Source organism: Erwinia magellanica, assembly GCF_039023495.1.
Taxonomy (GTDB): domain Bacteria; phylum Pseudomonadota; class Gammaproteobacteria; order Enterobacterales; family Enterobacteriaceae; genus Erwinia.
The window spans coordinates 733,741-790,007 of the sequence record NZ_JBCHVC010000002.1; the positions used below are offsets into that span (position 1 = coordinate 733,741).

Below are 56,267 nucleotides of genomic sequence, written 5' to 3' on the forward strand. Positions count from 1 at the left end.
CCTACGAAGAAGTTATCGCTATATGTAGAGTCGCCACCGAACTCTGGCAGCATATCGGTCCAGCCCATAGTGTCGTATACAACACCATAGTTACGGCCATAGTCGAATGAACCTGCATCACCGAATTTCAAACCAGCAAAGCCAAGACGGGTTTTATTACCAGTCTGAGAATCGTTACCACCTTCAGAGTGGTTAGCCTGGAAGTTATATTCCCACTGACCATAACCGGTCAGCATATCGTTGATCTGGGTTTCACCCTTGAAGCCTAAACGAACGTAAGATTTGTCACCGTCGCTGGCATAACCGTCGTTATCAGAAAAATAGTGCAGACCAACAGCTTTCCCATAGAGGTCCAGCTTGTTGCCGTCTTTGTTATAAACTTCTGCTGCATTGGCTGCACCAGCTGCTAACAGGGCTGGGATAACCAGTGCCAGAATGTTGCGCTTCATCATTTTTTATTACCCTCATTGGAGTTATTTGGACACCTGCCACTGCCGTCAACCATTCTTTACAGAACCCTGAAGAGAGTTTGGTGTCTTCCTGTGTCTGCACGCATCTTTCCATTCGCTGAGACGATTATCTAGCCCGAAAATGCTACTAATCTCCTATTCTTGTTACAGGAGGAAAATATGTATTACAAAATGTAAAAAACACGGAACTTTGTGAACCATCTCTAAATTTACAAAAATAAAAAAAGGCCAGCAGAGCTGACCTTAAGTATATATATGAATTTCTTATATTTAATGCGTTAAATCAGAAGGTGGCGTTACGCGGCGTCCTGGGGAAGGCGATAACATCCCTTACATTTTGTACGCCGGTGACATAGGCGATTAACCGTTCGAAACCTAATCCAAAACCGGAATGAGGAACGGTGCCGTAGCGACGCAGGTCACGATACCACCAGTAATCTTCTTTATTCAGACCCATTTCAGCCAGGCGGGCATCCAGTACGTCAAGACGCTCTTCACGTTGAGAACCACCAATGATTTCACCAATACCCGGAGCCAGAACATCCATCGCGGCAACGGTTTTACCGTCGTCATTCAGGCGCATATAAAATGCCTTGATATCTTTAGGGTAGTTTTTAACCACCACCGGCGCTTTAAAGTGTTTTTCTGCCAGATAGCGTTCATGTTCGGAAGAGAGATCGATACCCCAGGAAACGGCATTCTCAAACTTCTCGCCACAGTTCATCAGGATCTCAACCGCCTCGGTGTAATCAACCTGAGCAAAATCAGTGGTTACAAATTGCTCCAGGCGAGTAATCGCCTCTTTGTCTACGCGCTCGGCAAAGAAAGCCATATCGTCAGCGCGCTCTTCCAGAACGGCCTTGAACACGTACTTGAGCATCGCTTCAGCCAGCGCGGCGTTATCTTCCAGATCGGCAAAGGCGACTTCCGGCTCCAGCATCCAGAACTCAGCCAGGTGGCGGCTGGTGTTGGAATTCTCTGCGCGGAAAGTGGGGCCAAAGGTATAAATTTTGGACAGGGCGCTGGCGTAAGTTTCACCGTTCAGCTGTCCGGAGACCGTCAGGAACGCCTCTTTGCCGAAGAAATCTTCGTCAAAATTGACTTTCCCTTCAGGCGTGCGCGGCAGATTTTCCAGATCCAGCGTGGAAACGCGGAACATTTCGCCGGCACCTTCGGTATCGGAAGCGGTGATCAGCGGAGTGGAAACCCAGAAGAAGCCCTGCTCATCAAAGAAGCGGTGCAAAGCCTGTGACAGCGTATGACGAACGCGGGCCACCGCGCCAATCAGGTTAGTGCGCGGGCGCAGGTGAGCCACTTCACGCAGATACTCAATGCTGTGGCGCTTGGCGGCCATTGGATAGGTGTCCGGATCGTCAACCCAGCCCACCACTTCCACATGGCTCGCCTGAATTTCAAAGCTCTGGCCTTCGCCCGGTGACTCCACCACTTTACCGGTGATCGCCACGGAACAGCCGGTAGTGAGCCGCAGCACTTCGTCCTGATAATTATTCAGAGAATTATTGACCACAGCCTGGACGGGATTAAAGCAGGAGCCGTCATAAACGGCGATGAAGGAAATACCAGCTTTTGAATCTCTTCTTGTACGTACCCAGCCGCGTACGGTGACTTCACTGTCAACCGCGACCCGGCCTTGCAGTACATCCGCTACAGGCACAACGCTCATAAAAGTCTCTCACTATTATTCAGGATTAAAGAAAATTACCCCGGATTTGGGGTAGTGCTATGTTACTTGCCGACAGGCGAGACACAAGAAGAATTCGTTGTTCTGCGGGAGATTTATTCGGATATTGAGCGGTGTTAAGAAGAGGAGAGGGGGAGCCTCTCCTCTTTTAAAGCCGGGACTAACTGGCTTTTTTCACCAGCGGCAGATCGAAGGCTTTACGCAGGGCGCGAACAAAGGCTTTGTCCTGGCAAATTGTTTTGCCCGGACTGTCAGAGAGTTTGGCCACCGGCTTGCCGTTACACTCAACCAGCTTAATGACGATATTCAGCGGCTTAACCTGCGGGATATCGCAGGTCAGGCGGGTGCCGATGCCAAAAATAACGTTAGCGCGCTGGCCAAAGTGACGGTAAAGCGCCACGGCTTTTTCCAGGTCGAGGTTGTCGGAGAAGACCAGCGTTTTGCTGCGAGGATCGATACCAAGCTTCTCGTAATGCGCAATCGCTTTCTCGCCCCATTCAACTGGGTCGCCCGAGTCATGGCGCAGCCCCTGATAACGGGTGGCAAAGTTCTCGCCGAAATCGCGCAGGAAAGCATCCATAGTAATACAGTCCGTTAGCGCGATCCCCAGGCTGTCAGGATATTCATCGAGCCAGGCCTGTAGCGCCGCCCGCTGGCTGTTTGCCAGAACCGGGCTGATCTGCTGATGCGCCTGAAACCACTCATGCGCCTGAGTGCCTACTGGCGCGATGTTTAGCTGACGGGCAACATCATAATTACTGGACCCTACCAGCCAGGGGAATTCCTGCTTGAGCGTGCCGACAATCGCCTGCTGTACTTCGCGGGAGAAGCGACGACGTGTTCCAAAGTCCATCAATTTAAAACGTGACATATCCAGATCGGCTGTCATTATTTTGAAATCGGCCAGTCGGGTTTGCAGATGCTCCACGGCCATCGCTGCGGTCACCTGCGGCGAGCGGTGGCGATGTACCACCTCACTGATCAGTGCCAGAAGCGGCACTTCCCACATGATCACATCCAGCCATGAACCGCTGATACGAATATCCAGCTTGCCCTGATGGTTGCGAACACGGACGTGTGCAGGATCGTAACGATACTGGCGCAGCCAGGCAAGGTAGTCCGCCTTAAAGAAAGGCAGGGTGGCAAGATAGTCGGCCTCTTCATCCGTCAGCGCCAGCGCCTGCATAGAGGCTATCTCCCGGACAATCTCATCCGCATAAATACCCAACAGGTCGTCGCCCCGGCAGCGGAACTCGGCCACCACGGAGACTTTTTTATAACGGTGGAACACGGCCTGCTGCATATGCAGCTTGTAGGCGTCCGTGTCCAGCAACGTGGTCATGATCGGGGTAGCATGTCGTGTCATGGTGCGTTTCAGCATCCTCAGGCGAAGAGCGTTATCCCTGGTTATAAATAAAAGAAATGACGCAGGAGTATAACTTGATTACTCATTTATTGAACCCGATCACAGCACAATTCCGCGGATAAGGTCGAGGGCAATCCGTGCGCTTGTTAATGGGATGTGTCTTTTAAGGCGCTATTCCGCCCGCAGCGCGATTCGACGTGGCAACATCGCGCTAACAGGAATAGACTTGAAAAGGTTAACTAATTATCGACGTGAGAAGGACTTATGACGCAACTGCCACAAGCCAAAAATCGCCATGATTATCGTGCTCCAGATTTTACCATTACCGATATCGATCTGACTTTCAATCTGGATGCCAGCACTACCAGAGTGACCGCCATCAGCCGCGTCAAAAAACTGGGCGCTGAAGAGGCAGAGCTGCGCCTGGATGGGGAAGATCTCACGCTTGTTTCGCTTGAGATAAACGAGGGTGCCTGGCCGCACTACCGCCTTGAAGAGGGGGCGCTGATCGTTGAGCAGCTGCCTGAAACCTTCACGATGAAAATCGTCAATGACATTCATCCTGACAAGAATACCGCGTTAGAAGGCCTTTATAAATCGGGTGAAGCGCTCTGTACGCAATGTGAAGCCGAAGGCTTCCGGCATATTACCTGGTACCTCGATCGTCCGGATGTTCTGGCCCGTTTTACCACCACCATTATTGCCGAGCAGACGCTCTATCCTTATCTCCTCTCTAACGGTAACCGCATCGATGGTGGCCAGATGGAAGATGGCCGTCACTGGATGAAATGGGAAGATCCCTTCCCGAAACCTTGTTACCTGTTCGCGCTGGTGGCAGGTGATTTTGACGTGCTGCGCGACAGCTTCAAAACCCGCTCAGGCCGTGACGTTGCGCTGGAAATTTTTGTCGACCGTGGCAACCTGGACCGTGCAGACTGGGCGATGACCTCGCTGAAGAACAGCATGAAATGGGATGAGGAGCGGTTTGGTCTGGAATATGACCTGGACATCTTTATGATTGTCGCCGTGGACTTCTTCAACATGGGCGCCATGGAGAACAAAGGCCTTAACGTCTTTAACTCTAAATATGTGCTGGCGAAGGCGGAAACTGCCACCGATAAAGATTACCTCGGCATTGAAGCGGTGATCGGCCACGAATATTTCCATAACTGGACGGGTAATCGCGTGACCTGCCGCGACTGGTTCCAGCTCAGTCTGAAAGAGGGGCTGACGGTATTCCGCGACCAGGAGTTCAGCTCCGATTTAGGCTCCCGTGCGGTTAACCGTATCGATAATGTCCGCATTATGCGTGGCGCTCAGTTTGCAGAAGATGCCAGCCCGATGGCGCATCCGATCCGCCCTGAGCAGGTAATCGAAATGAACAACTTCTATACCCTGACGGTATATGAGAAAGGTTCAGAAGTGATCCGTATGATGCATACGCTACTGGGAGAAGAGAATTTCCAGAAAGGTATGCAGCTCTATTTTGAACGCCATGACGGCAGCGCGGCCACCTGTGATGACTTTGTGCAGGCGATGGAAGATGCTTCTAATGTTGATCTTTCGCAGTTCCGCCGCTGGTACAGTCAGTCCGGCACGCCAATCCTCTCTGTTCGCGACGATTACAACCCGGAGCTGGAGCAGTATACGCTGCATGTCACCCAGAGAACGCCAGCCACTGCCGATCAGAAAGAGAAGCTGCCGCTGCATATCCCGCTGGATATTGAACTCTATGATGGCGAGGGCAAGGTAATTCCTCTACAGCACAACGGCCATCCGGTCCATAACGTGCTCAACGTCACTGAAGAGTTCCAGAGCTTTATCTTCGATAACGTCTATTTCCAGCCGGTGCCTTCCCTGCTGCGGGAATTCTCCGCGCCGGTGAAGCTGGACTATAACTGGAGCGATGCGCAGCTTACTTTCCTGATGCGCCATGCACGTAATGACTTTGCCCGCTGGGATGCGGCGCAGAGCCTGCTGGCGACCTATATCAAGCTGAATGTTGCCCGGCAACAACAGGGCCAGCCGCTTTCGCTGCCGCTGCATGTCGCCGACGCTTTCCGTGCGGTGCTGCTGGAAGAGAACAGCGACCCGGCGCTGAGAGCGCTGATCCTTTCGCTCCCGAGTGAAAATGAGATAGCCGAGCTGTTTGATATTATCGATCCCCAGGCGATTGCCGATGTGCGTGCTGCGCTGGTGCGCCTGCTGGCGACGGAGCTGGCTGATGAGTGGCTGGCGGTTTACAACGCTAACCAGAGCACGGATTACCGTATTGAACATGCGGAGATTGGCAAGCGTGCGTTGAAAAATGTCTGCCTGGGCTATCTTGCCTTTGGCGATGTTGAACTGGCGGACAAGCTGGTTAAAGCGCAGTTTAGCAAAGCGAATAACATGACCGATTCGCTGGCGGCAATGGCGGCTTCCGTAGCGGCGCAGCTTCCCTGCCGTGACGAGCTGCTGCTGGCGTTTGATGAGCGCTGGCATCAGGATGGGCTGGTAATGGATAAATGGTTTACCTTGCAGGCTACCAGTCCGGAGCCAGACGTGCTGAACCGCGTTCGTGCCTTACTGAGTCACCGCTCCTTTACGCTCAGCAATCCAAACCGCATCCGTGCGCTGATTGGCGCATTCGCGTCGGCTAACCCTTCAGCCTTCCACGCCGCTGACGGCAGTGGTTATCAGTTCCTGGTGGAGATCCTCTCCGATCTCAATACGCGTAACCCACAGGTTGCGGCACGGATGATTGAACCCCTGATTCGTTTGAAACGTTATGATGCGGGCCGTCAGGCTCTGATGCGTAAGGCGCTGGAACAGTTGAAAGGGCTGGATAAACTCTCGGGCGACCTTTACGAGAAAATCAGTAAAGCGCTCTCTGCCTGATACTGGCTGAGCAAAGGGGCGGATAAGTATCCGCCCCTGAGAGGTTATCGCTGAACTTGAGCCAGATGACTTTTCTCTCAGACAGGCTGTTGCAGAAGATCTGGCACAGGTGCCAGTTGGGCCTGTGCACTAGCTAAACCTGCGCTAATGACTTTTCTATGGTTAGAGGTGAAATACGGCTGGCATGAGCCGGGAACAAAGCGTGCCGCGCTATGGACGGCGCGGTTTGGGCTGTCAGGGATGACGCTCCCGGCCTCTTTGTGAAGGGTTCATGCCTGCCACACCTTCTTGATTTTACCGCTGAGCGTAACGTTTTTCCGCTTCTACCGGTGAACGTTTCATCACCCGATCCAGCACTTCTGCCTCCAGTTCTGCCAGCCTGACCGAACCTTTGCGGCGCGGACGAGGAAGATCCACCAGCAGATCCAGCCCGATATTGCCCTCCTCTATGAGCAGTACCCTGTCAGCCATGGCTACCGCTTCGCTAACGTCATGCGTCACCAGCAGTACGGTGAAGTGGTGCTTCTGCCAGAGCGACTCGATCAAATCCTGCATTTCGATGCGGGTCAGGGCATCCAGCGCCCCCAGCGGTTCGTCCAGCAGCAGCAGACCAGGACGATGGATTAGCGCACGGGCCAGCGCCACGCGCTGCTTTTGCCCACCGGAGAGCGCAGCAGGCCACTCTTTTGCCCGGTCGGCCAGTCCTACAGCTTCCAGCGCTTCCAGCGCGTTCTGTTTCCAGGCCTTGCCCTTAAGGCCCAGCCCGACGTTATCAATGACACTTTTCCAGGGCAGCAATCTCGCATCCTGAAACATCAGGCGGGTATCATCCTGCGCATCACTCAGCGGCGCGTTTCCGGCAAGTAAACTCCCAGAGGTGGTTTTCTCCAGGCCCGCCAGCAGGCGCAACAGCGTACTTTTCCCGCAGCCGCTGCGGCCAACTACCGCCACAAACTGTCCGGAGGGAATATGCAGATCGATATTGTTCAGTACCGTCCGGCCTCTGTACTGTTTGCTGACGCCGCCGATCACCAGCGGCGTTCCGGCATTGAGGCGTGCCGGAGAAGGCGTTAACTCGCTCATGCGTTTTCCTCTTTCAGTTGATAAGCGGGATGCCAGCGCAGCCAGACGCGTTCCAGTAACAGCGCGCAGACATCAGCCAGTTTTCCGAGCAGGGCATAAAGAATAATGGCCACCACGACCACGTCAGTTTGCAGGAACTCCCTGGCATTCATGGCCAGATAACCGATCCCTGAATTAGCGGAGATGGTTTCTGCCACAATCAGCGTCAGCCACATCAGGCCCAGCGCAAAACGTACGCCTACCATGATCGAGGGCAGGGCACCCGGCAACACCACCTGAATAAACAGGCTCCAGCCAGAGAGGCCATAGCTGCGGGCCATCTCAACCAGCCCACGGTCGACGTTACGAATGCCGTGATAAGTATTCAGGTAGATTGGGAACATCGTCCCAAGCGCCACCAGAAAAATCTTGGCGGACTCGTCAATACCAAACCAGAGGATCACCAGCGGGATCAGCGCCAGATGCGGCACGTTACGCAGCATCTGTACCGAGGTATCCAGCAGACGCTCACCCAGCCGCGACATCCCGGTGATCAGCCCCAGAATCAGACCAATCGAGCCGCCGATGGTGAAGCCTACGGCAGCACGCCAGCTGCTGATGGCAAGATGCTGCCATAGCTCGCCGCTGGCGGAGAGCTTCCAGAAGGTGATCAGAATGGCTTCCGGAGAGGGCAGGATCCGCGTGGAAAGCCAGCCACTCTGCGAGGCAATCTGCCAGACCACAATCAGCAGCACCGGAAGCGCCCAGGGCACCAGCTGATTAGCCAAACGTGAAAGCGGCTTGTTCATTTTCACCTCTAACTCTGAGAAACTTTTTGCGGGGTGAAGTCGTTCGCTATCGCTTCACCATGAGCGGAAACAACGCGAGGCTGCGGCACTTCAGGCACCGCTAAATCCAGATGCGGGAAGAGCAGTTCGCCCACGCGATACGCTTCCTCAAGGTGCGGATAGCCGGAAAGAATAAAGGTTTCTATCCCCAGATCGGCATACTCCTGCATTCTTGCGGCGACGGTTTCGCCGTCACCCACCAGAGCCGTTCCCGCGCCACCGCGAACCAGGCCTACGCCAGCCCAGAGGTTAGGGCTGATCTCCAGTTTGTCCCGGCGGCCGCCATGCAGGGCGGCCATACGCTGCTGGCCCACTGAATCTGTCCTTGCCAGGGCGGCCTGCGCTTTGGCAATGGTGGCATCATCCAGATGTGAAATCAGGCGATCCGCAGCCAGCCAGGCCTCTTCATTGGTTTCACGCACAATGACGTGCAGACGAATGCCGAACTTCACGTTCCGTCCCTGGGCCGCAGCCTTGGCGCGTACCCGATCGATTTTTTCCTTCACCTGAGCAGGCGGTTCGCCCCAGGTGAGATAGACATCAACCTGTTCAGCCGCCAGGTCCTGGGCCGGGTCTGACGAGCCGCCGAACCATAAAGGCGGACGCGGTTGCTGAACGGGTTTAAACATTAATCGGGCGCCGCGAACGTGCACATGCTTGCCTTCATAATCGACCGTTTCGCCTTCCAGCACCCGGCGCCAGACGCGGGTGAATTCGGCCGATTCTGCATAACGTTCTGTGTGATCGAGGAACACGCCATCACCGGCCAGCTCTTCAGCATCGCCGCCGGTAACCAGGTTGAACAAAGCACGGCCATTGGAGAGACGGTCCAGCGTGGCGGCCTGGCGCGCGGCCTGGGTGGGCGAAATCACGCCGGGCCGTAAAGCCACCAGAAAGCGCAGTCTCTGCGTGACAGGGATCAGTGAGGCGGCAACCAGCCAGGCATCTTCGCAGGAGCGACCAGTAGGGATCAGCACGCCTCCGAAACCCAGGCGGTCGGCAGCCTGAGCAATCTGCTGTAAATAGCCGTGATCAACCGGGCGGGCGCCTTCTGCCGTGCCTAAATAGTGGCCATCACCGTGGGTGGGTAAAAACCAGAAAACGGAAAGACTCATGGTGAACTCCTGATTAATTTGCGCTGGTGGGCTGCCAGATACGGCTGGCGATCTCAACTTTTACCGGCATTAAATGGTTGGCATAAAACAGGTCGGCAGTTTGCTGCTGCGCCTGGGCCGTTTTCTCGCTGACCGGGCTGATGCTGGTTGGTGGACGATGATCCAGATAAGTCGCCACCACCGGCTTCGGCAATCCCATCGCCTGGGCCAGCAGGTCAATACTTTGCGATCTGTCGCTCAGCGTCAGCGCATCAGCCTGACTGAAAGTGGCGAGCACCTTGCTGATAAACGGCCCGTTTGCCTGAGTAAAGGGGCGCGTTGCCAGATAGAAAGATCCGGTCTGATTGAGCTGGCTACCGTCAGTCAGCACCCGGACGCTGCCCTGCTGTAACGCGGCGGAATAATAGGGATCCCAGATAGCCCAGGCATCCACATCACCCTGCTGGAAGGCGGCACGGGCATCGGCGGGCGTCAGGTAGGCGGGCTGGATATCTTTAAATGACAATCCCGCTTTTTGCAGCGCTTTAAGCAGCAAATTGTGTGAGCTGGAACCTTTCTGGAAGGCCACTTTATGTCCTTTCAGATCGGCCACCGTCTTAAACGGACTGTTCTTCGGTACCAGGATCACTTCTGCTTTGGGTTTTGGCGGTTCAGCACCGACGTAAAGCAGATCCGCGCCCGCAGCCTGAGCAAAGATTGGCGGGATATCACCCGTACTGCCCAGATCGATGCTGTTGACGTTTAATGCCTCAAGCATTTGCGGGCCTGCCGGGAATTCCACCCATTTAATCTGCGTCTGCGGGAACTGCTTCTCCAGCAGATGATGCGATTTGGCCAGCACCATACTCACCGACCCTTTTTGGTAGCCGATGCGAAACGTTTTTGGGGCGTCTGTGTCGGCAGCAACTGCCGAACCTGCCAGCACGCTGGTCAGCGCCAGGGCAGAAAAAATACGGGCTAAAAGCGTCATCTCTCTTCCTTATACCGCGACGGCAAACGGTTGATGACGGCGAGCCAGCGCAGCCCAGAAAGTCTCAACGGATTCATCAATACGATCTTTTAAAACAGGAGAGAGTTCAGGGGTGCGATCGTAGTGGGTAATCTGGGTGTCATCTGCAAACACGCCATGCAGCACTTCCTGCGCCTTCAGGGCGTTCAGAACGGGCTTAAGCGCATAATCGACGGCCAGCATATGGGCGACAGTACCGCCTGTAGCCAGTGGCAGCACCACCTTGTGTTCCAGAGCGCGTTCAGGCAGCAAATCCAGCAGCGTTTTTAGCGCACCGGAGAAAGAGGCTTTATAAACGGGGGTCGCCACAATAAGGCCGTCAGCCTGGGCTAAATCTTCTTTCAGCGCCAGCAAAGCCGGAGAGTCAAAACGCGCATATAAGAGATCTTCAGGAGCAAAGTTATGCAGATTCCAGGGAATGACTTCCACGCCGCGCTTTTCAAGCAGTTGCTGACAGATCGTCAGCAGGGCGGTAGAGCGTGAGGGAAAGCGAGGACTTCCCGCCAGAGTAATAACGCGCATCATTTCTCCTTATAACCAAAAGTTATTGAACTAAGAAATTCGGTAACTGTGAGGTCTATCCTGACAGAGAGAGGAAGGAGGCTTAAATGATTTATCCGGCATATTTATGTCGATTTTTGGCAATAGCGCCTGAGAGGCAGGATTATTAAACGCTAACGTTTTACTTTCCGGGGAAAGGACTTTACCATTTTCCCCCGCGCCTGCAGCGTCACTGCACCGCACTTTGGCCGTTTGGCCCTCCGACAATAAAAATAAGGGGAGCGCTGTAGAGTGACGCAAAACGCATTTTTCAGGGTTGCTGTCGCCAGGCGATAACAACTTTTGTCCTATCCAGGCCTGATATCTCGGGCATTCAGGAGCGATCATGTACTACCCCTTTGTCCGTAAGGCACTTTTTCAGCTTGATGCGGAGCGTGCCCATGAGCTGACGTTACACCAGTTGCAGCGCGTGACAGGTACCCCTTTAATGCATCTGGTGCGCCAGTCTCTGCCTTTTAAACCGGTTAACTGTATGGGCCTGACGTTTAAAAATCCGCTGGGCCTTGCTGCCGGTCTGGATAAAAACGGGGAATGTATAGACGCTTTTGGCGCAATGGGCTTCGGGTTTATTGAAATTGGCACCGTCACGCCGCGTGCGCAACCGGGTAACGATAAGCCACGCATGTTCCGCGTGCTGGAAGCTGAGGGCATTATTAATCGCATGGGATTTAATAATCTTGGCGTGGATAACCTGATAGAGAATGTGAAAAAGGCCCATTTTGATGGCGTGCTGGGGATTAATATTGGCAAGAATAAAGATACGCCGGTAGAAACCGGCAAAGAGGATTATCTTACCTGCATGGACAAAATCTACGCCTATGCCGGATATATCGCGATTAACATCTCCTCGCCAAACACGCCGGGATTGCGCACGCTGCAATATGGCGAGGCACTGGACGATCTTTTAAGCGCAGTTAAACAAAAGCAGAAAGATCTTGAAGCGCTGCATCATAAATATGTTCCCGTCGCCGTAAAAATTGCCCCCGACCTGACAGAAGAAGAGTTGGTGCAGGTGGCCGACAGTCTGGTGCGTCATAATATCGACGGTGTGATAGCCACCAATACTACGCTGGATCGTTCACTGGTTAGCGGCCTGAAATATGCAGACGAAGCAGGGGGCTTAAGCGGTCGCCCGGTGCAGTTAAAAAGTACCGAAATTATTCGCAGCTTGTCAAAAGAGCTGCGGGGCAGGATGCCTGTTATTGGTGTGGGCGGCATTGACTCCCTGGTTTCTGCGCGGGAAAAAATCGCGGCGGGTGCTTCGCTGGTACAAATCTACTCCGGCTTTATTTATAAAGGGCCACCTCTGATAAAAGAAATTGTGACCCATCTGTGAGATAATTCTTAGTTAAACCGGCCAGGGGCTTTATTTTCGCCGCTGGCTCGTTTATATTTTCTCCTGTTTATCCATTATTTAGCCTGATTTGACCCGCTGGCAAACTGATATTCATTTTCAAATCCAGAGGGAGCACGCTGAGAAGGGCCATATTAAAACAACGGGATCCATCATGAGAATTAAACCTGACGACAGCTGGCGCTGGTTTTTTGATGCAGAACACGACCGCATGATGCTGGACCTGGCTGATGGGATGCTGTTCCGTTCCCGTTTTCCCCGCAAGATGCTCTCTCCTGATGCGTTTACTACCTCAGGATTTTGTGTTGATGATGCGGCACTTTTTTTTACTTTTGAAGAAAACTGTCGTAGCTGCGAACTCAATGCAGACCAGCGTGCAGAGCTGGTCCTGAATGCGCTGATAGCCTGCCGTTTCCTGAAGCCGCTGATGCCAAAAAGCTGGCATTTTGAAACGCACCGGCAGGATGGCTGGACGCCGACAGTGGGTGAACTGGTCAGCGTGAAGCTGTGTGAAAACGGCGAACAAGCCGTATTGCTGGTGGCAGAAAGCGGAGAAAATGCTGCACTCTGTCTGCTTGCTCAGCCCCAGTTAACGCTGGCAGGACGCAGTATGGTGCTGGGTGATGCGATCAAAGTCATGCACGACAGGTTACAGCCGCACGCGCAATCGCGTCTTTTACAGCTGGCACAGGCGGTTTAAGTTTATTCAGTCAGGATGATATTACCCGCTGGAATACAGCTGCAACTGAGGATCGTACCGTTATCACGAACGGCGCCTTTCTTCATCGGCTTAACTTCCCCTGAAACCAGCGTCATCCTGCAACTACCACAAATCCCGGCGCGGCAAGAGTAGGGGATATGGTAGCCCTGCATTTCCAGCTGCTCCAGAAGCACCTGCTGATTATTCCCCGTGAAGCTTTCACCCTGCCAGCTTATTGTGATGTTTTCCGCACTGCTGTTTTCAACTTCCAGTGATTCAGTGACCTGGCCCGCACCATAGGGGCGGGGGGACTTGCTGGCCACAACCTGAAGTTCGTCTCCCGCGCGCATAATACCGCTGGTTCGGGCTATCAGGTTAAGGCCAAAATCGATGTCGCCACTGCCATCCATCGCGGTGCGGAATTTTTGTAGCGTGGAGAGCGGTTCTCCGCTGGGATGCTTGCGGCCGCGCTCGGGGCTGACGGTGGTAAAGATGCAGCGGCTGCACGGCTTTGGCACGTCGAAGAGAATGTCGCCAATGCGCACGGTTGACCAGCTGTCTTCTGCCCATGCCGTCGCGCCGGTGACCACAATGTTAGGCCTGAATTGCTCAAGCTTTACGCCTGCCGGGCAGCGCTGACGTAAATCGTGCAGCGAGGCGTCGTTAATCAGCAAAAACGGAAAGCCATCCGCAAAGCCCAGCGGCACCTGTTCAAAATTTTTCACCCGACGCGTCATCTCCGGGCCTACCCAACGGAGCTGAACGGGACGGGGAAAGAAGGCGCTGAGCCACTGATTGATCGCATCCGGCGCTATCAGTGCGGTGAAGTTGTTGCCCCACACTTCAGTAGGCGCGCCATCGGGGGCAAAGTCCGTGAGACGGATTGTGGCGCTGGTGCCATCGGGGGCAGAGAGAAAGAGCCCCTCCGGGATCAGTGCCGGAGTAAAGAGCACCATCTCCGGATACTGGCGCGCGGTAATAAAGGTGCCATCCGTGTCCGTAATCATAAAGACGCGGTCAAATGCCAGCCCACTCTTCAGCGCCTGCGCATGGGAAACCTGCGTACCGCGCATTGATTTCACCGGGTGAATGTACAGACGAGACAGGCTAATCATGGTGCTCTCCGGGCAGATAAAGCGGAAAAAACAGACGACAGGCAAGAAAAGCGGCGGGGTGCCTGCTGAAAAGAAGCTAACTTTATGACATGTGCCTGCGATTAGCTATAATGCGCAGCAATTTTCTGAAGACGATAAGTGACACTATGAATTCTCTGTTTGCCAGTACGGCGCGTGGGCTCGAAGAGCTGTTAAAAAGTGAACTGGAAGCGATGGGCGCGCAAAGCTGCCAGATCGTCCAGGGCGGCGTACATTATCAGGGTGACGATCGTCTGATGTACCAAAGTTTGATGTGGAGCCGTCTGGCTTCGCGCATTCTGCTGCCGTTGACTGAATGTGGCGTCTATAGCGATCTGGACCTCTATCTGGGCGTGCAGGCGATTGACTGGCCAGCGATGTTCGGCAGCGACAAAACCTTTGCGGTGCACTTCAGCGGCCTGAACGAGGTGATCCGCAACAGCCAGTATGGCGCGTTAAAAGTCAAAGACGCGATTGTGGACAGCTTCACCCGCAAAAATCTGCCGCGTCCTGATGTGGATCGCGAGCAGCCCGATATTCGTATCAACGTCTGGCTTAATAAAGACACCGCCAGTATTGCGCTCGATTTAAGCGGCGAAGGGCTGCACCAGCGCGGCTACCGTCAGCAAACCGGTCAGGCACCGTTGAAAGAGAACCTGGCCGCCGCCATTGTTCTCCGATCTGGCTGGCAGGCGGGTACGCCGCTGGTCGATCCGATGTGTGGCTCGGGAACCCTACTGATTGAAGCGGCGATGATCGCCAGCGATCGCGCGCCAGGCCTGCATCGCCCGCACTGGGGTTTTACTGGTTGGGCGAAATTTGATGAGGCGTTATGGCGCGAAGTCACCAGCGAGGCGCAGGTTCGTGCCAGACGCGGTCTTCAGGAAACGTCCTCCCGGTTTTACGGTTATGACAACGATTCACGGGTGATTGAACGCGCTCGTGCCAATGCGCGTCGTGCCGGTCTGGGCGAAGTAATAAGCTTCACCGTGCAGGATGTGCTGAAGCTGAATAACCCGTTGCCAGAAGGCCCGGTGGGGACACTGCTCAGCAACCCCCCTTACGGCGAGCGTCTGGAAAGCGAACCGGCGCTGATTGCGCTTCACAGCCAGCTTGGCCGGATTGTAAAAAGTCATTTTGGCGGCTGGAATCTCTCTTTATTTAGCGCCTCTCCAGAGCTTTTAAGCTGCCTGCAACTGCGTGCCGATCGCCAGTTCAAAGCGAAAAATGGCCCACTGGACTGCGTGCAGAAAAATTACCAGCTGGCCATCAATCCTTCTGCCGGGGCAAACGGGCAGGTTGCGGAAGATTATGCTAACCGCCTGCGTAAGAACCTTAAAAAGCTCGAAAAGTGGGCGCGTCAGGAGGGCATTGAATGCTATCGCATTTATGATGCCGATCTGCCAGATTACAATGTTGCCGTAGATCGCTACGGCGACTGGGTGGTCGTGCAGGAGTACGCACCGCCCAAAACCATCGAACCGGCAAAAGCGCGCCAGCGGCTGTTTGATGTGATCTCTGCCACGCTCAGCGTGCTGGAACTCCCTTCTAACCGGCTGGTGCTGAAAACCCGCGAGCGTCAGAAAGGCAAAAGCCAGTATCAGAAGCTGGGTGAGAAGGGCGACTTCTTCGAAGTCTCCGAATTCAATGCCAAATTGTGGGTCAATCTCACCGACTATCTGGATACTGGCCTGTTCCTCGACCACCGTATCGCCCGTAAGATGCTTGGTCAGATGAGTAAGGGGAAAGATTTCCTGAACCTGTTCGCCTACACCGGCAGCGCCAGCGTTCATGCCGGCCTGGGCGGTGCGAAAAGCACCACCACGGTAGATATGTCGCGCACTTATCTGGAGTGGGCAGAGCGTAACCTGCGTCTGAATGGCCTGACGGGCCGTCAGCATCGCCTGATGCAGGCAGACTGCCTGAGCTGGTTGAAAGAGTCTGATGAGCAGTTCGACCTGATCTTTATCGATCCGCCAACCTTCTCCAACTCCAAGCGTATGGAAGAGAGTTTTGACGTTCAGCGCGATCATCTGCTGCTGATGAAAGATTTGAAAAGGCTGCTGCGTAAAGGCGGCACCATTATGTTCTCCAATAACAAACGCGGTTTCAAAATGGACCACGACGGGCTGGCTGAGCTGAATCTTGCTGCGCAGGATATCACCGCCAAAACCCAGTCGCAGGATTTTGCCCGTAACCGTCAAATACATAACTGCTGGCTGATTACTCATGCCGGTAAGGAATAAGATTTTATGTCATTAATCAGTATTCATGGTGCGTACCTCTCCTTCAGTGACGCCCCGTTGTTGGATAACACAGAACTGCACATTGAAGAGAATGAGCGGGTCTGTCTGGTGGGACGTAACGGCGCGGGTAAATCCACGCTGATGAAAATCATCAACCGCGAACAGCCGCTGGATGATGGCCGCATCATTTATGAGCAGGACCTGGTAGTGGCTCGTCTGCAACAGGATCCACCGCGTAATGTTCAGGGGTCTGTTTATGACTTTGTGGCGGAAGGTGTGGATGAGCAGGCCGAATACCTCAAGGCCTATCATGCGATCTCTCACCTGGTGATGACCGATCCCAGCGACAAGAACCTGAATGAGATGGGCCGCCTGCAAACTATTCTGGATCATCAGAATCTGTGGCAGCTGGAAACCCGCATTCATGACGTGCTGAAACAGATTGGTCTGGATGCCGATGCGCCGTTGTCCTCCCTCTCCGGTGGCTGGCTACGTAAAGCCGCGCTGGGTCGCGCGCTGGTGAGCAATCCGCGCGTACTGATGCTGGATGAACCCACTAACCACCTGGATATCGAAACCATTGACTGGCTGGAAGGCTTCCTGAAAACCTTCCAGGGCAGCATCATCTTTATTTCCCATGACCGCTCCTTTATCCGCAACATGGCAACCCGCATTGTGGATCTCGATCGTGGCAAGCTGGTTTCCTGGCCTGGCGACTACGACCTCTATCTGGCCAGCAAGGAAGAAGCGCTGCGCGTTGAAGAGATGCAAAATGCGGAATTCGACCGCAAGCTGGCGCAGGAAGAGGTGTGGATCCGTCAGGGCATTAAAGCTCGCCGCACGCGTAATGAAGGTCGTGTCCGGGCGCTGAAAGCCCTGCGTAACGAGCGTTCAGAACGCCGTGAAGTGATGGGCAAAGCCAATATGCAGGTTGAGGAAGCTTCCCGCTCAGGCAAGATCGTCTTTGAGATGGAAAACCTGAACTACAGCGTTGGCGGTAAGCAGCTGGTACGTGACTTCTCCACTCAGGTACAGCGTGGCGATAAGATTGCCCTGATTGGCTCCAACGGCTGTGGGAAAACCACGCTGCTGAAGCTGATGCTGGGTCAGCTCAAAGCTGACAGCGGCCGTGTGCATATTGGTACCAAGCTGGAAGTCGCCTATTTCGACCAGCACCGTGCCGAACTGGATCCGGACCGTACGGTGATGGATAACCTGGCAGAAGGTAAGCAGGAAGTGATGGTTAACGGTAAGCCACGCCATGTGCTGGGTTACCTACAGGAGTTCCTGTTCCATCCCAAACGTGCGATGACGCCGGTTCGTGCATTATCAGGTGGGGAGCGTAACCGTCTGCTGCTGGCTCGTCTGTTCCTGAAGCCAAGCAACTTGCTGATCCTCGATGAGCCTACCAACGACCTGGACGTAGAGACGTTAGAACTGCTGGAAGAGCTGGTAGATGGTTATCAGGGCACCGTGCTGCTGGTGAGCCACGATCGCCAGTTTGTAGATAACACCGTAACCGAATGCTGGATATTTGAAGGCAACGGCGAGATCGGCTCTTTTGTTGGCGGCTATCATGACGCGCAACGGCAGCGTGCAGCCTATAAGCAAACCCGCGCCCAGGGAAAAGCCGCACCGGTTACCCGTCAGGAAAACAGTAAAGCAGAGCCAGAGAAACGCGCTGCCAGTAAGCTAAGCTATAACCTACAGCGCGAACTGGAACAGCTGCCGCAGAAAATGGAAGAGCTGGAGAGCAAGCTGGAAGCGTTGCAGGCAAAAGTGGCAGACGGCGAGTTCTTCAGCCAGCCTCATGATGTCACTCAGCCCGTGCTGGACGCGCTTTCCGCTGCTGAGCAGGAGCTGGAAGTCGCCTTCGAACGCTGGGAATACCTGGAATCGTTGAAAAACGGCTGATGCATAAGTATGAGGTAGGTATGTGTTCATCGCACCACGCAGACCTTTGGATGCTTTGCCCGCAGTGTGATCTGATGACACAGTTGCCGACACTGCCGCCGGGCAGTAAAGCCAGCTGTCCACGCTGCGAAACCACGCTGACAGCAAACTGGGTGGAGCCGCAGAAGCGGCCCACTGGCTATGCGCTGGCCGCGCTGTTTATGCTGGTTCTGGCGAACCTGTTTCCGTTCGTCAATATGCATGTGGCAGGGCTGAGCAGTGAAATCACGCTGATGCGCATTCCTCAGGTCATGGTATCTGAGGATTACAGCAGCCTGGCAACCTTATTTATGCTTTTTGTTCAGGCGGTGCCTGCCTGCTGTATGATCATCATTTTGCTGCTGGTCAATCCGTTCCGCATCGCGCTACCGCTGAAACGCGTGATGGCGCGCCTGCTTTTCCAGATTAAAACCTGGGGGATGGCAGAGATCTTTCTGGCGGGTGTCCTGGTCAGTTTCGTAAAGCTGATGGCTTATGGCGATATCGGCATCGGCACCAGCTTTATCCCCTGGTGCCTGTTTTGCGTGTTGCAGTTACGCGCATTTCAGTGCGTCGACCGTCGCTGGCTCTGGAACCGCATCCAGCCGATGCCCGAGTTACCTGCTAACCCCGTGTCGGCCATAAGTGGTCTTCATCAGGGGTTAAGGTCGTGCAGCTGCTGTACCGCCATTCTTCCTGCTAATCAGCTTGTCTGTTCGCGCTGCGGCACCAAAGGGCATGCACGGCGTAAACACAGCCTGCAATGGACCCTGGCGTTGCTGTTCACCTCGATATTGCTCTATGTGCCGGCTAATTTACTGCCGATTATGATCACCGATGCGCTGGGCAGTAAAACCACCTCAACGATTATGGCGGGGGTGATATTGCTATGGGGCGATGGCTCCTATCCGGTTGCGATGGTTATCTTTATCGCCAGTATCATGGTGCCTTCGCTGAAGATGATGGCCATTGGCTGGCTGTGCTGGGACGCGAGCAGAAAAGGCGAGGGGCATCACGACAGTGAACGTATGCATAAAATTTACGAAGTCGTTGAGTTTGTTGGCCGCTGGTCGATGATTGATGTCTTTGTGATCGCTGTGCTCTCCGCGCTGGTGCGCATGGGGCAATTAATGAGTATTTATCCCGCGATGGGGGCGCTGCTGTTTGCGATGGTGGTGATTTTAACCATGTTTGCAGCGATGACCTTTGACCCTCGTCTGACCTGGGATCGTGTACGTGAAAAAAGTCTTGAGGAGCCAAGCATTGAAGGAAAATAATCACGGCGTGGCGACGGTTGATCAAATCAAACGCTGGTCACCGGTCTGGATCATCCCCGTTGTCACCATTCTGATTGGTGCATGGATCCTGTTTTACCACTTCAGCCATCAGGGGCCGCTGGTCACGCTTATTACCACCAATGCCGAAGGGATAGAAGGCGGTAAAACGGCGATTAAAAGCCGCAGCGTAAATGTTGGCGTGGTGGAGAGTGCGGTGCTGACGGACGATCTGCACCATGTGGAGATCACCGCCCGGCTCAATTCTGGCATGGAGAAGCTGCTAAAAAGCGACAGCGCTTTCTGGGTAGTGAAACCGGCCATCGGTAAGGAAGGCGTAACAGGGCTGGGGACTCTTCTCTCCGGTGCCTACATTGAATTACAGCCCGGCGCGAAAGGCGAACAAAAAAAGCAGTATGACTTACTGGATTCGCCGCCACTGGCACCGCCGGATGCTAAAGGCATCCGCATTACTCTGGACAGCGCGAAAGCGGGGCAGCTCAATCCGGGCGATCCGGTTCTGTTCCGTGGTTACCGCGTAGGTTCGGTTGAGACCAGTAACTTTGACGCAGATAAGCGCATGATGACCTATCAGCTGTTTGTTGCTGCGCCATACGATCGCCTTGTCACCACCAATGTCCGTTTCTGGAAAGACAGCGGCATCGCCGTGGATATGTCGGCCTCTGGTATGCGGGTGGAGATGGGATCGCTCACTACGCTCTTCAGCGGCGGCGTCAGCTTTGATGTGCCGGATGGTTGGGAATTAGGCAAGGTTGCGCAGAATCAGTCAGAATATAAGCTGTTTGACGATCAGCGTAGTATCCAGGACTCGCTCTACACGGTACATAAAGACTTCCTGATGTTCTTCAGCGACTCGATTCGGGGCCTGCAACCCGGCGCGCCAGTGGAGTTCCGCGGCATTCGCCTGGGCACGGTGGCAGAAGTGCCTTATAAATCGAAAGAAGTGGCTCAGCAGTTGGATAACGACTACCGTATTCCGGTTCTGATACGTATCGAACCTGACCGCTTCCAGAGCATGCTGGGTAAAGATTTTAACATTGAACAGCATCTCCGGGATGGCATCAAAAATGGGCTTCGCGCCTCTCTGAAATCGGCAAACTTGCTGACGGGTTCACTCTATATTGATCTCGATTTTATTAAGAACGCCAGGCCTGTTACCGGGCCGCAGAAGTTCGCTGGTTATGAGCTGATCCCTACTACCAGCGGCGGACTGGCGCAGATCCAGCAGAAACTGATGGACGTGCTGGATAAGGTCAACAATCTGCCGCTTAACCCGCTGCTTAACCAGGCGACGGGCACGCTGAAACAGAGCCAGCAGACGCTGCGCGATCTGCAAAAAACGCTGGATAACATCAATCAGATCACCTCCAGCCAGTCGATGAAAGATCTGCCGCAGGATATGCAGAAAACCCTTCGTGAGCTGAACCGCAGCATGAAAGGCTTCCAGCCTGGTTCGCCTGCCTACAGCAAACTGGTGGGAGATATGCAGCGACTGGATCAGGTCATGCGTGAACTGCAACCGGTATTGAAAACGTTGAACAGCAAGAGCAATGCTCTGGTGTTTGAAGCCAAACCAGGCCAGGACCCACAGCCGAAGAGGGCGAAATGATGATGAAATGGATTCCCGTTGCGCTGGCGCTGGCGCTCGCCGGCTGTAGCAGCACTCCGGATACCACTTACTACCAGTTGCCGGCAGCCAGTAAAAGCGTCTCTGCCAGCAGCCAGGCGGAGAGCGGTCGTCCGGCGGTGTTTGTGGAGCATGTTTCAGTGCCAGATTACCTGGCCGGAAACGGCCTGGTTTACCAGAGCAGCGACGTAAAATATGTCATTGCCAGCAATAATCTGTGGGCCAGCCCGTTGGATCAGCAGTTGCAACAGACGCTGGTCGCTAATCTGGGCGAGAGGCTGCCAGGCTGGCTGGTCTCTTCCACGCCGCTGGGCCAGCAGCAGGCCACGCTGAACGTCAATGTCACTGGTTTTCACGGGCGTTATGATGGGCATGTGGTAATCAGCGGCGACTGGGTTCTTGAACATCAGGGGCAAATTATCAAACGTTCATTTGCCCTGACGCTACCGCAAACGGAAGATGGCTACGATGCGTTAGTCAGAACGCTGGCTCAAGGCTGGCAGCAGGAAGCTGGAGATATGGCTAATGCTGTACGTGGTATTAATTAAGTAAAATTAATGTTTACAACCAAGCCCCTGATTGTCGGCAGCCTGCTGCTTCCCCAATCAGGGGCTTTTTTTTTCTTAACAACAGGTTACAGGCACGACGGAAGCTCTGAGCAACCCGCTAACCCAGCACTGCTACACAGAAATATGACATTGGCGTGAAATTTGCGCATTGATCTTTAGGCCAACAGGCGGTAGAACTTAAGAGTGGTTGCACATTATATGACCACAGATTTCTTTCCACCAGATTCCACCTGACCTGAAGAGGGGATTACAGGCATGATGAAGAGACAGAAACGAGATCGGCTCGAACGGGCACATTCAAGGGGTTATCAGGCCGGTATTACCGGACGCTCAAAAGAGATGTGTCCCTATCAGTTAATTGATGCGAGATCTCACTGGTTGGGAGGTTGGCGACAAGCCATGGAGGACAGGACGGTTACTGCGTAATCAGCCTGTTCAATGTCAAAGGAAGAGAACCTCCGCTGAAGCGGAGGTTTCCGTTTCAGGAACCGTCAGAAAGCCGTGGTATCTTTGAACAGACCAACTTTCAAATCGGTAGCCGTATAGATCACGTTGCCATCTACCAGCACTTCGCCATCTGCCACACCCATTACCAGCTTACGATTAATCACGCGCTTGAAATGAATACGGTAAGAGACTTTCTTCGCCGTTGGCAGTACCTGGCCGGTAAATTTCACTTCACCTACTCCCAAAGCACGCCCTTTTCCTTCAGCGCCTAACCAGCCGAGGTAAAAGCCAACCAGTTGCCACATGGCATCCAGGCCCAGGCAGCCAGGCATCACCGGGTCGCCAATAAAGTGACAGCCAAAGAACCAGAGATCCGGATTGATATCCAGTTCTGCTTCAACGAAACCTTTGCCGTAGTTACCGCCGTCTTCGGTCATTTTGACCACGCGGTCCATCATCAACATATTACCTGATGGTAAAGGCGGGCCTTCTGCACCAAACAGCTCACCGCGACCAGATGCGATCAGGTCTTCTTTTGTATAGGATTCGCGTTTATCTACCATGTTTTCAATAAGCCTTATTTTAATGAATCACGAAGGTTAGCTAACAGGTGTAAGCTGAACAAGTCCGATCAGCTCTGGTTAAACCAGTTTAGCCAGCGCAGCGGCCACGGGCGATGACGCCCATCCAGCTGGGTGATTTGCGCAATGCGCTCCTGTATTGATCGTAGCAGACAAGGGCCTTCTTCCTTGTCCCACTCTGCGCCTGTCAGTAATGGCAGGGCTTCTTCCACACTGCTGACTGCCCAGATATGGAATTTTCCTTCCCGAACGGCGTCAACCACCTCCTGTTGCAGGGAGAGATGGCGAACGTTAGCAAGAGGGATAATCACGCCCTGATTGCCGTTCAGATTGCGCTGATGACAGATATGGAAAAAACCTTCAATTTTTTCATTCAGTCCACCGACCGGCTGCACACGGCCAAACTGATCGACTGAACCTGTCACGGCAATTTGTTGCGTCAGCGGCTGGCCTGACAGCGCACTGATCAGCGCACAGAGTTCGGCCAGTGAGGCGCTGTCGCCATCCACCTCTGAATAGGATTGTTCAAACACAATTGAGGCGGAAAAAGGGAGTTGCTGCTCCAGCTCCAGCTCAGAAATAAGCCAGGCCTGCATAATCATCATGCCTTTCGCATGAATATTTCCACCCAGTTCTGCTTTGCGCTCCACGTCCGTAAACTCACCGTCACCCACATGCACCACGCAGCTGATACGGGAAGGCTCGCCAAAGGCACGCGGGTGGCCGGGGAATTCAATCACTGACAGGGCGTTGATCTGACCGATCATTTCGCCTTCCGTCTCGATCACAATCTGGTCGAGAAGGATCTCATCCCGCACGCGTTCTGCAAGGAAACCTTCACGCCAGAAACGGGTTTCCAGTGCCGTTTGCAGCTGCTCACCGTTGACAGAGTTGTCGGGGCTGTAGAGGGAAGCCTCCTGCAACTGACGGATAATCCAGGAAGGGCAGAGCGGCAGCGTATCCTGATCGCCAGTATAGCGAACCGCCTCGCGGATCAGCACCGGCCAGAAATCTTCACTAAAGGGTCCATATCCTTCGGATGCAGCCACCGAAAGCAGCCATTTCACCCACAGGCTGAAATCTTCGCCATCCACAATCTGAATATTTTCTTCAAATTCACCGTAGAGGCAAAGGGAGGCCAGCTCTGGTTCCATCTCCTGGAAATCGGCCAGCACATCACGATCGCCCGTCAGCACCAGACGAAAATGGAGCGGCATTGAAGGGATAGAGGCGGGCAGCGGGCGCGTTTCGTCCGGTGAATGCCAGTCAAAGCGCTGGGTAGTGAGGATCTGTCTGATGCGTAACCACAACAGTGGCTGAGCCAGCAGCGTGCGCAACGAAAGGATTAAGATCCCACCATTAGCTTTATGCACAAGTCCGGGTTCAAGTACCAGAGTATTGTTATGCAGACGAACGCAACCCAGCAGCTGCTCCGCTTCAATCCAGTCGGCACAATGCACGCCGCCCGTACTGGCAAAATTATCCGCTGCATTTTCCGCAGGCCGCAGGCTGACTGAAAAACCGTCCACATGATAGTGACTTCCTGCCAGCGTTACCTCATCCTCTTCGGAGAGTTCAGTCAGGACACTTTGCAGTAAAGCCTGATATTCAACGTTTTCAGCAGTTTTAATCAACATCAACGGTATTTTAGCGGGCGTTTGCAGGAGCAGGCTCAGGCCGTTAAACAGGCGCGCCTGTACGGCATCAAAGCAGCTTGAGTCCTCTTCAGATGTCGGCAGGCAAAGAGGCAGGACACTCTCTGTATCGGGCTGTAGGGCGCGCCATTCAAGTCGATTGTTGGTCAAAGTTATCGTATTTTTCTGATGGAGTAAAAGCGGCATTATACAAGATTTCAGCCTGTTAAGCACCGTAGAGATGCATATCAGCCTGGGTTCAGTCGCAGAATGTGGCGTTTGCCCGTTTTCTTTACGGCAGGGTGAATAAAAGCTGTTATTCTAAACGCGTCACGAAATCAGCATGAGATTCCGATGAAATATCAACAACTCGAAAATCTTGAAAGCGGTTGGAAATGGAAATACCTGGTGAAAAAACATCGGGAGGGCGAAGCGATCACGCGCTATCTGGAATTCAGCGCTGCTCAGGTTGCGGTTGATGAACTGCTGGCAATGGAAAACAGACCGGTAGATGTGCTTGCCTGGATTGTGCAGCATATTAATCCAGCCCTTGAAAATCGCATGAAGCAAACTATTCGTGCCCGCCGCAAGCGCCACTTTAATGCTGAACATCAGCACACGCGTAAAAAATCTATCGATTTGGAATATCTGGTGTGGCAGAGACTCGCCGGCCTGGCACAGCGCCGTAACAGCACGCTTTCTGAAACTATTGTTCAGCTGATAGAAGATGCGGAGCGTAAAGAGAAATACGCTAACCAGATGTCTTCTCTTAAGCAGGATTTAGAAGCTATTTTGGGTAAACCCGAGTAAGACGCTATTAAGATTGTCAGACCCACTTTCACAGCTTGCTGTGGCGGGCAACAGCCATAAAAAAACCCCGCCTTAGCGGGGTTTTTTCATCAAAGAGAACTTAGCCCTGTGGCTGAGTTACAACGTCTTTGATGCCTTTAACTTCGATTTCTACGCGACGATCCGGTGCCAGGCAATCGATCAGGGCATTACGGCCTTTCACGCTGTCACAGGTGTTGCCGGTAACTGGGTTAGTTTCGCCCATACCGCGTGCAGAGATCTTGTTAGAAGGGATGCCTTTAGAAACGAGGTAGTCAACTACGGACTGAGCACGTTTCTCAGACAGTTTCTGGTTGTACTGGTCAGAACCGATACGGTCGGTGTAACCCATAACAACTACAGAACCATCTTTAGGATCCAGGGAGCTCAGCTGGGTGTACAGCTGATCCAGAGCCTGCTGACCTTCTGGCTTCAGAGAAGCTTTGTTGAAGGTGAACAGAACGTCTGATTTCAGAGTGAAACGCTTGGTTTCAACAACTGGCGCAGGTGCTGGCGCTGGCGCTGGTGCTGGAGCAGCTTCGTCCTGACCGAAACGGTAGGAAAGGCCCAGGCTCAGCATGGCGTTATCTGGACGAGCACCAACGGTCTGTGCATCACCGATGTTGTTAACCCACTGGTAGTCCAGACGGGTAGCCCAGTTCTGAGTCAGAGCATATTCAACGCCCACTGCTGCCAGTGGAGAAACGCCGGTGTCGTGATCGCTGATACGAGTACCGTTGTTGTTCTGCGTTGAGTCTGCACGCCATACCATGCCGCCCAGACGAGTGTAGATGTCCAGATCGTCAGCAATTGGGTAGCTCAGTTTAGCAGCCAGCTGAACGCCCTGTGCTTTGAATGCGCCGTTTACGTTGTTGCCTTTGTTAGGCATACGACCCAGCCAGTCATAACCCAGTTCGAAGCCCAGGTACTGATTAGCCTGATAGCCACCGAACGCACCAGCACCAAGCTGGCTTTCGTGGGTTGGGCCGTCGTTGTTGACATAATTGTTACCGTAGTAACCAGTGTCATGGTACTGAGACCAACCCAGTTTTGCACCGGTATACCAAGTGTCATCTTTAGGAGCGGCCTGCGCTACGGTAGCGAAGCCAGCCAGTGCCACTGCAATTGCGATAGCTGTCTTTTTCATTTTTGCGCCTCGTTATCATCCAAATAGGCAATGAGCTTTAATTAGCTCTTTGATTAATCCTTCGCCGGGTTATGACGCTCGATTATGACTCATCCAAAAAAGGGAGATTATTGAGCACCCTGGCGACGTAAAGTCTACAACGTACCAGCAAACTTACAAGTATGATGTGATGGAGGTCAGCAAAAAAACAGCGTTTCGTACACAAATTTACACATCTTCAGCCAGGTTACGTCTGAAATTGGGGGGGTAAAAATGACGCTAAGCCATTGTCCCGCAGGCTCATAGCATAATCAGAGGGTTATCCGGGCATCAGGAGAATTTTCTCATGAGAAAAATCTTATTTTTACTTAATGATACAAAGTAGAGTGAATTTTTAGCCCGCGAAACGGTCTGGAGGAGGCGCTGATGATCCGATCCGGACGCATAATCAATCCTAAAGCCTGTCCGATCTCAGCGGCGGCTTGAAGCCTTTGCCGGTCGGCCAGAGAAATATCTTCCGGTAACCAGCCTAATACCACGCTGTAATTGCCCGTCTGCAAAGCTTTAATCATCGCTTCAACCGTAGTAATAGCACCTGGCTGATGGATTTGCATCACTTTATCCAGCGGCAGGCCAGACTGAATCAGCCATTCACGGCTTAATTTCTGCTGCGGAGTCAACCAGAGCTGCCAGCGCGACTGCATACCTAACTGCTGTAGCAGTGGCAGTAACAACACCTGCGTCATACCAGGCTGATCCTCGCTATAAATCAGCTCACTGATTAATCCTGTCATGGAACCCGGCTGTGCTGACGCACAATCCACGGCCTGACGACGGCCCGCCTTAACAGAAGAAGATTTCAGGGAATGCGTTTGCATAATGGCTTCGCTCTCAGGGGTTACTGTATGAATATACAGTATATCGCAGCTGACCAAAGATCAATCTTATTTTTCCTGGAAACGTCTCGCAAAATATTAACGCAGAGCGGCGCAGGGGGATTTATTCATTGAACTTGTAACGGTGATTGCTTATTTTTTTATTTCCTAAATGAAGGATTTATCAGGATAATTTACAAGGAAAGGTCAAAATATGCGAGATTCAAAAAGTAAAATTGCCAGCGCGAAACAGCAGCTCTCAGCATTGGGAGAGATCAGTAGCCGCAGTCAGTTTGGCGGATACAGCCTGTCGGTCCAGAGCGTAGTCTTTGCCCTTGTCAGTGAAGGGGAACTCTATCTGCGGGCTTGTGAGGAAGTCAGACCCTATATTATTGAACACAACATGAAGCCCCTGCTGTTCACTAAACGAGGGATCCCCGTTGAGCTTGAATACTATCGGGTAGATGAGCCGTTATGGCAGAAGCCTGAAGAGCTGATTGCGCTTTCGCAAAAATGTTTACAGGGGGCTGCCAGGGAGAGGGCCACACAAAATAAAATCCGCAGGCTCAAAGATCTTCCCAATCTCAGCCTGAAACTGGAAGTGCAACTCAGACGAGCCGGGATTTCTACCGTTGAAATGCTCAAAGAGCAGGGGGCTAAACGCTGCTGGCTCAAGCTGTATGCCATGAACAGAAATTTGGGCGTAAATATTCTCTATGCCTTGCACGGCGCTATACAAGGATTGCATTACGAAGCGCTGCCGGTGGCTATCAAGGAAGAGTTACGCGTCTGGTACAACGAAACGATGCGCTACCAGACGCAAAATAAGCCCCGTAAAACCTAAGCTGCCAGCACCTTTTTTTTCAAATGAGCAATTTCCGGTAAAAGCGCTATTAACAGGCCGACCTGTTGCAATACCAGAGGTTCTTTCGTTTCCGGGTCGGCTTCTGTTGCCGCTAAACGTTCAGAAAGATTGGCCAGCAATCGTTTTGCCTTAGTTTCATCTGTCACATCAATATGCAGTACATCATCAACGTAACAAACCGCATCATCCATTAATTGCAGCATAGAAGGCCGCGTTATTTTCTCGCGATGTGCTCCCAGCGCGGAGATATAGCTGAGAAAGGAGTGGTTCAGACACATAAGGCGAAAAGCGGCTTCCTTTAAGCTTGCCGAGGCATTTTTTTCGGCAGAGATATTAGAAACCACGGAGGCCAGCTCAGCATCGCCATTATGTGCATCACGACGCGCAACCCGGTAGTCAAGACGATTGTCCTTGCCCTGATGATATTGCACCAGAATAGCGTCAAGATAGCGGCAGTTAGCATTCAGCGTCCGTTCTGCAACCGAGGAGAGCCGCCGGAATCGCCAGTCAGGCCAGATAAAGGCGACGGCGAGCCAGGCGATGCCACAGCCCAGAAGCGTATCGATAATACGCGGCAGGGCAATCTCAAAACCTTCACCCAGCAGATTAAAGCAGAATAGTACCAGCAGGGTGATAAACATGGTTGCATGCGCGTATTGCGATTGCCTGAAAGCGAAAAACAGCACGCCACTGATGACAATTAAAATCAGCTGTCCTTCAACGGAGGGAACCAGCCAGAGCAGGGGAAGGCCAAGCATAATACCCGCTACCGTCCCGGCGATACGCAGTGCCAGGCGGCGTTTTGTTGCGTTGTAGTTGGGCTGGCAGACAAACAGGCTGGTTAGCAAAATCCAGTAGCCATGTTCCAGCCCGGTTAACTGAATAAACCCATAACCTGCACAGAGCAACAGCGACATGCGTACAGCGTGGCGGAACAGCGGAGATTCGGGCGACAAATGCCTGCTGAAGCGTAAGCGGATATCAGACCAGCCGGTCAGCCCCTCGCTGGAAAGAGTCTGATCGTGACTTTCCATATTATTTTCCAGGATCTGTTCAGACTCGATGGTCGCCAGTTGCGCATCAATCGCCTTAAGGTTATTCAACAGATAGTGCATCGCTTTGACTTCGCTGCTGCCTGGTCTGGCGGCAGAAAGTCTCTCCATCGCCGCATTTAAATGGACAAAAGCGCGCTCAAACCGGCTGTTATGCTGATAGGTTTCTCGCAAAAGAATGCAGTTTGCCAGCTGCTGACACGCCCTGGCCTGAAGCGTGAGCAGCCGTTGAAAACGGAAAAGGATATCACTGTAACGATACTCCTGACGCAGTGCGTGGTACTGCACGTGGGATGAGCTGGCACGTTCGTGAATATCCTGGGCAACAAAGTAGTAGTGCAGTGTCCGACGAGTGCTTCGCTGCCCTCGGTCGCCTCTTAACCGGGACTGTATAGAGATTTTTGTCTGATTAAGTGTCGCAACCAGCTTACTGTTAGCCATGGCGACCTCAATCAGCGAGGCGTTGTCATTCTCCTCTGTATCGGGGTCGAACAGGCCTGCTTTCGCCTCCAGATAGAGAGCCAGCCCCTCAAAACTGCGCGCAATGTTTTCCTGTAAAGGGCGTACGGGAAAGATCACATGGCCGGTCAGGGTAAGCAGGTTATACCAGATGGCACCTGCCAGCAGGAGCGAGGGTTGCAGATACCATTGCGGGAACAAACCCAGCCCCAACAGCGTATAGATGGCGATCAGCAGCGCGCCGAAGGCGATAGTGGCATAGCGCTGCCCCAGCGCCCCTAACAGAATAAAGCCCCAGGTGGAAACAGCCAGGCCCACGATAAAAAGCCAGGGATAAGGCGAAAGCAACTCAACAGAGACAGAAGCGATACAGAAGCAGACCAGGGTGATCAACAGATTGCGTAATCTGCCGCTGAGGCGATCGTCAAGGTCAGCCAGCGCCGCCGCCACTACCCCCAGAGTCAGGGGAATGGTCCAGGTAATTTGCCCCAGCCACCAGGGCACACCCGCACTCCCCAACAGCGCAATAAAGATGCGCAGGTTGTAGAGCAGAGCGCTATTATAGGCATAGCGCCGCAGGCTGGAACTCAACGATACCATCAACTCAGTTATACCTGCTGCGGGCGTTTGCTTCGCGTGCGGCTTGCGCCACTTCAACGCTTACTACGCGGCGACCCACGGGCCAGAGGGCAATCGCGGCAATTTTGAAATTGGCGATGCCGACCGGGATGCCAATAATCGTGATGCACTGCGCAATGCCGGTCATGATATGCATCACGCACAGCCACCAGCCAAAGAAAATGACCCAGATGATATTCAGCACTGTTCCACCAGAGTTCATCAGCACGCTTTTTTTGCCTGGCTCCAGCTCATTCACATGCACCGCTTCGTTGCCATAAGGGAGCAAAGAGAGTTTTGTGATCTCCCAACAGGAGCGGGTTAACGGCAGGGTGAAGATAAAGATGATGCTGACCAGCGTGGCAAAGAGCCAGGATAAGGTCGTTAAAAATCCACCCAAAACAAAATTCAGAATATTTAAAACGGTACGCATAGGTTCGCTTCCCTTACAGTGCGCGGAACTCAATAATACAATGCGTTGATTGTAGCGCGTTTTAAGTCTGGAGCGGTACACTCCAGCCCGGTAAACTACAGCAGTAAAGACAACCGCAGCCTGAGGCAGGACATGGAACTGAAAGCAACGTCGTTAGGTAAGCATCTGGCGCAACATCCCTATAACCGGGTGCGGCTGCTGACGGCAGGCGTCGAGGTGAGTGGTGAAAAGCATGAATATCTCATCCCGTTTAATCAGCTCTTAGCCATCAAATGCAAACGTGGCATGGTCTGGGGCGAGCTGGAGTTTGCCCTGCCGGAAGAAAAAGTGGTGCGGCTGCATGGTACCGAATGGCAGGAAACGCAGCGTTTTTATCACTACCTGAATCAGGCCTGGCAGCAGTGGAGCGAGGAGATGAGCCAGATCTCCGCCGGAGTACTGGCGCAGCAGGTTGTCAGGTTAAAAGAGAGCGAAGGGCAGGATCGGTGGCTTAAGCGGCGCGATATAGCTGAATGGCGTAGCGAGATCCTGGAAGCATTCTCCGCTTTGCCTCTGCCCGTCGAACGGCTGGATGATTTTGCAAACTGTCGTGAGGCCTACCGCTACTGTTTGTCCTGGCTGGAGAGCAGTGATGCTCAGCGGCAGAAACGTAACAGGGCGTGGTCAGAAAAAATGGTGGCCCACTATGCTGACTTCTTCAACACGATTGAAACGTCCCCGTTAAACAGATCTCAGGCCACCGCCGTGGTCAATGGCGAAGAGGCGGTACTGGTGCTTGCGGGTGCCGGCAGCGGTAAAACGTCGGTGCTGGTGGCACGGGCAGGCTGGTTACTGCTGCGTAATCAGGCGGCGCCCGAGCAGATCCTGCTGCTGGCATTTGGCCGTCAGGCGGCAGAAGAGATGAATGAGCGCATTGAGCAGCGACTGAACAGTGAGGGCATCCAGGCCCGCACCTTCCACTCACTGGCTTTACACATTATCCAGCAGGGCAGCAACAGAGCGCCTTCAGTCAGTAAACTGGAAACGGATACTTCGCTGCGGCATAAGCTGCTGATTGAGACCTGGCGTCAGCAATGCAGCGAGAAGAAAGCTCAGGCCAACGGCTGGCGTCAGTGGTTAAAAGAGGAGCTGGAATGGGAGCTTGGGGAAGGCGATTTCTGGCAAGATGAGCGCCTTGCCAAACGCCTCGCCAGTCGCCTTGAACGCTGGCTGGGGCTGATGCGTATGCATGGCGGTGCCCAGGCCGCAATGATTGAGTCTGCCCCCGAAGAGGTGCGCGAGCTTTTCTCAAAACGGGTGAAATTAATGGCCCCGCTGTTAAAAGCGTGGAAAAACGCGCTTAAAGAGGAAGGCGCGGTAGATTTCTCCGGGCTGATCCATCAGGCGGTAAATATTCTGGATAAAGGCCGTTTTATCAGTCCGTGGAAGCACATTTTAGTGGATGAGTTTCAGGACATCTCTCCGCAACGGGCGCTGTTGCTGAGTGCGCTGAGAAGGCAAAATAAACAAACCTCCCTGTTTGCGGTGGGGGATGACTGGCAGGCAATTTACCGCTTCAGCGGAGCAGATATGACGTTGACCACGGCATTTCATCACTATTTCGGCGAAGGGGACCGCTGCGTACTCGACACCACCTATCGCTTTAACGATCGCATTGGTGAGATTGCTAACACCTTTGTGCAGAGCAACCCCTGTCAGCTTAAAAAGCCGCTCAACAGCCTGAGCAAAGGCAATAAAAAGTCGATCTCACTGCTTCCTGAAGCGCAACTGGAGGCGCTGCTGAATAAAATCAGCGGCTATGCAACAGCCGATGAGCGAGTCCTTTTACTGGCACGATACCATTATCTGCGTCCGGCGCTGCTGGAAAAAGCCAAAACGCGCTGGCCTAAACTGAAGCTGGATTTCTCTACCATCCATGCCAGTAAAGGGCAGCAGGCGGATTATGTGGTGCTGCTGGGGCTACAGGCGGGGAAAGAGGGTTTTCCTGCGGCGGCAAGAGAATCGGTGATGGAGCAGGCCTTGTTGCCCCAGCCGGAAGCCTTCCCCGATGCTGAAGAGCGCAGGCTCGCCTATGTCGCCATGACCCGCGCTAAACAGCAGGTCTGGCTGCTCTTTGATAAAGAAGATCCGTCAGGATTTGTTGAGGAGATTAAGCAACTGGGCGTTCCGGTTCTGCGAAAGCCCTGAAAAAGAGCGTGCAGGCGCACGCTTATTTCAGTCTTTCCTGCAAGTAGCGTTGATAGTCGGGAATAATAATATCGACAGGCTCGGCGAACAGCGGCGAATGGATAATGAAATCGGCCGTTGCGCGGTTGGTGGCTACAGGAATATTCCATACGGTAGCCAGCCGGAGCAGCGCTTTGACATCCGGATCGTGCGGAACCGCGTTTAATGGGTCCCAGAAAAAGAAGAGCACATCGATTTTGCCTTCTGATATCAGGGCACCAACCTGCTGGTCGCCGCCCATAGGGCCGCTCAGCATGGCGGTCACAGGCAGGCCAGTAGCGCGCTGAATCAGGTTGCCGGTAGTGCCTGTTGCGTAAAGCGTATGCGCCTGGAGCACATCTTTATGGATATCGACCCACTGCATCAGCGAGGTTTTGCAATGGTCGTGCGCCACCAGCGCAATATGTTTTTTTTCCTGAATCCTGCGAGTTGTTTGATCCATGCCTGCTTCCTGATTTCACCACAAACCAATAGGGAACTGTCCGATAAAGCCCGTCGAGTTTAGGCTGAAAGGGGAGAGAACATCAACTGGTACGCAACGCGCGCATTAACATAACAAAGCGTTGACGGGTGGCGGAGTCAACCTGCTGATACCAGAGTTGCAGGATGCGGCTGCCCGGAAGGTTGCCGCTGGCAAAATCCTGGCCGTCACTTCCGGAGGGGGTAGCAGAGGTATGCAGCTGAGCAAAGCGGGGCACGGAAGCGACGTTGCCTTTCAGGTTGTAAATCACCATTACCTGTTCGTAATTGGTTCCTGGATTGGTCAGCAGGCGATCTTGTTGACTCTCAATCACCGCACCATGCTCATTCAGAAGCTGAAATTCAGGATGCTTATCAAAAGCTTTTCCCTGAGCAACCGTGGTTAACGGGGGAAGGGTAATGGTAATGGCTCTGGAGCGGGTGGTAAAAGTAACAATCAGGGGAGAGGAGCGCCAGGATATGCTCTTTTGCGCATCTTTATTCAGACTTTTTTCGACGCGAAACAGCAGCTGATGCTCTCCCTGTTCAAGTTCCAGCCCTTCAGCACCTTTCAGTAACGAACCGGAAATTTTACGGCCATCCAGCACCAGCAGGTCAATATCAGAGGCAAGCTTAAGCGTGGTTGCCTGGGCAGTTGCCGCAACCAGCAGAGCCATAACGCCTGCAATGACCAAACGCAGCTTCATTCTTTCTCCAGAGGGGCAGGGACGCGATAACAACGAGTGTATCAAAGTCTTTCAGTATTGCAGAATATTAACATTTTAACATATTTATTCGTGCTGTATCTCAAGGATTTGTCATCTTCAGGGGAATTAATCGGGCGTTGCCTGAAATCGGCATACACTGGATTATCTGTCCTGAAAGGAGAAGTCTATGCACGACCAAACAATTGCTGATGTTCTTAACACTACCCGCCATATTGCTTTGGTAGGCGCCAGCGAAAAACCTGGCAGAGCCAGTCATGGGGTGATGGCCTATCTGCTGGCGCAGGGGTACAAAGTCACGCCAGTCAGCCCAAAACTGGCCGGGCAGATTCTGCTGGGACAGCAGGTCTATGCAAAGCTTGAAGATATTCCTGAGCCTGTCGATATGGTGGACGTATTCCGTAACTCTGAAGCAGCCTGGGGAGTGGCGCAGGAGGCAATAGCCGTGGGTGCAAAATCACTCTGGCTACAGATTGGCGTCATTAATGAGCAGGCAGCGGTGCTGGCGAGAGAGGCTGGGTTGCAGGTGGTGATGGATCGCTGTCCAAAAATTGAGATACCGCGTCTGGGGCTGGAAAAAAGGTAAAAATCTCGTCCGGAGCTGGGAAAAGGCAAAAAAAAACCCCGCATAGCGGGGATTTTATGATTAATTTCTCAGACGCGGTGCCTGAAGCTGTTCACGGATTGAAGCAGCCAGTTCGTCCATCGAGGGTTGCTCGGGATGATCGCCGGGCAATTCCCAGCTTAACTGTGCTTCTGCCAGATAAGTATGAACAGTTTCCCCCGCCTCATTTTCCATTACGACGTGATACCAGGGCGCATCCCGCAGCGACTCGCTGCCAGCTACGTCGTCAATCTCCGGATCGTCTAAAGAGTATTCCGGGTCGACATCTACTATCACGCCAAGGAAACCGTGCAGCTTATGCCGCACCTGCTGACCGAGTCCAAATTTGCTGGCTATCATCGTGACCTCCTGATAAACAATGCTCTGCTACCAAAGTGGGGGCAGAAACGGCGTTTTCAAGTCACAGTACGCGGCAGGCAAACCCTTTAAGGTACAACCCTTCCGGGTAGCTGGCGATCACCGGATGATCGCCTGCCTGCCGGAACTGCTCTATAAATTGTACATCACGCTGGGCATCCAGCGCGGCATCGGCGATGATTTTCTGAAATAAATCAGTTGGCATCAGGCCAGAGCAGGAGAACGTCAGCAGCATGCCGTTCGGGTTAAGCAGCTGCATTGCCAGCATATTGATATCTTTATACCCGCGGCAGGCGCCAGCCAGCTGGTTTTTATTTTCCACAAATTTCGGCGGATCCATCACGATCAGATCGAATTTCTCACCGCTGTCGCGATAACGACGAAGCAGCTTAAACACATCATCGCGCAAAAATTCTGCTTTCGATAAATCCAGTCCGTTCAGCTCTACGTTCTGGCGGGCTACATCCAGCGCGCCCTGTGAAGTATCCACGCTGATAACCTGCTTGCATCCCCCCATCAGGGCGGATACGGCAAAGCCGCCGGTGTAAGAGAAGCAGTTCAGTACACGGCGGTCTTTGGCGTAACGGCGGGTCGCCAGGCGGCTGTCGCGCTGATCCAGATAGTAACCCGTTTTGTGACCGCTCTGGATATCAACCAGCAGCTTCATACCCTGTTCGGAAATTGGCAGCAGCTCTGGCGGCATCTCACCCAGCACCACACCCTGAACCAGCTCAAGACCTTCTTTCTTACGAACGGCTACATCGGAGCGATCGTAAATGGCACAATCCGGATAGCAGTGTTGCAGGGCAGCGATCAACGCAGCGCGCTGATATTCTGCCCCCGCCGACAGCAGTTGCAGAACCAGATAATTGTCGAAGCGGTCAATGGTGATCCCCGGTAAGCCATCGGACTCACCGGCAATCAGACGATAGCTGTCAAGATCGTCACGCTCAGCGAGCCAGTCACGCAGCGGCTGTGCTGCGTGCAGGCGACGGATAAAGAAGTCGACATCAATCGACTCATCCTGGTCCCAGCTCCAGACACGGGCACGGATCTGCGATTCAGGGGACCAGGCAGCGCGCGCCAGCCAGGTTCCCTGGCTGTCACAAACATCTATAGTTTCACCCGATTGGGCCTTTCCTTCCAGGCGGGCAACCGCACCAGAGAAGATCCAGGGATGACGACGGAGTAAGGACTTTTCACGTCCTTTGGCAAGAATCAAACGAGCAGTCATATTTGCTATGCTTAAAGTCAGAAAAACAGAGGTTATTGTCCGGTGCAAGCCGGTAAATTGCAATCTGCGTCATCATCGGAGAGAAAATATGACTACTGTCTGCGTTAAAGCCTGGGTACATGGCACAGTTCAGGGCGTAGGATTTCGCTACAGCACGCAGCGTCAGGCGAAGGAACTGGGCGTAAAAGGTTACGCCAAAAATCTGGACGATGGCAGCGTGGAAGTGCTGGCCTGTGGCGAGGAAAAAGAGGTACAGGCGCTGATTAGTTGGTTGAAACAAGGCGGACCGCGAAGCGCAAGTGTTGAAAAGGTACTTGAAGAGCCACACAAGCCGCAGGAAATGCCGGACAGATTTAGCACGGGTTAAACCGGAAAGAGTTTGCCCCGCAGCGCGTGCAGCCTGTCAGTTGCGCGTTAAATAGTTCAGAGGCATTTCGCAGGCTTGGGCAGACCCGCAATTTTGGTAGCCTGTTTGGCCGGGCCTTTAGGGAACAGGCGGAACAGGTAACGACTGTTGCCTTTTTCCTCGCCATATTTTTGTGCCATGGCTTTAACCAGCATGCGGACTGCCGGCGAGGTATTGAATTCCAGATAGAAGGCGCGAACAAAACGCACCACTTCCCAGTGAGCCTCTGTCAGCTCAATGGCCTCTTCCTCGGCAAGCTGAGGCGCCAGCTCTTCACACCAGTCCGCGGTGGATTTCAGATAACCCTGCGCATCACGTTCAATTTCTTTGCCCTGAAATAACACTTTATTGCCTCTGTTGTTCTGCTCAGCGCCCTAGTTTAGCAAAGGGGTTTATTAGCTGGATAGTCCCGGAGGCAGGAATGATCAAGGGGGCCTGAACGTGACACAAAAAAAGCCCCGCAGAGGCGGGGCTTTTTTAGCGTATAGAGCAGCACGGCTTAGTTGCTGCGAGACATACCCAGAATGCTGAGCAGGCTGACAAAGATGTTATAGATCGAAACATACAGGCTGACCGTGGCGCGAATATAGTTGGTTTCACCACCGTGAATAATGTTACTGGTTTCCCACAGGATAGCCCCTGATGAGAACAGGATAAACATCACGCTGATGGCCATATGCAGTGCCGGAATATTAAGGAACAGGTTGGCCACGACAGCAACCAGCAGAACCACAAAACCGGCCATCATCATTCCACCGAGGAACGACATATCCTTACGGGTGGTGAGTACGTAGGCTGAACAGCTAAAGAACACCAGCGCCGTGCCGCCCAATGCCAGACCAATGACATCTCCCATACCTGCCGAGAGTAACGAGTTAAGCATCGGCCCCAGACAGTAACCCAGGAAACCGGTAAAGGCGAAGGCTGCCAGAATACCGCCAGGGCTGTCAGCCAGACGATAGGTCAGGAACATCAGGCCGTAAAAACCAGCCAGCATCAGAATAAAACCGGGTGCAGGCAGGGCGAAGACGGTACTCAGGGTCGCGGTTACGGCGGAGAAGGCCAGCGTCAGCCCCAGCAGGAAATAGGTATTGCGCAGCACCTTGTGGGTTGTAATTAACGAACTGCTGTGGGTACTTGAAACAATGCGATCCATAAAAATGCCTCTCAGGGTCACCAATTTACTTGTGAGAATAAGGAGCGCAACGAAGCGGGGGAAGGCGTTTTACCCTTCTTTACGCGGTCAGCTGCTTTTTCTGTGAGCGGGATGGTGATATTAGCAGCAAAAAAACGCTGTTCGCTGCTTTTTCAGGCAACCGATCCAAAACAGACTTTACATCCCCTGGGAGGATGTTTATAGTTCGCCTCATTGTGGAGGGGTGGCCGAGTGGCTGAAGGCACCGGTCTTGAAAACCGGCGACGGGAAACCGTTCCAGAGTTCGAATCTCTGCCTCTCCACCATCTAATTCGACGGGTCAGCATAAGCTGGCCCGTTTTGCTATGCGCGGTAAAAAGAGCGCCACTGGCGGCGCTGCCAACTTTTTGCTGTGAATTGGATAAAAGTGCATCGATTCAACAAAATAGCTAAAAATAGTCTTGGCAAAGCCAACGGCATCCCCTATACTGCGCGCCATCAGTTGTTCAGGAGGTGTCAGCTACTTCCCGGTAACAACAACTGGTAACAGCGTGGAGGGGTGGCCGAGTGGCTGAAGGCACCGGTCTTGAAAACCGGCGACGGGAAACCGTTCCAGAGTTCGAATCTCTGCCTCTCCACCATCAAATTCGACGGGTCAGCGTAAGCTGGCCCGTTTTGCTTTGTCTCTTTCCTGGCCGTAACCGCTGTGTTCCCCTTACAGGTCAGGCATTCCGAAAAAACATATTGTTTCTTTTCAATCTCCTGATGCGACTGAACGGCAAAGGCGATACTCTGCTATATTCTCAGCACCAATGCCCACGCCTGGCTCCTTTTTCAGGCGCCGTCGCGAACGCCGTTGCGATCCTTTTCCCAACCGCATCGCCATTATACGGCCGGGTGCTTTACCCTTGAATCAATGGAAAAACACATGATTAAAAAGTTTAGTCTTTGCGCGTTAGCAGTCTGCTCGGCAGTGACCGGGACCTCGGCCTATGCTGCTGACGACGATTACCAGCTTGAGCAAGTGTTAATGATGAGCCGCCATAACCTGCGTGCGCCGCTGGCCGACAATGGCAGCGTTCTGGCGCAGTCCAGCAAAAAGGCCTGGCCAAAATGGGACGTACCGGGTGGACAGTTAACGACTAAAGGTGGCGTGCTGGAAGTTTATATGGGCCGCTATACCCGTGAATGGCTGGCTCAGCAGGGGCTGGTGAAACAGGATGTTTGCCCGACTTCTGACGAAGTTTACGCTTATGCCAACAGCCTGCAACGCACGGTGGCTACGGCTCAGTTCTTTATTACCGGCGCTTTCCCTGGCTGCGATGTTCCTGTCTCGCATCAGGATGAGATGGGCACCATGGATCCGGTGTTTAATCCGGTCATTACTGACGGTAGTGAAGCCTTCAATAAACAGGCGTTGACGGCAATGAACGGCGCAGGTGAGAAGCTGGCGCTGAAACCTGCCTTCCAGCGTCTTGAAAAGATCATCGATTACAAAAACGCTCCGGCCTGTGACGGTAAGAAACAGTGCGATCTCTCCAGCGATAATCAAAACAAATTCAGTGCTGAGAATGGCAAAGAGCCTAACGTCTCTGGCCCGCTGAAAGTGGGCAACTCGCTGGTTGATGCCTTTACTCTGCAATATTATGAAGGTATGCCGCTGGATCAGGTTGCCTGGGGCCAGATCAAAACGCCTGAGCAGTGGAAAGAACTCTCTGCCATTAAAAACGGCTATCAGGATGCGCTGTTCACCTCGCCAGAAGTGGCGCGTGATGTAGCGGCTCCGCTGGTTGACTACATCCGCAGTATGCTGGTGGATGAAGATAAAGCCAACGCGCCTAAAGTGACGCTGATGGTTGGCCACGATTCCAACATCGCTTCACTGCTGACAGCGTTAGATTTCAAGCCTTACACTTTGCCAGAACAGAATGAGCGCACGCCTATTGGCGGGATGATCCAGTTCCAGCGCTGGCATGACAAGAAAAACGATCGTGAACTGGTCAAAGTCGAATATGTTTACCAGAGCACCGAACAGTTACGTGATGCCACACCACTTTCGCTGGATACCCCTCCTAAGCGTGTCACGCTGCAAATGAACGGCTGCCCAACGGATGCCAACGGTTTCTGTTCATGGGATCAGTTTACTCAGGTACTCAATAAAGCGATTCAGGGCACGCCTATGGCCGTCAATGCTCCGCAGCCAGCCGCTGCGCCCGCAGCGACAGAGAGCAGCGAACCGGCAGCAGATAAAGTAGCGGCGGCGAAGGTCGCTGCCGACAAAGCTGCTGCGGATAAAGCTGCTCAGGCTAAGGCCTCGGCAGAAAAAGCCGCTGCCGATAAAGCAGCAGCAGAGCAGGCTGCAAAAACGAAAGCGGAAGCGGACAAATCAGCTGCCAGCCAGGCTGCGAAAGAGAAGGCGGGTACCGAAAAGGTAGCTGCGCAGAACGCAGCAAGCGAAAAAGCTGCTGACGCGAAGAAAACTCCTGCTGCTGAGCCAAAGAGCGATGCTGCTCCGGCAACTGCTGATGCGGATAAAGCGGACAGCAGCAAAAATGCTGCCGCAGGCAACAGCGAAGCGAAATAACTGACAGACTGAAGAATCAATTAAACCGCTCAGCTCTGGGGCGGTTTTTTTCCTCAGCTTCGGCTCTCAGCAGTTCGCCATTCTGATGGCATAAAAAAAGCGGAGCAGGGCGCTCCGCTTTTTCTTTACTGCTTGTTAATCGGCGCTAATGACCACCAGCTTCTGATTCACAAACTCTTTAATACCCAAATCAGAAAGCTCGCGACCGTAACCGGAACGCTTCACGCCACCAAACGGCAGTTCAGCCGCCGTATCGCTGGCAGAGTTGATATAAACCATACCGGTTTCAATACGCGAGGCGAGACTCTTACCGCGCTCGATATTCTGCGTAAATACCGCACCGCCCAGGCCATAGTGAGAATCGTTGGCGAGTTTTACCACTTCCTCATCATCTTTAACCACATAGACCTGTGCAACCGGACCGAAGAACTCTTCAAAATAAGCCGGATTATCACGGGTGATGCCGGTGAGGATGGTTGGCTCATAGAAGCAGCCTTCACCCGCGACAATTTTCCCACCCAGATGCAGCTTCGCCCCTTTCGCCACAGCCTGATCTACCTGTTTCACCAGCGTATCGCGGGCAGAAGAAGAAGAGAGCGGGCCTAGCGTGGTTGTTTCATCCAGCGGATCGCCTGTTTTGATTTCACGGAACGCCTGGCTGAATTTCTCCAGGAACGCATCGGCTACTTTCTCATGCACAATAAAGCGCTTGGCGGCGGTACAAACCTGTCCGCAGTTGCTGAGACGGGCAACGGCGCCAGCCTTCACCGCTTTATCCAGATCGCAGTCATCCAGCACCACAAAAACATCATTGCCGCCAAGTTCCAGCGTGGTTTTCTTGAGGTATTTACCAGCCTGCTGTGCCACGGCGCTGCCTGCACGTTCGGAACCGGTCAGGGCTGCACCCTGTACCCGGTCGTCAGCTATCAGGGCAGCAATTTGATCGTTGCTGACGAAAAGGTTGGTCCAGGCACCTTTCGGCGCGCCAGCTTCGGTTACCAGCTCTTCAAACAGCGTGGCGCAGTGTGGGACGTTGGCTGCATGCTTTGCCAGTACCGGATTGCCCGCTGCCAGATTGGGTGCCAGCACGCGCATCAACTGATAGTAGGGGAAATTCCAGGGTTCAACCGCTACCAGTACGCCAATCGGGTGGTTCTCTACCCATGCTTCACCCAGATCGCTTGGATAGCGCGTCGGTGCAAGAAAACGCTCAGCGTTTTCAGCGTAGTAGCGGGCAATCTGCGCGCAAAGTTTTACTTCTCCACGGCTCTGATTGATCAATTTACCCATCTCGATGCTGGCCGCTTTTGCCAGCTCATCAACGCGGCCATCAATCAGATCGGCAAGCTTTTTCAGCACCTGCACACGGGGCTGAATCGGGCCTTTAGACCAGGCTGAATGATAGAGGTCGTCAGCGGTTTTCAGCGCCTGCTCAACCTGTTGTTCATTGTGGTCCGGCCAGGTTTTAATCAGCTTATTAGTTGCGGGATTTATTGTCTGATATGACATAGTTCGCTCCTTGGTGTAATCGGCCTGGCGTTCAGGCAAAAAGAAAGATGGCTAAAGCCTGGTAGAGAACCTGTAATTTCACAACGTTACCGTCTGGGCTGTTCGGCGGTTTCTTAGCGCTTAAAACGACAAAAAGGGCGGAAAATCCGCCCTTTTTGTCAAATTTACCGGTTAAACGTTTTTACGTTCAACCGGGATGCTGTCCCAGGTCAGTACATCTTTATCGGTTTTATCAAAGGCGCGAAGAAGAACTTCATCGCTTCCCTGCTGTTCCCAGATGCCCTCTGCTACCTTTTCATCATAATCAGCCACTTCAAAAATGGCCTCAGCAATCTCAGGGGAAGTATTCCGCAGGGTTGCCCATTCGCCTACACGATGCTCTTTTGATTGTTGCGTTGCCATATTGATCTCCTGTTATGAATTAAGCTTAACGGCCAGTCCGGCGACATGTTCACCCTGGTAACGAGCGATATTCAGCTCCGCTTCACTGGGCTGACGGGAACCATCGCCGCCGGCGATCGTCGTTGCGCCGTAAGGGGTTCCACCCTGTACTTGTGAAACATCAAAAAGTTCCTGGGTGCCATAACCAATCGGCACGATAACCATGCCGTGGTGCGCCAGCGTGGTCCAGGTGGAAGAGATGGTGTGTTCCTGACCTCCTCCCGTACCAGTTGAAGCGAAAACGCTGGCGAGTTTGCCGTGCAGCGCGCCTGAAGCCCAAAGGCCTCCGGTCCGGTCAAGGAAGGTGCGCATCTGTCCGGCCATATTGCCAAAACGAGTGGGGGTGCCGAAGATGATCGCATCATATTTCGGCAGTTCATCGGGCGTGGCTTCCGGAGCAGCCTGGTGGGTTTTACCCCCAACCTGAGCGAAGCGTTCTGCGTCCATTGTTTCAGGAACCCGTTTGATCGTGACTTCCGCACCGTTAACGCGACCAGCGCCTTCGGCTACCGCGTTTGCCATGGTTTCAATATGCCCATACATGGAATAGTAAAGCACAAGAATTTTCGCCATCAGTTCCCTCGTTAACGTCATTGGTGCATTAATGGCTGGTAAGCCTTTGAGAGAGTATAGAAGAGGGTTGCCGCCTCTGCTTAAGGATGCCGTCCAATTGCCTGAAAGCTGAGCAGCCGGGCCTTTATTAAGAATAAAAATATTAGCGGTAATAATATTATTCTTCAGAGGGTTTGACGCTTTTCACCGCAGTGCAGGCACGCTTTTTCTTATAATTTCTTAGCAGCTCAGTGCGGATAATCTATGCTTAATCACTTGGCAGAGCGTCCCGCACGCCTCTGTTTTCAAGCGGTCTGAACGTGACGGGCCGTGCTAATGCAGTATGATTGCTTAACTGTCTGGAGAGTTGAAATGGCTGAACATCGTGGTGGATCGGGAAATTTCGCTGAAGATCGTAAAAGAGCATCAGAAGCAGGCCGCAAAGGCGGAAAAGCCAGCGGAGGAAATTTCAAAAATGACCCTCAGCGCGCTTCTGTTGCGGGTGAAAAAGGAGGGCGTAACAGTCGGGGGAGTCGCAGTAAATCTTCCGATAATGCATAACGCCTTCTGATACCGCCGGTTTTTCCGGCGGTACGTCTGGACACTCCCTCTCTCGCCCGGCACACTGACGCTAAATTCCGATCTGAGCCTGCTATGTCTGCCTTACTCTCCCGCTATAAATTTGCTTTTACGCCGCAGGAAATCATTCTGATTGTGATCACCATGATCTGGGGCGGTACCTTTCTGGCCGTACATCATGCAATGAGTGTCAGTGGTCCATTCTTTTTTGTCGGCGTACGTTTTGCAACGGCGGCGTTGTTGCTGGGCGCGGTATCCTGGCGGTCGTTACGAGGTATTAGCTGGCAGGAAATTAAGGCAGGCGCCCTGATTGGGGCTGCTATCGGCTGTGGTTATGGGCTGCAAACTTACGGCATGCAAACGATCACCAGCAGTAAATCCGCTTTTCTGACCGCTCTTTATGTCCCGCTGGTCCCGCTGCTTCAGTGGCTCTTTCTTGGACGGCTGCCGGGGTTGATGTCATGGATTGGCGTGGCGCTGGCCTTCGCCGGGCTGATGCTGCTGGCTGGCCCGGAGGGCGACTCGCTGTCGCTGGGGGCAGGTGAGCTGGCTACCCTGCTGAGTACAGTGGCTATTGCAGCGGAAATCATTTTAATTAGCGCCAGTGCCGGAAAGGTAGATATTAAAAGAGTGACCGTGGTCCAGTTGGGCTTTGCATCGTTACTGGCTTTTATACTGATGGTGCCAAACGGCGAAACCCTGCCGCCATTTTCACCTTATTTACTCTTCAGCACCGTTGGGCTGGGCATTGCCAGCGCAGTTATTCAGGTCACCATGAACTGGGCACAGCGGAGCGTTTCTCCCACGCGGGCGACGGTTATCTATGCCGGCGAACCGGTATGGGCGGGTATTGTTGGCAGAATAGCGGGTGAACGCCTTCCGGGAGCGGCGTTGCTGGGCGGGGCGCTTATCGTTCTGGGCGTGCTGATCAGCGAGTTAAAGCTGAAGCGCAATCAAAAGGCGAAGGACCAGCCTTCGCCTGATGACGTAAAAGTAAACTAGTTATCCTGATGCACCACGCCACTGCTGTTCAGCGCGGCAGTGCGGCGGGTCAGAATAGCATTGAGGATAATGGCACCAAAGGTCGCCGTGCCGATGCCTCCCATGGTGAAACTACCGATTTTCAGGGCGAAATCGCCAGCCCCCAACACCAGCGTGACCGCAACCATGATCAGGTTGTTGTTCTGCCCCAAATCGACGTTGTTCTGCACCCAAATCCTTGCGCCAGCCACTGCAATCAGTCCAAACACCACAATGGAGGCGCCACCGATGACCGGCGCGGGGATGGTATGAATTAACGCACCAAATTTGGGTGAGAAGCCCAGCAGAATGGCGATTACCGCCGCCGCCACAAAGACCAGCGTGGAGTAAACTTTCGTCACCGCCATCACACCGATATTCTCGGCATAAGTGGTCACGCCACTGCCGCCTACGCTGCCAGAAAGCATCGTTGCCAGACCATCACCCACAAATGCGCGTCCCATATAGGGATCAAGGTTTTTACCCGTCATTCCGGCTACGGCTTTAATATGCCCAAGATTTTCCGCTACCAGGATCACGGCAACCGGCGCAATCAGAAACATGGCATGCGAGTCGAAGAGTGGCGAAGTGGTGGCAGGAAAACCCAGCCAGGGCGCAGCGGCAAGCAGGCTAAAATTTACCGCTTTGCCCAAACCCAGACCGTTGGTCAACAGGGCATAAATCGCACAGGCGACAATCAGTCCGACCAGAATCAGCAGGCGCTGTACCATGCCTCGGGTGAAAACGGCGACGATGCCGATACAGAGCACGGTCATCACCGCCATCCAGCTGTCGAACATAGAGGCAGAAACGCTGCGTACCGCGATGGGCGCCAGGTTCAGCCCGATAGCCATCACCACGGCACCGGTCACCACTGGCGGCATCAGCTTTTCAATCCAGCGGGTTCCCACTTTCATCACCACAAAACCGATCAGCATATAGACCAGACCGCACGCAATTATCCCACCCAGCGCCACGCCGAGATGGGGGTTAATTCCCTGGCCATTGAAACCGGTAACCGCAATAACCACACCGACAAATGCTGCGCTGGACCCCAGATAGCTCGGCACCCGCCCACCAGTAATCAGGAAGAACAGCAGCGTCCCCACGCCCGACATCAGAATAGAAAGATTGGGGTCAAGCCCCATCAGTAACGGCATCAGCACCGTGGCGCCAAACATCGCCACCGCGTGCTGAAGCCCCATAATCACCGTTTGTCCCAGCGGTAATGTTTCATCAGGCGCCACTATACCCTGCGCCGTTGCGGACTGTTTACGCCATTGAGGAAACCAGGAACTCGCCATCGTCTTCTCCAAAAGAAGTGAATAAAGCATTAACCGCAGGGGCGGCGTTTCAGGCTTCCTGCCGTTGTAGTCGGTGATAGCCCCGATCAAAATAGATCAGGCCATGGGTGTGATCGTTGTAGATCAGCGCCTGCGCCTCACAGACCAGCACATCGTGAGTGCCGACGCTCATCACCTGGGTCACTTTGCAGTCAAAAGAGGCCACGGCTCCGGCCAGGACGGGCGAGCCGGTCACGCTGGTTGACCATTCCGCCGCGATAAAACGTTCCGCCATCGGCGTCTTGCCGCCAAACAGGTTCGACAGGGACTCATGGCCTGCTGCCAGGGTGTTCACACACAGCTGCTGATTGGTTTTGAACACCTCATAAACGGAAGCGGATCGGTTCAGGCAGACCAGCAGGGTGGGTGGGGTATCGGTGACGCTGCAAACGGCAGAAGCTGTAAAGCCTGCCCGGCCTGCGGGGCCGTCTGTGGTAATGATATTGACGGCTGCGCCCAGGCGCGCCATGGCATTACGAAAATCTTGTTTTTCCACACCCGCAATTACAGCAGGTGCCAGGGTTGCCAGAGACATAATCAGTTCCTTATTACAGCGTGCGGGCAACAAAGGAGACAGGGCATGGCTGCACTGTCGGCGAAGGTTGATTCTGAGTAGCAACAGGCGAGGTCTCTTCCAGCCATGCCACCAACAGTTGGTTAAACAGCGCGCTATCCGTAACGCTCATGGCATGGCCGCCCCACGGCATTTTTTCCAGCCACGCCTGCGGCAGGGCTTCATAAAGCGCCTGCGAACAGGGCCAGGGCACCAGCAGGTCATCCTGCGCGCAGATCACCAAAACAGGTTGCGTAATATGGCTGGCCAGCTGGCTGTAATCACAGGCCATAAGCGCATTCAGCCGAAGCAGCAGGTTTTCTGTACCCTGAAAATGCGCAGCGTGCAGGGCATCTTCAGCTTCAATACGGGCCTGATTCTCTGCCAGCCAGTCAGCCGGATAAAGAAACAGCGGTTGTGCACGGACATAATCTTCTATGCTAACGTTCAGCAGTGCCTGACGAACGCTAAAGCAGCGGCGGGTATGAGCATTTAACCGCAGCCAGCCATTGACGATAACCAGCCGGGAAACGCGCTGCGGATAGTCCAGGGCGAGCTGCATCGCCACCATGCCGCCCAGCGCATGTCCGATAACGTCATAATGCTCAATGCCTGCTGCGACCAGCTCCGTGGCCAGTTCGGCAGCCATGTCAGCCATGCTGTACCCTTCCGGCAACTTATCGGGAGAGCGACCTGTCCCGCGCTGATCGTAAGTGACCACGCGATACTTTTGTCGCAGGTCATTCATCTGTGGCAGCCAGAAGCTGCCCAGACCGCCAAGCCCGGCAGAGAGGACCAGCGTTCTGGCTTTTGGATGCGTCAAACCAGATAGCTCAATATGCATAGGGTTCTCCGCTATTTACCAATGTGCGCGACGCTGGCGATTTCTATCAGCGCATCCGGTTTAACCAGGCCGCACTGGATGCAGAAGCGCGCCGGCTTCTCGCCGGGGAAATATTCCGCATAAACGCTGTTTATCGCGGCGTAATTACTCCAGTCAGTGACAAAGATAGAGTTAAACGTCACGTCATCCAGAGTACCGCCAGCGGTCTCAATCACGCTTTTGATGGTCTCCAGAACATGGCGGGTTTGGGCTGCGGCATCCCCCACATGAACAACGTTATTGTCTTTATCAAAGGGCAACGTTCCGGAGACATACACAATGCCATCCGCGAGCGTGCCAGGAACAAAAGGTGCAATCGGGATACCCGTTCCCGGCGGTGTAATAATGGTCTTTGGCATGGTTTTCTCGCTCAGGCTTATGCCGTCTGTTTAAGGGGAGCAGAGGCGTTTTGCAAAGCAGAGCAAAACGTCGTGACGTCCGAGACCCAGCCAAAGAAGGTCTCTATATTGAAGAGTGCGGCCTGCTGAGCAAACGAGGGACCAGCCTGATAAGTTGCGTCTTCCAGCACAATGCCGAAATACTCCAGGAAGAAGCCATCGCGCAGCGTGGACTCCACGCAGACGTTAGTGGCGATGCCGGTAAACACCAGATGGCGTATGCCGCGGCTCCGCAGCATGCTGTCGAGCGGGGTGTTAAAGAAGCCGCTGTAACGAGGCTTAGGCAGCACGATATCGCCAGGCTGAGGCTGAAGCTGATCGACCAGTTGGTAATCCCAGCCGCCTTTTGCCAGCAGCGTGCCCTCCAGTTCCGGGCGCTGACGCATGGTTTTCAGCGCGTTGGATTTGTGCCAGTTGGGTGACCCAGGGCCGCCAGCTTCCACATACTGATCGTCCCAACCGTTCTGGAACCAGATAATCTGAATGCCAGCCTCGCGGGCGGCAGTGACCGCGATATGGATATTATCGATTACCGGGCGGGTGGCAGAGACGTCAAACCCAGCCAGGTCCAGATATCCTCCCGTTGTGGCATAGGCATTTTGCATATCCACCACAATCAGCGCAGTTTGTTCAGGAGGGAAAGCGATCGCTTCCGGACGCGCCGGTAGCGTGATGCTGTTCTTCGTGGAGGCAGTGGTACAAACAACCGGCTCTTTAGCGATCATTACGCAACCTCCTTCGCAGCTTCAATGGTATTGCTCCGGCACTGCATCAGCGGCTGAATGCGCTCGCCAAAGTTTTCAATGCCTTGCAGGAAATCGTCAAAAGTCAGCAGCACGCCCTGAGTTCCTTCAACCGCCGCCACTTCGTCAAGCATGCGGGCCACGTTGGCGTAAGATCCCACCAGCGTACCCATATTGATATTCACGGCGGAGGTAGGATCGGCCATCTGACGGACGTTGGTGTCGCTGCCGGACTTTTTGTCCTGCTGACTCTGCGTGGTCAGCCAGGCCAGCGCTTCCTCGTCCGCACCTTCTTTGTAGTGCTCCCACTTTGCTCTGGCCGCTTCGTCAGTTTCATCGGCGATGATCATAAAGAGCACAAAGGAGCCGACATCGCGTCCGGCTTCATCCGCCGCCTGTTTCATGCGGGTTGCGGTAGGGGCGAAAGCGGTGGGGGTATTTACCCCTTTGCCAAAGCAGAAATTGTAGTCCGCATGTTTTGCGGAAAAAGCCATGCCTGCATCACTCTGACCGGCGCAAATCACTTTTACAGGCTTCTGCGGCTGCGGGCTTAACCGGCAATCGTTCATGGTGAAAAACTCGCCTTTCAGATCGGACTTGCCGGTGCCCCAGAGATCCCGCAGCACGGAGACATATTCTGTCAGATAGTCATAACGACGAGAGAAGTACTCATCGCCGGGCCAGATCCCCATCTGCTCATATTCCGGTTTTTGCCAGCCGGTCACCAGATTCACGCCAAAACGGCCGTTGGAAATGGAATCTATAGTGGAGGCCATCCTGGCCACGATGGCCGGAGGTAATGTCAGGGTCGCGGCGGTGGCATAGATTTCGATACGCGAGGTCACCGCAGCCAGGCCAGCCATCAGGGTGAAAGATTCAAGGTTGTGATCCCAGAACTCCGTTTTACCGCCGAAGCCGCGCAGTTTGATCATCGACAGGGCAAAATCAAAGTGATAATGCTCAGCCTTGAGGACGATGGCTTTGTTTAACTCAAAGGTTGGCATGTATTGCGGCGCGTTGTTGGAGATCAGCCAGCCATTGTTGCCGATTGGGATAAATACACCGATTTTCATTATGATACCTCTGGGTGTGCGTTAGGGTTAATTCCTGCGCTGCGGTGCATCCTGCACTCTCCCTGAAGCGGCGCTCAGCAACGAAGTTGCAAAGGCTGTGCCAACAAAATTAATTGCTTGCTTATCATGGTGTTAAATAAATTTCATCAGAATGTTACAGAGCGGACGGTCTGAAATGGACCATTTGGTCAAAAATAGCTGCACACTAATCAGGCAGCTTGATCTATTTAAGTGCATTAGGCCCACCGCAGGAGTTTTGCTATTATCCGGCCACCCCACATGGACAATGAGGTCTCAGTGAATTCTACAGATAAGTTACCGACGCCCACGCGCCGCTCGCGAGCCGTTGCCGCGAAACGTACGGCCATCCTCACTGCGGCACTGGCATTGTTCTCTCAATATGGCGTACACGGTACCAGCCTGGATAAAGTGGCCGAAGGCGCTGACGTTTCGAAAACGAATCTGCTTTATTACTATCCCTCCAAAGAGGCGCTTTACATCGCCGTGCTGAAAGAGATTCTGGATGTCTGGCTGGCACCGCTGCGCGCGCTGCGCGTGGATCAGCAACCGCTGGAGGCGATCAGGGATTATATCCGCCTTAAGCTGGAAGTCTCACGTGACCATCCTCAGGCTTCCCGCCTGTTTTGCATGGAGATGCTACAGGGCGCGCCCTTGCTTAAAGGTGAGCTGGAAGGGGATTTGAAAGCGCTGGTGGATGCAAAATCGGCAGTGATCGAAGGATGGATAAAGGAAGGAAAGCTGGCGGCCGTGGAGCCTCATCATCTGATTTTCATGCTCTGGGCAACCACTCAGCACTATGCAGACTTTTCAACTCAGGTGGAGGCGGTAACCGGCCAGACCCTGAGCGATGAAAGCTTCTTTAACCAGACGGTAGAGAATGTGCAGCGGATGGTGATTGAAGGGATCCGCGTACGTTAAATAATGACGGGCCTGGCGGCCCGTCGCTCAGCATTATGCTTTTTTCCTCTGGCGTAACCACCAGCCAATCCCCAACAGAATAAACCATACGGGCGTTACCATCAGCGCCTGACGGGTATCTTCCTGCAACGTCAGCAGCACCAGCACGAAAGCAAAGAACGCGATACAGACCCAACACATAAATATGCCCAGCGGCATTTTATAAGCAGATGTTGCGTGCAGTTCCGGGCGTTTTTTGCGGTAGGCCAGGTAAGAACAGAGAATTATCGTCCAGACAAACATAAACAGGATGGCTGAAACTGTGGTGACCAGCGTGAACACCTGCATCACGTTCGGGATCAGATAAATCAGTGCCACGCCGCCGAGCAGGCAGAGGCAGGAGAAGAACAGGCCGGTAGTGGGTACGGCTCGTCTGGAAAGCAGGCCAAAACGACGATGCGCAACCCCCTGCTGTGAAAGGCCATAAAGCATACGGCTGGTAGAGAAAATGCCGCTGTTAGCTGAAGAGGCAGCTGAGGTCAGTACCACGAAGTTAACGATGCTGGCCGCCGCAGGCAGACCAATCAGCATAAACATCTCTACAAAAGGGCTGCGATCGGCCACGACACTGTTCCACGGCGTGACCGCCATGATCACCAGCAGAGCCAGCACGTAAAACATAATGATACGCAGCGGGATAGCATTAATGGCACGCGGCAGCACTTTTCTCGGGTCATGCGTTTCGGCGGCAGCAGTGCCCACCAGTTCAATCCCCACAAAGGCGAATACGGCTATCTGGAACCCGGCAAAGAAACCGCTCAGCCCTTTCGGGAACATACCACCCTGATCCCAGATATTGCTGATGGCTGCGGTGCCGCCGCCAGGGGAAGGGTAATGCATCGCCACCAACACGATGCCGGTAACAATCAGCGCTACAATGGCAACGATTTTGATAATGGCGAACCAGAACTCCATCTCACCGAACAGCTTAACCGTGGCAATGTTCAGGGAGAGGAAAACGAAGATGCAGAGCAGGGCGCTCATCCAGATGGAAAAATTGGGGAACCAGAGCTGGAAATAGGAGCTGATCGCCACCACATCGGCAATGCCGGTGACGACCCAGCAAAACCAGTAGGTCCAGCCGGTAAAGTAACCAGCCCAGGGGCCAAGCAGGTCCGCGGCAAAGTCGCTGAATGACTTATACTCCAGGTTCGACAGGAGCAGTTCGCCCATGGCTCGCATAACAAAAAACAGCATAAAACCGATGATCATATAGACAAAAATGATCGACGGCCCGGCAAGGCTGATGGTTTTGCCAGACCCCATAAATAAGCCGGTACCGATAGCACCGCCAATCGCAATAAGCTGGATGTGACGATTATGTAAGTTGCGCCGGAGCTCGCCCGGGGCTTCTTCGTTAAGAAGCGTCTCTTTTGATTGGTCAACCATAACGGGGTTCCTGTTCTTTACGTGATGTTATGTAAGCTCTAAAGGCTTTTACGGCGCAAATCTTAACGTAAAACCCTGTTGAAGACAGGTAAAGTTCGGTATTACCAGACTGATTGCACAAAAACGCCGCTACAGTTATTCATTCGGGATCGCCATTCTGTTAGCCCTGTAAAATCTGGGGTTTAGGCCACGAGGGAAATAATACGATGAAAGGTTTGTTGGCTTTGGCTGGTGTAATTTTACTGCTGCTGGCTGTAGCGCCCTGGTTTGCGAAACATCTTCCCTCCGAATGGAATCCCTTCACGCCGCTCAGGGTGACCGATGCCCCCACCTTTATCACGCGCTATAAAATAAAACGGCTGGCAGGTAATCCGGCCGGTTGCCTGGCCGTATTACACGCCGCTCAGCGGGAAGGTTATGTCCGTTTTAGCCAGCCAGCCGCTACCAGCGGCAATTGCCCGTTGCCTGCGCCCGTTCGTGTACAAAGCTTTGGTGAGGTGCGATTAAGCTCAAGTTTTCTGGCAAGCTGTTCTCTTGCTTTGAGTTCCACAATGTTTATTACCCAGGCAGCAAAACCTTTAGCGGCCGCTGAGCTTGGCTCTCCCCTTACGCGAATCGATCATTTGGGCAGCTATGCCTGTCGCAATATCTATCATCGTGCTCAGGGGCGGCTCAGTGAACACGCAACCGCAGAAGCGCTGGATATTGCCGGATTCCGCTTAGCCAACGGTAAGCAGATCAGCGTATTGAAAGCCTGGCCACGGCAGGAAGCGGATTCTCTCTGGCTGCATCAGGTTTTTCAAAAGAGCTGCGATTATTATGGCAACTCGCTAGGCCCGGACTACAACGCTGCCCATGCTAATCACTTTCATCTTGGCATGCGCGGTTTCGGCGTGTGTCGCTAAATGAGGGTGATTTACTTTCCCATTTAACCAAAATTTACTGGCCGGTCGGACAAAAGAAAGCCTGTCAAGGTGGCTATTTTTTATCTCAGCTCAGTGACAATATTCCCGGCTCTCTTTGTATGGAGAGAATAGCCAAACAAGGATGCCCGTAAAAAGCGCATTCTGGACATCATCAGAAGGAAAATTTATTTCCATGATGTTCAGAAAATGAACCACAGGGAGGGCTTTTAATTAAAAGCGCCGAAAAATCTCTCTTTTATGTCGGCCAGGCTTCGTGGGTCAGGAAACACGGCGGATTTTGTACAAAAAAATTAATCAATATTCAAAAAGGCAAACGGTTGAATTGCAATAAATAAACCCCATTTTATCATCTGTTTGGCGGGGTGGGATGTTTCTCAAAGTGCATACGCGTGCCCCATGCAGGGCAAAATTGTGCAAAACTTTAGAACCCAACAGGGCAGGTGAAGTCGTCAAATTTATTGAATGTTTTCAGGAAAAATCCTATTCTAATCGGGTCGTGGGCTAAGTGAGACGGAAATCTTTTTCAGGATGTCAGCGAAAGAAATTACCGACAGGAAGCGGCTTTTTATAACCCCCTGTGGGAGACTGGAATTTTTAATGAGCCGCTTTTTTAATCGCTACAGGATGCTCGATTTTTTATTTGCAAGTCAGGCTCGCGTCCGGGGAAATTCACCGGAATAAGCCCTTTTTTGTGCATTTTTATTCACTTTTCTCTGTTGAAGAGCAAGGTTTATAAACCGATAAGCGTTTCTTACTGTCAGGATGAGGTTGAATGAAATCTGTAGATTATTTCAGCTGGCGTGATGAAATGCAGTTAGTCTTCAATCAGGTTTCTGACTCGAAAGGTATAACTGAGCTTATCGGACAGCAGGCGAGCAAAATGGGGTTTGATTATTACGCACTCTATATTCGTCATCCTGTGCCCTTTACCCGGCCCCAGATAACTATTTTCAGCAGTTATCCGGAGAAGTGGGTGCGCTATTACCAACAAGAAAAACTGGCGCTCATAGACCCTGTTATCAAAATTTGCCAGAGCGCAGGAAAAATTTTGTTATGGGATGAAGAATTAAGCAGAAGTGGCCGCAAAGTGTTTGATGCGGCAAGAGAATACGGTATTCACTCTGGTTTTTCGGCATCGGCTATGGCTGAAAATCGTGCCACAGGAATATTGTCTATGGCGTCAGGTAAAACTTTTGAAAAGATAATGTTAACACCTGAAAAGCAACTTAAACTACAGTATTTAACGGTACTGTCGCTAGAAGCGCTACAACGGGTGAAAGATATTTCTATGTCTGTGATAAATACGCAGCTGAGCCAGCGAGAATTAGAAATTCTTAAGTGGACTGCTGAAGGAAAAACCTCAGCAGAAATATCGCTCATTCTCTCGATTTCTGAAAATACGGTTAATTTTCATCAAAAAAATATGCAGAAGAAGTTCAATGCACCTAATAAAACGCAAGTGGCCTCTTATGCAGCGGCAATCGGACTCCTTTAGGACAGATGCAACTACCAGATCTGGTAGTATCAAGGGGCAAGTTGGTTGTCTACCCTGCGCGCAGGGTAGCAACCCTGATCGAGCCGTGAGGAGCGGCGTTCACGAGGGAATGCGACAGGGGATCAATAATGAAAATTATCCAAACCAAGCTTAAGGATATGCCATCCTCATTACTGGCAGAATTAGGAAGCTATCGCTACAACGTCTTTGCCCGTGGGGAAGGGTGGTCTATTCCTTCCCGTCTGAGTACGCCTGGCCAGGAGTACGATCGCTTTGATCGTTCCGATGTGAACTGGCTGATAGCCTGGCATGCCCAGCACGGGATTTGCGGTTGTGCAAGATTGATGCAGTGGCAGGATCCGGAAACTGGCCCAGGCATAGATATGCAGAATAAAAAAAGTAAAAAGCCCGACCCAATATGGGAAATGTCGCGCTTCTCCGCCAGGCTGGAGATTGACCCTGAGCTGCCGCTCACTATTTTATGGCACAGCGTGCAGCTTGCGGAGCACTCAGGCATTGACTCTCTTTACAGTGCGGCTACCCCGATGCTGGAACAGATGTTTGAACAGCACAAGGTAATATATGAACCGCTAACAGCTGGGGTGATTCAGTCGGAGGATAATCTGTTTGCGGTAAGGATCCCTGTTAAGCAGCCTCATATGGCAGCGAAGTTCCATGGCGCCCGCCGCTTCAGCCCGGAGGAAGTGCTGCCTACGCTGGGCGTTTCTGTCAGCTGGGGTGCGCGCAACCGTTAATGATGGAGTCTGGCCCACAGTGCGATCAGCACCCAGGCGGCCAGGCACCAGCAGGCTACGGCGCTGGTGAGAGCAAAAGGTAGACGCATCATCCCGACAAAATACCAAAGTGAAAGCAGGTAAATAAAGTAGGGAATAATGGCCCACATGCCAAAAATAATCGTGGTTCGCAGTGCTTCTGTACCACGGTCAGTGGCCACGATGTAGTGGGCAATCAGCGCAAAAGTCGGGAAGAGAGGGAGAAGACCGGCGATATAGTAGTTGCGGGTCTTTGATAACATCCCGATGAGTACCACCACCAGTGCGCCCAGTACCGCTTTGAAAAGTAAGCCCATTGTTCCATTCATTCAAAGATAAAAGATAACCATCTTATAATGGGGAATGAAAAGCAATGGGCCAGCTGCCAGATTTACTGGCGATAAGCCTGTTTAATCTGTTTGATGGTGCTGCTGAAAACGTCTGCCTGCTGCTGATCGGTCAGCTGGTCAATGTAGCGTTCCATATTGATGATGACTTTACCGGCATCAGCCTGTCCCATCCCTTTTAACATGAAGGTGACCAGCGCTTTCATACAGGCCATCTCTTCCGCCAGGGTTTTTGTCTCTTCACTGGTTGAAAAGTCATTGTTGCTCATGTTTTCTCCTTTTTGTCATCTTTAATTCAACGGGTTGTTAACACTCGCTGAAAGGGTAAATCGCTAACAAGTATATCACATATCCCTCACAGATAAGGCAGAGTGCCCACAGCCAGAGTGAAAAGCTTTCAAGCTGAAGAGCCTATTATTTCAGTTCAATCACCCGGCAAAAAGAGGTAAGATCGCTGCTCAAATCCATGCATACACCTCTTGTTGATGCCCACCCGGAGAGACCTGTTGATTAGCGTTTTTCTTGTCGATGACCATGAACTGGTTCGCGCTGGTATTCGCCGCATACTGGAAGATATTAAAGGCTTTCAGGTTATTGGCGAGGCGAATTGTGGTGAAGACGCGGTGAAATGGTGTCGCAGCCATAATGTGGACGTGGTGCTGATGGATATGAACATGCCGGGCATCGGTGGCCTTGAGGCGACGCGGAAAATCGTACGTTTCAGCCC

Annotated in this window: 55 protein-coding genes and 2 tRNA genes (2 of these 57 only partly in view); 24 read left to right on the forward strand and 33 right to left on the reverse strand. The window is 53.1% G+C overall.

The features are described 5' to 3' along the window. The 3 genes from ompF to pncB form a co-directional block, all read right to left on the reverse strand. Positions 1-452: the start of a porin OmpF gene (ompF, locus tag AAH450_RS10695; protein ID WP_342910190.1), read on the reverse strand. Its footprint begins 664 nt before the window's first position; only the first 452 of its 1,116 coding nucleotides appear in the window; it begins with the start codon at positions 450-452; the stop codon falls past the left edge of the window. A gap of 301 nt (positions 453-753) precedes the next feature. Next, complete coding sequence (gene asnS / locus AAH450_RS10700; RefSeq protein WP_342910191.1) at positions 754-2,154, reverse strand: asparagine--tRNA ligase; 1,401 nt, start codon at positions 2,152-2,154, stop codon at positions 754-756. A gap of 178 nt (positions 2,155-2,332) precedes the next feature. After that, positions 2,333-3,538: a nicotinate phosphoribosyltransferase gene (pncB, locus tag AAH450_RS10705; protein ID WP_342910192.1), complete on the reverse strand. Its 1,206-nt coding sequence runs from the start codon at positions 3,536-3,538 to the stop codon at positions 2,333-2,335. A gap of 264 nt (positions 3,539-3,802) precedes the next feature. Between pncB and pepN the strand changes: the two genes are divergently transcribed. Further along, entirely contained in the window at positions 3,803-6,418 is a 2,616-nt protein-coding gene (gene pepN / locus AAH450_RS10710; protein ID WP_342910193.1) for an aminopeptidase N, read from the forward strand. 294 nt (positions 6,419-6,712) lie between these two features. Here pepN and ssuB read toward each other — a convergent pair whose 3' ends face one another. From ssuB to ssuE, 5 genes are read right to left on the reverse strand one after another with little or no spacing between them, the layout of a single operon-like run. After that, positions 6,713-7,501: an aliphatic sulfonates ABC transporter ATP-binding protein gene (gene ssuB / locus AAH450_RS10715; RefSeq protein ID WP_342910194.1), complete on the reverse strand. Its 789-nt coding sequence runs from the start codon at positions 7,499-7,501 to the stop codon at positions 6,713-6,715. Continuing rightward, on the reverse strand, positions 7,498-8,289 hold the full coding sequence (gene ssuC, locus AAH450_RS10720; RefSeq protein WP_342910195.1) for an aliphatic sulfonate ABC transporter permease SsuC: 792 nt from the start codon (positions 8,287-8,289) through the stop codon (positions 7,498-7,500). The genes ssuB and ssuC overlap by 4 nt, the downstream gene beginning before the upstream one ends. Before the next feature lie 8 nt (positions 8,290-8,297). After that, positions 8,298-9,443 (reverse strand): FMNH2-dependent alkanesulfonate monooxygenase, encoded by a 1,146-nt coding sequence (ssuD, locus tag AAH450_RS10725; protein WP_342910196.1) that lies wholly within the window; start codon positions 9,441-9,443, stop codon positions 8,298-8,300. 13 nt (positions 9,444-9,456) lie between these two features. After that, the gene (locus tag AAH450_RS10730) at positions 9,457-10,413 is read right to left on the reverse strand and encodes a sulfonate ABC transporter substrate-binding protein (RefSeq protein WP_342910197.1); all 957 of its coding nucleotides are present in this window, start codon (positions 10,411-10,413) and stop codon (positions 9,457-9,459) included. Positions 10,414-10,422: 9 nt separating this feature from the next. Next, on the reverse strand, positions 10,423-10,974 hold the full coding sequence (gene ssuE, locus AAH450_RS10735) for an NADPH-dependent FMN reductase (protein ID WP_342910391.1): 552 nt from the start codon (positions 10,972-10,974) through the stop codon (positions 10,423-10,425). Positions 10,975-11,338: 364 nt separating this feature from the next. Here ssuE and pyrD point away from each other — a divergent pair, with 364 nt between their 5' ends. Continuing rightward, positions 11,339-12,349 carry a quinone-dependent dihydroorotate dehydrogenase gene (pyrD, locus tag AAH450_RS10740; protein WP_342910198.1) on the forward strand — a complete coding sequence of 337 codons (1,011 nt, stop codon included), beginning with the start codon at positions 11,339-11,341 and terminating at the stop codon, positions 12,347-12,349. 172 nt (positions 12,350-12,521) lie between these two features. Then, positions 12,522-13,067 (forward strand): cell division protein ZapC, encoded by a 546-nt coding sequence (locus AAH450_RS10745; protein ID WP_342910199.1) that lies wholly within the window; start codon positions 12,522-12,524, stop codon positions 13,065-13,067. Positions 13,068-13,069: 2 nt separating this feature from the next. On the opposite strand, the gene AAH450_RS10750 is transcribed toward AAH450_RS10745, so the two are convergent. Beyond that, entirely contained in the window at positions 13,070-14,182 is a 1,113-nt protein-coding gene (locus AAH450_RS10750) for a YcbX family protein (protein WP_342910200.1), read from the reverse strand. A 146-nt stretch (positions 14,183-14,328) separates the two neighbouring features. On the opposite strand from AAH450_RS10750, the gene rlmKL reads away from it, so the two are divergent. From rlmKL to rmf, 6 genes are all read left to right on the forward strand, one after another. After that, complete coding sequence (gene rlmKL, locus AAH450_RS10755; RefSeq protein WP_342910201.1) at positions 14,329-16,446, forward strand: bifunctional 23S rRNA (guanine(2069)-N(7))-methyltransferase RlmK/23S rRNA (guanine(2445)-N(2))-methyltransferase RlmL; 2,118 nt, start codon at positions 14,329-14,331, stop codon at positions 16,444-16,446. 6 nt (positions 16,447-16,452) lie between these two features. After that, the gene (locus AAH450_RS10760; RefSeq protein ID WP_318790558.1) at positions 16,453-18,360 is read left to right on the forward strand and encodes an ABC transporter ATP-binding protein; all 1,908 of its coding nucleotides are present in this window, start codon (positions 16,453-16,455) and stop codon (positions 18,358-18,360) included. A 20-nt stretch (positions 18,361-18,380) separates the two neighbouring features. Continuing rightward, positions 18,381-19,655, forward strand: coding sequence for a membrane integrity-associated transporter subunit PqiA (pqiA, locus tag AAH450_RS10765; RefSeq protein WP_342910392.1), 1,275 nt, complete (start codon positions 18,381-18,383; stop codon positions 19,653-19,655). Further along, positions 19,642-21,282, forward strand: a complete 1,641-nt coding sequence (pqiB, locus tag AAH450_RS10770; RefSeq protein ID WP_318790560.1) for an intermembrane transport protein PqiB — start codon at positions 19,642-19,644, stop codon at positions 21,280-21,282. Before pqiA ends, pqiB begins: the two co-directional genes overlap by 14 nt. Further along, a complete protein-coding gene (gene pqiC / locus AAH450_RS10775; protein WP_342910393.1) occupies positions 21,282-21,848 on the forward strand; it encodes a membrane integrity-associated transporter subunit PqiC in 567 nt (188 codons plus the stop codon). The genes pqiB and pqiC overlap by 1 nt, the downstream gene beginning before the upstream one ends. A gap of 279 nt (positions 21,849-22,127) precedes the next feature. Beyond that, entirely contained in the window at positions 22,128-22,295 is a 168-nt protein-coding gene (rmf, locus tag AAH450_RS10780) for a ribosome modulation factor (protein WP_306213209.1), read from the forward strand. A gap of 65 nt (positions 22,296-22,360) precedes the next feature. Here rmf and fabA read toward each other — a convergent pair whose 3' ends face one another. Continuing rightward, positions 22,361-22,879 (reverse strand): bifunctional 3-hydroxydecanoyl-ACP dehydratase/trans-2-decenoyl-ACP isomerase, encoded by a 519-nt coding sequence (gene fabA / locus AAH450_RS10785; RefSeq protein WP_056236835.1) that lies wholly within the window; start codon positions 22,877-22,879, stop codon positions 22,361-22,363. Positions 22,880-22,947: 68 nt separating this feature from the next. After that, the gene (locus AAH450_RS10790; RefSeq protein WP_342910202.1) at positions 22,948-24,738 is read right to left on the reverse strand and encodes a Lon protease family protein; all 1,791 of its coding nucleotides are present in this window, start codon (positions 24,736-24,738) and stop codon (positions 22,948-22,950) included. A gap of 147 nt (positions 24,739-24,885) precedes the next feature. Here AAH450_RS10790 and matP point away from each other — a divergent pair, with 147 nt between their 5' ends. Continuing rightward, entirely contained in the window at positions 24,886-25,341 is a 456-nt protein-coding gene (gene matP / locus AAH450_RS10795; protein WP_342910203.1) for a macrodomain Ter protein MatP, read from the forward strand. 100 nt (positions 25,342-25,441) lie between these two features. Here the strand turns inward: matP and ompA are convergent, their stop codons facing one another. Then, positions 25,442-26,506 (reverse strand): porin OmpA, encoded by a 1,065-nt coding sequence (gene ompA, locus AAH450_RS10800; protein WP_342910204.1) that lies wholly within the window; start codon positions 26,504-26,506, stop codon positions 25,442-25,444. 347 nt (positions 26,507-26,853) lie between these two features. Next, the gene (sulA, locus tag AAH450_RS10805; protein ID WP_342910205.1) at positions 26,854-27,363 is read right to left on the reverse strand and encodes an SOS-induced cell division inhibitor SulA; all 510 of its coding nucleotides are present in this window, start codon (positions 27,361-27,363) and stop codon (positions 26,854-26,856) included. A 211-nt stretch (positions 27,364-27,574) separates the two neighbouring features. Between sulA and AAH450_RS10810 the strand changes: the two genes are divergently transcribed. Further along, positions 27,575-28,204: a TfoX/Sxy family DNA transformation protein gene (locus AAH450_RS10810; RefSeq protein WP_342910206.1), complete on the forward strand. Its 630-nt coding sequence runs from the start codon at positions 27,575-27,577 to the stop codon at positions 28,202-28,204. Here the strand turns inward: AAH450_RS10810 and yccS are convergent. Together yccS and AAH450_RS10820 are read right to left on the reverse strand one after the other, a co-directional pair. Beyond that, on the reverse strand, positions 28,201-30,336 hold the full coding sequence (gene yccS / locus AAH450_RS10815) for a YccS family putative transporter (RefSeq protein ID WP_342910207.1): 2,136 nt from the start codon (positions 30,334-30,336) through the stop codon (positions 28,201-28,203). The two genes, AAH450_RS10810 and yccS, sit on opposite strands and share 4 nt — an antisense overlap. A 4-nt stretch (positions 30,337-30,340) precedes the next feature. Continuing rightward, positions 30,341-30,787 (reverse strand): YccF domain-containing protein, encoded by a 447-nt coding sequence (locus AAH450_RS10820; RefSeq protein WP_318790570.1) that lies wholly within the window; start codon positions 30,785-30,787, stop codon positions 30,341-30,343. A 132-nt stretch (positions 30,788-30,919) separates the two neighbouring features. Between AAH450_RS10820 and helD the strand changes: the two genes are divergently transcribed. Continuing rightward, positions 30,920-32,974 (forward strand): DNA helicase IV, encoded by a 2,055-nt coding sequence (helD, locus tag AAH450_RS10825; protein WP_342910208.1) that lies wholly within the window; start codon positions 30,920-30,922, stop codon positions 32,972-32,974. Positions 32,975-32,996: 22 nt separating this feature from the next. Here helD and AAH450_RS10830 read toward each other — a convergent pair whose 3' ends face one another. Together AAH450_RS10830 and AAH450_RS10835 are read right to left on the reverse strand one after the other, a co-directional pair. Next, positions 32,997-33,455 carry a methylglyoxal synthase gene (locus AAH450_RS10830; protein WP_342910209.1) on the reverse strand — a complete coding sequence of 153 codons (459 nt, stop codon included), beginning with the start codon at positions 33,453-33,455 and terminating at the stop codon, positions 32,997-32,999. Between the two features lie 82 nt (positions 33,456-33,537). Beyond that, positions 33,538-34,179, reverse strand: a complete 642-nt coding sequence (locus tag AAH450_RS10835; RefSeq protein ID WP_342910210.1) for a YccT family protein — start codon at positions 34,177-34,179, stop codon at positions 33,538-33,540. A gap of 187 nt (positions 34,180-34,366) precedes the next feature. Here AAH450_RS10835 and AAH450_RS10840 point away from each other — a divergent pair, with 187 nt between their 5' ends. Then, positions 34,367-34,783, forward strand: coding sequence for a CoA-binding protein (locus AAH450_RS10840; protein WP_342910211.1), 417 nt, complete (start codon positions 34,367-34,369; stop codon positions 34,781-34,783). Between the two features lie 60 nt (positions 34,784-34,843). On the opposite strand, the gene hspQ is transcribed toward AAH450_RS10840, so the two are convergent. Both hspQ and rlmI read right to left on the reverse strand, forming a co-directional pair. After that, a complete protein-coding gene (gene hspQ / locus AAH450_RS10845) occupies positions 34,844-35,161 on the reverse strand; it encodes a heat shock protein HspQ (protein WP_306213208.1) in 318 nt (105 codons plus the stop codon). A 61-nt stretch (positions 35,162-35,222) separates the two neighbouring features. Continuing rightward, positions 35,223-36,413: a 23S rRNA (cytosine(1962)-C(5))-methyltransferase RlmI gene (gene rlmI / locus AAH450_RS10850; RefSeq protein ID WP_342910212.1), complete on the reverse strand. Its 1,191-nt coding sequence runs from the start codon at positions 36,411-36,413 to the stop codon at positions 35,223-35,225. Positions 36,414-36,501: 88 nt separating this feature from the next. On the opposite strand from rlmI, the gene yccX reads away from it, so the two are divergent. Beyond that, on the forward strand, positions 36,502-36,780 hold the full coding sequence (gene yccX / locus AAH450_RS10855; protein WP_342910213.1) for an acylphosphatase: 279 nt from the start codon (positions 36,502-36,504) through the stop codon (positions 36,778-36,780). 56 nt (positions 36,781-36,836) lie between these two features. On the opposite strand, the gene tusE is transcribed toward yccX, so the two are convergent. Both tusE and yccA read right to left on the reverse strand, forming a co-directional pair. Continuing rightward, positions 36,837-37,163, reverse strand: coding sequence for a sulfurtransferase TusE (gene tusE / locus AAH450_RS10860; protein WP_342910214.1), 327 nt, complete (start codon positions 37,161-37,163; stop codon positions 36,837-36,839). Between the two features lie 155 nt (positions 37,164-37,318). Then, the gene (gene yccA, locus AAH450_RS10865) at positions 37,319-37,975 is read right to left on the reverse strand and encodes an FtsH protease modulator YccA (protein WP_342910215.1); all 657 of its coding nucleotides are present in this window, start codon (positions 37,973-37,975) and stop codon (positions 37,319-37,321) included. Between the two features lie 217 nt (positions 37,976-38,192). Between yccA and AAH450_RS10870 the strand changes: the two genes are divergently transcribed. The 3 genes from AAH450_RS10870 (at position 38,193) to agp (ending at position 40,538) form a co-directional block, all read left to right on the forward strand. Further along, positions 38,193-38,280: transfer RNA gene (locus AAH450_RS10870), tRNA-Ser, on the forward strand. Positions 38,281-38,507: 227 nt separating this feature from the next. After that, positions 38,508-38,595, forward strand: a tRNA-Ser gene (locus tag AAH450_RS10875). Between the two features lie 287 nt (positions 38,596-38,882). Then, complete coding sequence (agp, locus tag AAH450_RS10880) at positions 38,883-40,538, forward strand: bifunctional glucose-1-phosphatase/inositol phosphatase (RefSeq protein ID WP_342910216.1); 1,656 nt, start codon at positions 38,883-38,885, stop codon at positions 40,536-40,538. A gap of 135 nt (positions 40,539-40,673) precedes the next feature. Here agp and AAH450_RS10885 read toward each other — a convergent pair whose 3' ends face one another. From AAH450_RS10885 to wrbA, 3 genes are all read right to left on the reverse strand, one after another. After that, positions 40,674-42,047, reverse strand: coding sequence for an NAD-dependent succinate-semialdehyde dehydrogenase (locus AAH450_RS10885; RefSeq protein ID WP_342910217.1), 1,374 nt, complete (start codon positions 42,045-42,047; stop codon positions 40,674-40,676). Positions 42,048-42,218: 171 nt separating this feature from the next. Further along, positions 42,219-42,449 carry a YccJ family protein gene (locus tag AAH450_RS10890; RefSeq protein ID WP_318790580.1) on the reverse strand — a complete coding sequence of 77 codons (231 nt, stop codon included), beginning with the start codon at positions 42,447-42,449 and terminating at the stop codon, positions 42,219-42,221. A gap of 12 nt (positions 42,450-42,461) precedes the next feature. Beyond that, positions 42,462-43,061 (reverse strand): NAD(P)H:quinone oxidoreductase, encoded by a 600-nt coding sequence (gene wrbA, locus AAH450_RS10895; RefSeq protein ID WP_342910218.1) that lies wholly within the window; start codon positions 43,059-43,061, stop codon positions 42,462-42,464. Positions 43,062-43,412: 351 nt separating this feature from the next. Here wrbA and AAH450_RS10900 point away from each other — a divergent pair, with 351 nt between their 5' ends. Together AAH450_RS10900 and AAH450_RS10905 are read left to right on the forward strand one after the other, a co-directional pair. Then, the gene (locus tag AAH450_RS10900) at positions 43,413-43,601 is read left to right on the forward strand and encodes a con-10 family general stress protein (protein ID WP_342910219.1); all 189 of its coding nucleotides are present in this window, start codon (positions 43,413-43,415) and stop codon (positions 43,599-43,601) included. Between the two features lie 93 nt (positions 43,602-43,694). Next, positions 43,695-44,621, forward strand: coding sequence for a DMT family transporter (locus tag AAH450_RS10905; protein ID WP_342910220.1), 927 nt, complete (start codon positions 43,695-43,697; stop codon positions 44,619-44,621). On the opposite strand, the gene rutG is transcribed toward AAH450_RS10905, so the two are convergent. From rutG to rutA, 6 genes are read right to left on the reverse strand one after another with little or no spacing between them, the layout of a single operon-like run. Continuing rightward, positions 44,618-45,943: a pyrimidine utilization transport protein G gene (gene rutG / locus AAH450_RS10910; protein WP_342910221.1), complete on the reverse strand. Its 1,326-nt coding sequence runs from the start codon at positions 45,941-45,943 to the stop codon at positions 44,618-44,620. The two genes, AAH450_RS10905 and rutG, sit on opposite strands and share 4 nt — an antisense overlap. Before the next feature lie 49 nt (positions 45,944-45,992). After that, positions 45,993-46,517, reverse strand: a complete 525-nt coding sequence (rutF, locus tag AAH450_RS10915; RefSeq protein ID WP_342910222.1) for an NADH-dependent FMN reductase RutF — start codon at positions 46,515-46,517, stop codon at positions 45,993-45,995. Positions 46,518-46,530: 13 nt separating this feature from the next. Next, a complete protein-coding gene (gene rutD, locus AAH450_RS10920) occupies positions 46,531-47,379 on the reverse strand; it encodes a pyrimidine utilization protein D (protein WP_342910223.1) in 849 nt (282 codons plus the stop codon). Between the two features lie 11 nt (positions 47,380-47,390). Then, the gene (gene rutC, locus AAH450_RS10925; RefSeq protein WP_342910224.1) at positions 47,391-47,777 is read right to left on the reverse strand and encodes a pyrimidine utilization protein C; all 387 of its coding nucleotides are present in this window, start codon (positions 47,775-47,777) and stop codon (positions 47,391-47,393) included. 17 nt (positions 47,778-47,794) lie between these two features. Then, entirely contained in the window at positions 47,795-48,541 is a 747-nt protein-coding gene (gene rutB, locus AAH450_RS10930; RefSeq protein WP_342910225.1) for a pyrimidine utilization protein B, read from the reverse strand. Further along, entirely contained in the window at positions 48,541-49,632 is a 1,092-nt protein-coding gene (rutA, locus tag AAH450_RS10935) for a pyrimidine utilization protein A (protein WP_318790589.1), read from the reverse strand. The genes rutB and rutA overlap by 1 nt, the downstream gene beginning before the upstream one ends. A 279-nt stretch (positions 49,633-49,911) precedes the next feature. Here rutA and rutR point away from each other — a divergent pair, with 279 nt between their 5' ends. After that, positions 49,912-50,571: an HTH-type transcriptional regulator RutR gene (gene rutR, locus AAH450_RS10940; protein ID WP_342910226.1), complete on the forward strand. Its 660-nt coding sequence runs from the start codon at positions 49,912-49,914 to the stop codon at positions 50,569-50,571. Between the two features lie 33 nt (positions 50,572-50,604). Here the strand turns inward: rutR and cycA are convergent, their stop codons facing one another. Further along, entirely contained in the window at positions 50,605-51,999 is a 1,395-nt protein-coding gene (gene cycA / locus AAH450_RS10945) for a D-serine/D-alanine/glycine transporter (protein ID WP_342910227.1), read from the reverse strand. A gap of 206 nt (positions 52,000-52,205) precedes the next feature. On the opposite strand from cycA, the gene AAH450_RS10950 reads away from it, so the two are divergent. From AAH450_RS10950 to AAH450_RS10960, 3 genes are all read left to right on the forward strand, one after another. Continuing rightward, complete coding sequence (locus tag AAH450_RS10950; RefSeq protein WP_342910228.1) at positions 52,206-52,904, forward strand: extensin-like domain-containing protein; 699 nt, start codon at positions 52,206-52,208, stop codon at positions 52,902-52,904. A gap of 793 nt (positions 52,905-53,697) precedes the next feature. Further along, positions 53,698-54,420, forward strand: a complete 723-nt coding sequence (sdiA, locus tag AAH450_RS10955; protein ID WP_342910229.1) for a transcriptional regulator SdiA — start codon at positions 53,698-53,700, stop codon at positions 54,418-54,420. 128 nt (positions 54,421-54,548) lie between these two features. Continuing rightward, the gene (locus AAH450_RS10960; RefSeq protein ID WP_342910230.1) at positions 54,549-55,175 is read left to right on the forward strand and encodes an autoinducer synthase; all 627 of its coding nucleotides are present in this window, start codon (positions 54,549-54,551) and stop codon (positions 55,173-55,175) included. Here AAH450_RS10960 and AAH450_RS10965 read toward each other — a convergent pair. Together AAH450_RS10965 and AAH450_RS10970 are read right to left on the reverse strand one after the other, a co-directional pair. Continuing rightward, on the reverse strand, positions 55,172-55,510 hold the full coding sequence (locus AAH450_RS10965; protein WP_342910231.1) for a GlpM family protein: 339 nt from the start codon (positions 55,508-55,510) through the stop codon (positions 55,172-55,174). The two genes, AAH450_RS10960 and AAH450_RS10965, sit on opposite strands and share 4 nt — an antisense overlap. A 74-nt stretch (positions 55,511-55,584) precedes the next feature. After that, positions 55,585-55,809 carry a DUF2594 family protein gene (locus AAH450_RS10970; protein ID WP_342910232.1) on the reverse strand — a complete coding sequence of 75 codons (225 nt, stop codon included), beginning with the start codon at positions 55,807-55,809 and terminating at the stop codon, positions 55,585-55,587. A 237-nt stretch (positions 55,810-56,046) separates the two neighbouring features. Here AAH450_RS10970 and uvrY point away from each other — a divergent pair, with 237 nt between their 5' ends. After that, positions 56,047-56,267, forward strand: partial view of a UvrY/SirA/GacA family response regulator transcription factor gene (gene uvrY, locus AAH450_RS10975; protein WP_342910233.1) — the 5' end (the start) only. It continues 439 nt past the right edge of the window; only the first 221 of its 660 coding nucleotides appear in the window; it begins with the start codon at positions 56,047-56,049; its stop codon lies beyond the right edge, outside the window.

Excerpts from the sequence above, each read along its gene's own strand:
- AAH450_RS10830 (WP_342910209.1), bottom strand. The coding sequence starts at position 33,455 with ATGGATCAAACAACTCGCAGGATTCAGGAAAAAAAACATATTGCGCTG.
- yccA (WP_342910215.1), bottom strand. The coding sequence starts at position 37,975 with ATGGATCGCATTGTTTCAAGTACCCACAGCAGTTCGTTAATTACAACC.
- rutR (WP_342910226.1), top strand. The coding sequence starts at position 49,912 with ATGGACAATGAGGTCTCAGTGAATTCTACAGATAAGTTACCGACGCCC.
- AAH450_RS10900 (WP_342910219.1), top strand. The coding sequence starts at position 43,413 with ATGGCTGAACATCGTGGTGGATCGGGAAATTTCGCTGAAGATCGTAAA.
- wrbA (WP_342910218.1), bottom strand. The coding sequence starts at position 43,061 with ATGGCGAAAATTCTTGTGCTTTACTATTCCATGTATGGGCATATTGAA.
- AAH450_RS10790 (WP_342910202.1), bottom strand. The coding sequence starts at position 24,738 with ATGCCGCTTTTACTCCATCAGAAAAATACGATAACTTTGACCAACAAT.
- helD (WP_342910208.1), top strand. The coding sequence starts at position 30,920 with ATGGAACTGAAAGCAACGTCGTTAGGTAAGCATCTGGCGCAACATCCC.
- AAH450_RS10745 (WP_342910199.1), top strand. The coding sequence starts at position 12,522 with ATGAGAATTAAACCTGACGACAGCTGGCGCTGGTTTTTTGATGCAGAA.
- hspQ (WP_306213208.1), bottom strand. The coding sequence starts at position 35,161 with ATGATAGCCAGCAAATTTGGACTCGGTCAGCAGGTGCGGCATAAGCTG.
- AAH450_RS10885 (WP_342910217.1), bottom strand. The coding sequence starts at position 42,047 with ATGTCATATCAGACAATAAATCCCGCAACTAATAAGCTGATTAAAACC.
- yccS (WP_342910207.1), bottom strand. The coding sequence starts at position 30,336 with ATGGTATCGTTGAGTTCCAGCCTGCGGCGCTATGCCTATAATAGCGCT.
- matP (WP_342910203.1), top strand. The coding sequence starts at position 24,886 with ATGAAATATCAACAACTCGAAAATCTTGAAAGCGGTTGGAAATGGAAA.
- AAH450_RS10760 (WP_318790558.1), top strand. The coding sequence starts at position 16,453 with ATGTCATTAATCAGTATTCATGGTGCGTACCTCTCCTTCAGTGACGCC.
- rutA (WP_318790589.1), bottom strand. The coding sequence starts at position 49,632 with ATGAAAATCGGTGTATTTATCCCAATCGGCAACAATGGCTGGCTGATC.
- sulA (WP_342910205.1), bottom strand. The coding sequence starts at position 27,363 with ATGCAAACGCATTCCCTGAAATCTTCTTCTGTTAAGGCGGGCCGTCGT.
- rutC (WP_342910224.1), bottom strand. The coding sequence starts at position 47,777 with ATGCCAAAGACCATTATTACACCGCCGGGAACGGGTATCCCGATTGCA.
- pyrD (WP_342910198.1), top strand. The coding sequence starts at position 11,339 with ATGTACTACCCCTTTGTCCGTAAGGCACTTTTTCAGCTTGATGCGGAG.
- rutF (WP_342910222.1), bottom strand. The coding sequence starts at position 46,517 with ATGTCTCTGGCAACCCTGGCACCTGCTGTAATTGCGGGTGTGGAAAAA.
- AAH450_RS10730 (WP_342910197.1), bottom strand. The coding sequence starts at position 10,413 with ATGACGCTTTTAGCCCGTATTTTTTCTGCCCTGGCGCTGACCAGCGTG.
- AAH450_RS10905 (WP_342910220.1), top strand. The coding sequence starts at position 43,695 with ATGTCTGCCTTACTCTCCCGCTATAAATTTGCTTTTACGCCGCAGGAA.
- AAH450_RS10970 (WP_342910232.1), bottom strand. The coding sequence starts at position 55,809 with ATGAGCAACAATGACTTTTCAACCAGTGAAGAGACAAAAACCCTGGCG.
- AAH450_RS10820 (WP_318790570.1), bottom strand. The coding sequence starts at position 30,787 with ATGCGTACCGTTTTAAATATTCTGAATTTTGTTTTGGGTGGATTTTTA.
- AAH450_RS10840 (WP_342910211.1), top strand. The coding sequence starts at position 34,367 with ATGCACGACCAAACAATTGCTGATGTTCTTAACACTACCCGCCATATT.
- rmf (WP_306213209.1), top strand. The coding sequence starts at position 22,128 with ATGAAGAGACAGAAACGAGATCGGCTCGAACGGGCACATTCAAGGGGT.
- rutB (WP_342910225.1), bottom strand. The coding sequence starts at position 48,541 with ATGATCGCTAAAGAGCCGGTTGTTTGTACCACTGCCTCCACGAAGAAC.
- rutG (WP_342910221.1), bottom strand. The coding sequence starts at position 45,943 with ATGGCGAGTTCCTGGTTTCCTCAATGGCGTAAACAGTCCGCAACGGCG.
- ssuB (WP_342910194.1), bottom strand. The coding sequence starts at position 7,501 with ATGAGCGAGTTAACGCCTTCTCCGGCACGCCTCAATGCCGGAACGCCG.
- ssuD (WP_342910196.1), bottom strand. The coding sequence starts at position 9,443 with ATGAGTCTTTCCGTTTTCTGGTTTTTACCCACCCACGGTGATGGCCAC.
- pepN (WP_342910193.1), top strand. The coding sequence starts at position 3,803 with ATGACGCAACTGCCACAAGCCAAAAATCGCCATGATTATCGTGCTCCA.
- ompA (WP_342910204.1), bottom strand. The coding sequence starts at position 26,506 with ATGAAAAAGACAGCTATCGCAATTGCAGTGGCACTGGCTGGCTTCGCT.
- pqiC (WP_342910393.1), top strand. The coding sequence starts at position 21,282 with ATGATGAAATGGATTCCCGTTGCGCTGGCGCTGGCGCTCGCCGGCTGT.
- AAH450_RS10750 (WP_342910200.1), bottom strand. The coding sequence starts at position 14,182 with ATGATTAGCCTGTCTCGTCTGTACATTCACCCGGTGAAATCAATGCGC.
- cycA (WP_342910227.1), bottom strand. The coding sequence starts at position 51,999 with ATGGTTGACCAATCAAAAGAGACGCTTCTTAACGAAGAAGCCCCGGGC.
- yccX (WP_342910213.1), top strand. The coding sequence starts at position 36,502 with ATGACTACTGTCTGCGTTAAAGCCTGGGTACATGGCACAGTTCAGGGC.
- ssuE (WP_342910391.1), bottom strand. The coding sequence starts at position 10,974 with ATGCGCGTTATTACTCTGGCGGGAAGTCCTCGCTTTCCCTCACGCTCT.
- rutD (WP_342910223.1), bottom strand. The coding sequence starts at position 47,379 with ATGCATATTGAGCTATCTGGTTTGACGCATCCAAAAGCCAGAACGCTG.
- fabA (WP_056236835.1), bottom strand. The coding sequence starts at position 22,879 with ATGGTAGATAAACGCGAATCCTATACAAAAGAAGACCTGATCGCATCT.
- pncB (WP_342910192.1), bottom strand. The coding sequence starts at position 3,538 with ATGACACGACATGCTACCCCGATCATGACCACGTTGCTGGACACGGAC.
- AAH450_RS10965 (WP_342910231.1), bottom strand. The coding sequence starts at position 55,510 with ATGGGCTTACTTTTCAAAGCGGTACTGGGCGCACTGGTGGTGGTACTC.
- AAH450_RS10835 (WP_342910210.1), bottom strand. The coding sequence starts at position 34,179 with ATGAAGCTGCGTTTGGTCATTGCAGGCGTTATGGCTCTGCTGGTTGCG.
- rlmI (WP_342910212.1), bottom strand. The coding sequence starts at position 36,413 with ATGACTGCTCGTTTGATTCTTGCCAAAGGACGTGAAAAGTCCTTACTC.
- agp (WP_342910216.1), top strand. The coding sequence starts at position 38,883 with ATGATTAAAAAGTTTAGTCTTTGCGCGTTAGCAGTCTGCTCGGCAGTG.
- sdiA (WP_342910229.1), top strand. The coding sequence starts at position 53,698 with ATGAAATCTGTAGATTATTTCAGCTGGCGTGATGAAATGCAGTTAGTC.
- AAH450_RS10950 (WP_342910228.1), top strand. The coding sequence starts at position 52,206 with ATGAAAGGTTTGTTGGCTTTGGCTGGTGTAATTTTACTGCTGCTGGCT.
- AAH450_RS10810 (WP_342910206.1), top strand. The coding sequence starts at position 27,575 with ATGCGAGATTCAAAAAGTAAAATTGCCAGCGCGAAACAGCAGCTCTCA.
- asnS (WP_342910191.1), bottom strand. The coding sequence starts at position 2,154 with ATGAGCGTTGTGCCTGTAGCGGATGTACTGCAAGGCCGGGTCGCGGTT.
- ssuC (WP_342910195.1), bottom strand. The coding sequence starts at position 8,289 with ATGAACAAGCCGCTTTCACGTTTGGCTAATCAGCTGGTGCCCTGGGCG.
- pqiA (WP_342910392.1), top strand. The coding sequence starts at position 18,381 with ATGTGTTCATCGCACCACGCAGACCTTTGGATGCTTTGCCCGCAGTGT.
- AAH450_RS10960 (WP_342910230.1), top strand. The coding sequence starts at position 54,549 with ATGAAAATTATCCAAACCAAGCTTAAGGATATGCCATCCTCATTACTG.
- rlmKL (WP_342910201.1), top strand. The coding sequence starts at position 14,329 with ATGAATTCTCTGTTTGCCAGTACGGCGCGTGGGCTCGAAGAGCTGTTA.
- AAH450_RS10890 (WP_318790580.1), bottom strand. The coding sequence starts at position 42,449 with ATGGCAACGCAACAATCAAAAGAGCATCGTGTAGGCGAATGGGCAACC.